At 60.3% G+C, this 47,894-nt stretch carries 47 protein-coding genes; 30 read left to right on the forward strand and 17 right to left on the reverse strand.

Features of this window, described 5'->3' with window-relative positions; translation table 11 throughout:
* From ABMC88_RS18060 to ABMC88_RS18100, 9 genes are all read left to right on the forward strand, one after another.
* Window positions 1-369 (forward strand): hypothetical protein (locus ABMC88_RS18060; protein ID WP_349578285.1); only part of this gene is annotated, 369 nt, incomplete at its 5' end.
* Between the two features lie 130 nt (window positions 370-499).
* A complete protein-coding gene (gene repA, locus ABMC88_RS18065; RefSeq protein WP_349578286.1) occupies window positions 500-1,684 on the forward strand; it encodes a plasmid partitioning protein RepA in 1,185 nt (394 codons plus the stop codon).
* Entirely contained in the window at window positions 1,684-2,673 is a 990-nt protein-coding gene (gene repB, locus ABMC88_RS18070) for a plasmid partitioning protein RepB (protein ID WP_349578287.1), read from the forward strand. The genes repA and repB overlap by 1 nt, the downstream gene beginning before the upstream one ends.
* A gap of 196 nt (window positions 2,674-2,869) precedes the next feature.
* The gene (locus ABMC88_RS18075) at window positions 2,870-3,889 is read left to right on the forward strand and encodes a helix-turn-helix domain-containing protein (protein WP_439655623.1); all 1,020 of its coding nucleotides are present in this window, start codon (window positions 2,870-2,872) and stop codon (window positions 3,887-3,889) included.
* A 160-nt stretch (window positions 3,890-4,049) separates the two neighbouring features.
* Window positions 4,050-4,754, forward strand: coding sequence for an ABC transporter permease (locus ABMC88_RS18080; RefSeq protein WP_349578289.1), 705 nt, complete (start codon window positions 4,050-4,052; stop codon window positions 4,752-4,754).
* Window positions 4,748-5,461 (forward strand): ATP-binding cassette domain-containing protein, encoded by a 714-nt coding sequence (locus tag ABMC88_RS18085; protein WP_349578330.1) that lies wholly within the window; start codon window positions 4,748-4,750, stop codon window positions 5,459-5,461. The genes ABMC88_RS18080 and ABMC88_RS18085 overlap by 7 nt, the downstream gene beginning before the upstream one ends.
* Window positions 5,458-6,267: an ABC transporter substrate-binding protein gene (locus ABMC88_RS18090; RefSeq protein ID WP_349578290.1), complete on the forward strand. Its 810-nt coding sequence runs from the start codon at window positions 5,458-5,460 to the stop codon at window positions 6,265-6,267. Before ABMC88_RS18085 ends, ABMC88_RS18090 begins: the two co-directional genes overlap by 4 nt.
* A gap of 90 nt (window positions 6,268-6,357) precedes the next feature.
* A complete protein-coding gene (locus tag ABMC88_RS18095; RefSeq protein WP_349578291.1) occupies window positions 6,358-7,995 on the forward strand; it encodes an amidohydrolase in 1,638 nt (545 codons plus the stop codon).
* Complete coding sequence (locus ABMC88_RS18100) at window positions 7,992-8,837, forward strand: CobW family GTP-binding protein (RefSeq protein WP_349578292.1); 846 nt, start codon at window positions 7,992-7,994, stop codon at window positions 8,835-8,837. The genes ABMC88_RS18095 and ABMC88_RS18100 overlap by 4 nt, the downstream gene beginning before the upstream one ends.
* Here ABMC88_RS18100 and ABMC88_RS18105 read toward each other — a convergent pair.
* Window positions 8,834-9,304 (reverse strand): MaoC family dehydratase, encoded by a 471-nt coding sequence (locus ABMC88_RS18105; protein WP_349578293.1) that lies wholly within the window; start codon window positions 9,302-9,304, stop codon window positions 8,834-8,836. The genes ABMC88_RS18100 and ABMC88_RS18105 overlap by 4 nt on opposite strands.
* A gap of 11 nt (window positions 9,305-9,315) precedes the next feature.
* Entirely contained in the window at window positions 9,316-10,320 is a 1,005-nt protein-coding gene (locus ABMC88_RS18110; RefSeq protein WP_349578294.1) for an NADP-dependent oxidoreductase, read from the reverse strand.
* 43 nt (window positions 10,321-10,363) lie between these two features.
* Between ABMC88_RS18110 and ABMC88_RS18115 the strand changes: the two genes are divergently transcribed.
* Window positions 10,364-11,017, forward strand: coding sequence for a histidine phosphatase family protein (locus tag ABMC88_RS18115; RefSeq protein WP_349578295.1), 654 nt, complete (start codon window positions 10,364-10,366; stop codon window positions 11,015-11,017).
* 32 nt (window positions 11,018-11,049) lie between these two features.
* On the opposite strand, the gene ABMC88_RS18120 is transcribed toward ABMC88_RS18115, so the two are convergent.
* Window positions 11,050-12,048, reverse strand: a complete 999-nt coding sequence (locus ABMC88_RS18120) for an NADPH:quinone oxidoreductase family protein (protein WP_349578296.1) — start codon at window positions 12,046-12,048, stop codon at window positions 11,050-11,052.
* A gap of 138 nt (window positions 12,049-12,186) precedes the next feature.
* On the opposite strand from ABMC88_RS18120, the gene ABMC88_RS18125 reads away from it, so the two are divergent.
* The 17 genes from ABMC88_RS18125 to ABMC88_RS18205 all read left to right on the forward strand — a co-directional run bounded on the left by ABMC88_RS18125 (window position 12,187) and on the right by ABMC88_RS18205 (window position 30,610).
* Window positions 12,187-13,353 (forward strand): acyl-CoA dehydrogenase family protein, encoded by a 1,167-nt coding sequence (locus ABMC88_RS18125; RefSeq protein WP_349578297.1) that lies wholly within the window; start codon window positions 12,187-12,189, stop codon window positions 13,351-13,353.
* Entirely contained in the window at window positions 13,350-14,465 is a 1,116-nt protein-coding gene (locus ABMC88_RS18130; protein WP_349578298.1) for an acyl-CoA dehydrogenase family protein, read from the forward strand. Before ABMC88_RS18125 ends, ABMC88_RS18130 begins: the two co-directional genes overlap by 4 nt.
* A gap of 2 nt (window positions 14,466-14,467) precedes the next feature.
* Window positions 14,468-15,289: an SDR family oxidoreductase gene (locus tag ABMC88_RS18135; RefSeq protein ID WP_349578299.1), complete on the forward strand. Its 822-nt coding sequence runs from the start codon at window positions 14,468-14,470 to the stop codon at window positions 15,287-15,289.
* Window positions 15,289-16,212 carry an SDR family NAD(P)-dependent oxidoreductase gene (locus tag ABMC88_RS18140; RefSeq protein ID WP_349578300.1) on the forward strand — a complete coding sequence of 308 codons (924 nt, stop codon included), beginning with the start codon at window positions 15,289-15,291 and terminating at the stop codon, window positions 16,210-16,212. The genes ABMC88_RS18135 and ABMC88_RS18140 overlap by 1 nt, the downstream gene beginning before the upstream one ends.
* Before the next feature lie 15 nt (window positions 16,213-16,227).
* Complete coding sequence (locus tag ABMC88_RS18145) at window positions 16,228-17,424, forward strand: acetyl-CoA C-acyltransferase (protein WP_349578301.1); 1,197 nt, start codon at window positions 16,228-16,230, stop codon at window positions 17,422-17,424.
* A 124-nt stretch (window positions 17,425-17,548) separates the two neighbouring features.
* Window positions 17,549-18,541 carry an NAD(P)H-dependent flavin oxidoreductase gene (locus tag ABMC88_RS18150; RefSeq protein ID WP_349578302.1) on the forward strand — a complete coding sequence of 331 codons (993 nt, stop codon included), beginning with the start codon at window positions 17,549-17,551 and terminating at the stop codon, window positions 18,539-18,541.
* Between the two features lie 105 nt (window positions 18,542-18,646).
* Window positions 18,647-19,297, forward strand: a complete 651-nt coding sequence (locus tag ABMC88_RS18155) for a histidine phosphatase family protein (protein WP_349578303.1) — start codon at window positions 18,647-18,649, stop codon at window positions 19,295-19,297.
* A 10-nt stretch (window positions 19,298-19,307) separates the two neighbouring features.
* Complete coding sequence (locus tag ABMC88_RS18160) at window positions 19,308-20,336, forward strand: phosphotransferase family protein (RefSeq protein WP_349578304.1); 1,029 nt, start codon at window positions 19,308-19,310, stop codon at window positions 20,334-20,336.
* Window positions 20,337-20,338: 2 nt separating this feature from the next.
* Window positions 20,339-21,145 (forward strand): IclR family transcriptional regulator, encoded by an 807-nt coding sequence (locus tag ABMC88_RS18165; protein ID WP_349578305.1) that lies wholly within the window; start codon window positions 20,339-20,341, stop codon window positions 21,143-21,145.
* A gap of 404 nt (window positions 21,146-21,549) precedes the next feature.
* Window positions 21,550-22,794 (forward strand): branched-chain amino acid ABC transporter substrate-binding protein, encoded by a 1,245-nt coding sequence (locus ABMC88_RS18170; protein WP_349578306.1) that lies wholly within the window; start codon window positions 21,550-21,552, stop codon window positions 22,792-22,794.
* A gap of 81 nt (window positions 22,795-22,875) precedes the next feature.
* On the forward strand, window positions 22,876-23,832 hold the full coding sequence (locus ABMC88_RS18175) for a branched-chain amino acid ABC transporter permease (protein ID WP_349578307.1): 957 nt from the start codon (window positions 22,876-22,878) through the stop codon (window positions 23,830-23,832).
* Window positions 23,829-25,124, forward strand: coding sequence for a branched-chain amino acid ABC transporter permease (locus tag ABMC88_RS18180; protein WP_349578308.1), 1,296 nt, complete (start codon window positions 23,829-23,831; stop codon window positions 25,122-25,124). Before ABMC88_RS18175 ends, ABMC88_RS18180 begins: the two co-directional genes overlap by 4 nt.
* Window positions 25,121-25,882, forward strand: a complete 762-nt coding sequence (locus ABMC88_RS18185; protein WP_349578309.1) for an ABC transporter ATP-binding protein — start codon at window positions 25,121-25,123, stop codon at window positions 25,880-25,882. Before ABMC88_RS18180 ends, ABMC88_RS18185 begins: the two co-directional genes overlap by 4 nt.
* Before the next feature lie 14 nt (window positions 25,883-25,896).
* Entirely contained in the window at window positions 25,897-26,580 is a 684-nt protein-coding gene (locus tag ABMC88_RS18190) for an ABC transporter ATP-binding protein (RefSeq protein ID WP_349578331.1), read from the forward strand.
* On the forward strand, window positions 26,580-27,785 hold the full coding sequence (locus tag ABMC88_RS18195) for a serine hydrolase domain-containing protein (RefSeq protein ID WP_349578310.1): 1,206 nt from the start codon (window positions 26,580-26,582) through the stop codon (window positions 27,783-27,785). Before ABMC88_RS18190 ends, ABMC88_RS18195 begins: the two co-directional genes overlap by 1 nt.
* Window positions 27,782-29,734 carry an acetoacetate--CoA ligase gene (locus ABMC88_RS18200; RefSeq protein WP_349578311.1) on the forward strand — a complete coding sequence of 651 codons (1,953 nt, stop codon included), beginning with the start codon at window positions 27,782-27,784 and terminating at the stop codon, window positions 29,732-29,734. The genes ABMC88_RS18195 and ABMC88_RS18200 overlap by 4 nt, the downstream gene beginning before the upstream one ends.
* 9 nt (window positions 29,735-29,743) lie before the next feature.
* On the forward strand, window positions 29,744-30,610 hold the full coding sequence (locus ABMC88_RS18205) for an acyl-CoA thioesterase (RefSeq protein WP_349578312.1): 867 nt from the start codon (window positions 29,744-29,746) through the stop codon (window positions 30,608-30,610).
* A 63-nt stretch (window positions 30,611-30,673) separates the two neighbouring features.
* Here ABMC88_RS18205 and ABMC88_RS18210 read toward each other — a convergent pair whose 3' ends face one another.
* The 9 genes from ABMC88_RS18210 to ABMC88_RS18250 form a co-directional block, all read right to left on the reverse strand.
* Window positions 30,674-31,045 carry a VOC family protein gene (locus tag ABMC88_RS18210; RefSeq protein WP_349578313.1) on the reverse strand — a complete coding sequence of 124 codons (372 nt, stop codon included), beginning with the start codon at window positions 31,043-31,045 and terminating at the stop codon, window positions 30,674-30,676.
* 9 nt (window positions 31,046-31,054) lie between these two features.
* Window positions 31,055-31,828, reverse strand: a complete 774-nt coding sequence (locus ABMC88_RS18215; protein WP_349578314.1) for an SDR family oxidoreductase — start codon at window positions 31,826-31,828, stop codon at window positions 31,055-31,057.
* 3 nt (window positions 31,829-31,831) lie between these two features.
* Window positions 31,832-32,602 carry an SDR family NAD(P)-dependent oxidoreductase gene (locus ABMC88_RS18220; RefSeq protein ID WP_349578315.1) on the reverse strand — a complete coding sequence of 257 codons (771 nt, stop codon included), beginning with the start codon at window positions 32,600-32,602 and terminating at the stop codon, window positions 31,832-31,834.
* Window positions 32,599-33,885, reverse strand: a complete 1,287-nt coding sequence (locus ABMC88_RS18225; protein WP_439655624.1) for an acyl-CoA dehydrogenase family protein — start codon at window positions 33,883-33,885, stop codon at window positions 32,599-32,601. The genes ABMC88_RS18220 and ABMC88_RS18225 overlap by 4 nt, the downstream gene beginning before the upstream one ends.
* 57 nt (window positions 33,886-33,942) lie before the next feature.
* The gene (locus tag ABMC88_RS18230; RefSeq protein ID WP_349578317.1) at window positions 33,943-34,722 is read right to left on the reverse strand and encodes an enoyl-CoA hydratase-related protein; all 780 of its coding nucleotides are present in this window, start codon (window positions 34,720-34,722) and stop codon (window positions 33,943-33,945) included.
* Complete coding sequence (locus ABMC88_RS18235) at window positions 34,719-36,008, reverse strand: 3-hydroxyacyl-CoA dehydrogenase (protein WP_349578318.1); 1,290 nt, start codon at window positions 36,006-36,008, stop codon at window positions 34,719-34,721. The genes ABMC88_RS18230 and ABMC88_RS18235 overlap by 4 nt, the downstream gene beginning before the upstream one ends.
* Complete coding sequence (locus tag ABMC88_RS18240; protein ID WP_349578319.1) at window positions 36,005-37,708, reverse strand: class I adenylate-forming enzyme family protein; 1,704 nt, start codon at window positions 37,706-37,708, stop codon at window positions 36,005-36,007. The genes ABMC88_RS18235 and ABMC88_RS18240 overlap by 4 nt, the downstream gene beginning before the upstream one ends.
* Window positions 37,709-37,946: 238 nt before the next feature.
* Complete coding sequence (locus ABMC88_RS18245) at window positions 37,947-38,735, reverse strand: 3-deoxy-manno-octulosonate cytidylyltransferase (protein WP_349578320.1); 789 nt, start codon at window positions 38,733-38,735, stop codon at window positions 37,947-37,949.
* Window positions 38,735-39,703 carry a KpsF/GutQ family sugar-phosphate isomerase gene (locus tag ABMC88_RS18250; protein WP_349578321.1) on the reverse strand — a complete coding sequence of 323 codons (969 nt, stop codon included), beginning with the start codon at window positions 39,701-39,703 and terminating at the stop codon, window positions 38,735-38,737. The genes ABMC88_RS18245 and ABMC88_RS18250 overlap by 1 nt, the downstream gene beginning before the upstream one ends.
* Before the next feature lie 209 nt (window positions 39,704-39,912).
* Between ABMC88_RS18250 and ABMC88_RS18255 the strand changes: the two genes are divergently transcribed.
* Entirely contained in the window at window positions 39,913-40,923 is a 1,011-nt protein-coding gene (locus ABMC88_RS18255; protein ID WP_349578322.1) for an NAD-dependent epimerase/dehydratase family protein, read from the forward strand.
* A gap of 2 nt (window positions 40,924-40,925) precedes the next feature.
* On the opposite strand, the gene ABMC88_RS18260 is transcribed toward ABMC88_RS18255, so the two are convergent.
* The 4 genes from ABMC88_RS18260 to ABMC88_RS18275 form a co-directional block, all read right to left on the reverse strand.
* Entirely contained in the window at window positions 40,926-41,603 is a 678-nt protein-coding gene (locus tag ABMC88_RS18260; protein ID WP_349578323.1) for a nitroreductase, read from the reverse strand.
* Window positions 41,604-41,618: 15 nt separating this feature from the next.
* Entirely contained in the window at window positions 41,619-42,383 is a 765-nt protein-coding gene (locus ABMC88_RS18265) for a MipA/OmpV family protein (RefSeq protein ID WP_349578324.1), read from the reverse strand.
* A 190-nt stretch (window positions 42,384-42,573) separates the two neighbouring features.
* Entirely contained in the window at window positions 42,574-43,728 is a 1,155-nt protein-coding gene (locus ABMC88_RS18270) for an aromatic ring-hydroxylating oxygenase subunit alpha (RefSeq protein ID WP_349578325.1), read from the reverse strand.
* 13 nt (window positions 43,729-43,741) lie between these two features.
* On the reverse strand, window positions 43,742-44,725 hold the full coding sequence (locus tag ABMC88_RS18275; protein WP_349578326.1) for an NAD(P)H-dependent flavin oxidoreductase: 984 nt from the start codon (window positions 44,723-44,725) through the stop codon (window positions 43,742-43,744).
* Window positions 44,726-44,904: 179 nt separating this feature from the next.
* Between ABMC88_RS18275 and ABMC88_RS18280 the strand changes: the two genes are divergently transcribed.
* Window positions 44,905-45,951 (forward strand): aromatic ring-hydroxylating dioxygenase subunit alpha, encoded by a 1,047-nt coding sequence (locus ABMC88_RS18280; RefSeq protein WP_349578327.1) that lies wholly within the window; start codon window positions 44,905-44,907, stop codon window positions 45,949-45,951.
* A gap of 11 nt (window positions 45,952-45,962) precedes the next feature.
* Complete coding sequence (locus ABMC88_RS18285; protein WP_349578328.1) at window positions 45,963-46,754, forward strand: phytanoyl-CoA dioxygenase family protein; 792 nt, start codon at window positions 45,963-45,965, stop codon at window positions 46,752-46,754.
* Window positions 46,755-46,793: 39 nt separating this feature from the next.
* On the opposite strand, the gene ABMC88_RS18290 is transcribed toward ABMC88_RS18285, so the two are convergent.
* On the reverse strand, window positions 46,794-47,894 hold a 1,101-nt coding region (locus ABMC88_RS18290), incomplete at its 5' end, for a M24 family metallopeptidase (RefSeq protein WP_349578329.1).

Here is a 47,894-nt window from a genome sequence, read left to right on the forward strand (position 1 = left end):
CATATCCGCGCGCAGCTTGGTCAGACGGGCGTCATATTCGTTGCCTGCGAACGGCAGAATACGACCCCCTTGGTGAAAACGGTAGTGTTGTGGACGGTCCATCATAGGCTCCTTCAAAAGCGTAAACCGCAGCTTTGGGTGAAGGGGCAAAAGACCTCCCTCACCGTGGGTACGGCAAAGCAAGATCCCGGCGTTCAGGAAGGTGAAACAGGTCTTGCACAATGTGCTGGCGACGCCATCGCCGACCCGTGGTTTTTCTTGGCGCACCTGCCCGCCCTATGGCAAGGGTTTTCTGTGCGCGGCTGTAATAAAGTCGAGCGCCCCCCGTTTACAGCTGTAAACATCGCTGGTCCAATCAATATGCAGTAGTGTCTTATCTTGGGGCCAGTGATCTGTTAGACACTAAATATGAGAAAACCATTGACTTAGCATGGTGAATCGCCGCTTTTACCCCCAAGTGGCGCGAAAAAGTCCACATTGAGCATATTGGGGCAACCAGATGATTCCCACGACACCAATCCAGACAGGCCGACCCTCGGAGTTGGCGACCGATATATCAGAGCGTTTGAACCGCGCAATCCGCGAACATCTGTTATCCGCCTTTGCGCCCGATAACACCAAATCCCTGCGCCCGTTCTCGGCCCCCGAAGCGGCAGAGCTGTTGGGCGTGTCGGGGCAGTTCATGCGCAAGGTCCACGGCGAAGGCACCATCCCCGAACCGCAGGACGTGCGCGCAGGCCGCAGGTATTACACCGCGCAAGAGGTCTGGGACGCGCGGCACATCCTTGAGCGGACCTCGCGCAAGAAGGGCCGCTATCTGCCTGGGCGCAAAGAGGGCGAGCGGCTGCAAGTCTGGCAATTGATGAACTTCAAGGGCGGGTCCAGCAAAAGCACCTCGACCATCCATCTCGCGCATTATCTGGCGCTGCATGGCTACCGTGTGCTCGTCGTTGATCTGGACCCTCAGGGCTCGCTCACCTCGATGTGTGGCATTAACCCCGAGATCGAATTTGACGGGCTCACCATCTATGACGCGATCCGCTATGACGATCCGGTGCCTTTGGCCGATGTGATCATGCCCACCTATTTTCCGGGGCTGTCGCTGGCCCCGTCCCGCCTGCTTTTGTCCGAGTTCGAGACTGAATCCGCCGTGAACTCCAACCCTGACCAGCCGTTCTTTTTGCGGCTGCGCAACGCATTGACGCAGGTTGAGGACCAATATGACATCGTCCTGATGGACAGCCCCCCGCAGCTTGGGTTTCTGACCATTGCGGGCATGGCGGCGGCGACATCCCTCATCGTGCCGCTGACGCCTTCGATGCTGGACGTGTCTTCCACCGCGCAGTTTCTGGAACTGGCAGGTGCCTATATGGGCGTTATCGAGGACGCGGGCGCAGAGCTGCAATATGACAACTTCAAATTCCTCATCACCCGTGACGAGCCGACGGATGTGCCGTCACAGCAGCTCACCTCGTTTATGCGGGCGCTGTTTATGGATCGCGTGATGGCCGCAACAGCGTTGAAAAGCACCGCAATCAGCGACGCAACGATGCTAAAACAATCGATTTACGAAGTTGTGAGATCAGAGATGACCCGCGCAACCTATGACCGCGCGAAACAGTCGATGGACGCCGTGGGACAAGAGGTCGAGGCAATGATACACCAAGCATGGGGGCGTAGCTGATGGCACGTAAATCTTTGGGAGGTCTGAGCGGGATTGCACAGACAATCGCGAACTCCAGCCCGCAGGCAAAGGACCGCACCCCCAAACCGTCCGCCCCTGCGTTGGGCGCGTTGCAGGGTTCGCTTTCGGCGATCCGCGAATTGGACCCCGCACTGATTGACGACTGGGGACCGCAAGACCGGCTTGACGGGTTTACAGCTGTAAACTCGGACGAGGAAGGCGACGGGTTTGACGCGCTGAAAACCAGCATCGAGAGCGAGGGCCAGCAAGTCCCCGTTCTGGTCCGCAAGGCACAAGCTGACGGTCGGTACGAGATTATCTATGGCCGCCGCAGGCTGCGGGCGTGTCGCGATCTGGGCATCAAGGTGCGTGCAAACGTGCAAGACCTTGATGATGCCACAGCCCTTTTGGCCAAGGGTCTGGAGAACGCGGCGCGGCGCAATCTGTCGTTCTATGAAAAGGCCCGTTTTGCCGCCGTGATCCAGCAGGCAGGCCATGACACGAAAACCGTGCGGCAGGTGCTGGGGCTGTCGGCGTCGGGTCTGTCGCATCTCACGAAAGTGACGGACAATGTGCCAGAAGCCGTGGGCGACCAGATTGGCGCCGCCCCCAAATCGGGCCGCCCGAAATGGACCGCCCTTGCCGATGCCTTTCTGGCGAAAAAGGCCAACGCGCTGACCTGTACAAAGATCCTGACAGGGCTGGATGGTGGAATGACCTCGGACGAGCGGCTGGAACGGTTGCTCAAGGAAATCAGCCGCCGCGGCGCACGCGCAGGTGAGAGCAGGGAGGTCACTCCCGCCCCCGGTGTCACGATCAAATCCAGCCGCGCCACGATCGCGATGTCCGTCAAGCGGACAGGCGACAGCGCGGCATTTGCCCAATGGCTCGACCGCGAGTTGGAAGGCATCATTCAGAAATCCTATCAGGAGTTTACAGCTGTAAACCCTGCGGATCACCCGAACGACAAAAGCAACAAAGGAGGTTAGGCGCAAAGAGAAACCCCCGAAACCGAAATTTCGAGGGCTGTAAATTAAATTACGTATCTCAGATTAGACACCTAGAACGTAACAGCCACCGATTCGCGAAGCAACAAAAAACGCTCTTGGGCGAACGGGAGTTCTTTGCCTGCAGGCAATTATGATCACAGGAAACATGGCAGCCCGACACGGGGCTGGATCGTCAATGAATTTGACGAAACAAAGAGGTATTGCCCAAAGCAAATGGCACATCCTGAAAACAATTGAAGACATCCGCGAGCCGCTTGGCCTGAAGGGGACGTCAATCGCGCTGCTCAGGGCGATGATCTCGTTCCTGCGGGTTGAGCGTATTGAGGCGCTGAGCGATGATGCCCACGTCTGTTTTGCCTCGAATGCGGCACTGGCCAAACGGGCCCATGTCAGCATTCAAACCGTTGAGCGCCACATCGCCAAGCTGGTCGGGCTGGGGCTTTTGTCCCGCCGCTCAAGCGGCAATGGCAAACGTTGGGCGCGCCGTGACCGCCACGGGAACGTCGTCCTCGCGACGGGGCTGTCGCTGCTGCCTTTGGTCGAACGCCACGCCGAATTCACACAGATGGCGCACACACATCAGGACCAAAAGCTGGCCTTGACGGTCTTGCGCGATAAATGCGCCGCCGCGCTTTCCCGGTTAAAGGACGTGATCGGGCGCGAGGTGACCACGCCTTTGATGGCCCGTGCGCGCAACCTGCTCAGACGACAGCCGCAAACCGATCCCTTGGCGCAGCTGCTCGATGAAATCTCGCGGGAGATTGCGCGCGTATCAGGCTCTAATACGGAGGATTTGATGGGTCCAGCCCATGAAATTGAGGGGCACAAAGAAACTATAAATACTCAATTAGTAAAAAAGGAAAATCCAAAGATTGAAGTCTGTCAGGATCAAATGCAGCGGGCGTTTCCAAAACTCTGCGCGGAGTTGAGGACTGCAAAGAACCAAAGCGCCTGTAGGGCCATAATGGCGGATCTGGCGCGGCAAATGAACCTCGGGGACACGTGGTACGCCCTGGTTGATATGGGCCCTGCGCTCAGCTTTATGGCGCTAGGCTATCTGCTTGAGAGGATCGACACGATTTCCAACCACCGTGGCTATGCGATGAAGCTGCTTGAGGGGCTGCAAAACAACACGCTTGAATGGGAAAGCTTGCTGCACAAACACCGCCGCGCAGACCGTAGGGCAGGGGGGTAGCTGCAACTCTCCTAACGGGCACTGTGCAGGACGATGTTGCAGGCCAAACCGTCACGCCTAGTCGGGTCAGGGCCACATTATCGGTGCCAGCGTTTTGATGCTGCGGCGGGGTCTGTGCCTCGTTAAGGTGCCGACGAATCCGAAAGCCAAAAGGAGGCACATGGGCGATCTCTGGGACGGCATATCCGAAGCAATACGGCTTCTGGTCACGCTTGACCGTGATCTGGTCGAGATCACGCTGCGCTCGCTTCAGGTGACGCTGAGCGCGCTTGTGATCGGCTCTGCCATTGCATTGCCAATGGCGGCCCTGCTGGCTGTGCGCCGGTTCCGCTGGCGGCGTGGGGTGATTGCCGTGCTGAATGCGATGATGGGGCTACCGCCTGTCGTGGTGGGGTTGGTGGTTTACGTGCTGCTATCACGCTCGGGGCCGTTCGGCGTGCTGGGGCTGCTGTTTACCCCTACAGCGATGATCATCGCGCAGGTCATTATCATCGTGCCGTTGATCGCCAGTGTTGCGCATCAATCCTTGCGGGATTTATGGTCTGAATACCACGATCTGCTGATCTCTATGAACGTCACCCAAGGACAAAAAATGCGCACGCTGTTGTGGGATGCCCGCCGTGCATTGCTGACGGCGTCGCTGGCCGGATTTGGCCGCGCCATTGGCGAGGTTGGTGCCATCATGATCGTTGGTGGCAACATCGACCACGCGACCCGCGTGCTAACCACAGCCATCGCATTAGAGACTGGTAAAGGGGATTTCGCCCTCGCTATCGGGTTGGGGCTGATCCTGATCGGCCTGGCGATTGCCGTGAACCTGACGATCCACTGGCTTAGCCGGACCGAAGCGGAGGGCCGCTGGTGACCCTATTCCCGCTTAGCGTGCGTGGTGCGAAAACCAGTCGCAGGGGCAAGACGTTGGTCGGGCCTGTCGACCTTGACCTGCGCGGGGCAGGGGCCACTGTCGTGATGGGGCCGAACGGATCGGGCAAGACGTCATTGCTGCGCCTTTTGCACGGGGCCGCACGGCTGACGGGCGGGGCGATCACATGGGCCTGCGCTGAAGAAGAGGCCCGCAGCCAGCACGCTTTTGTCTTTCAGCGTCCCGTGATGCTGCGCCGCACCGTTGAGGAAAACCTGACCTATCCCTTGCGGATGCGCGGCATGGACAAACCTGCGGCACGCGCGTTGGCCCGTGAATGGGCGGCACGTGTCGGGCTTGAGGCGTTGTTGACCCGCGCCGCCCCCAACCTGTCGGGCGGAGAGCAGCAAAAGCTGGCGCTTGCCCGCGCCATGATAACAGAGCCTAGGCTGCTGTTTCTGGACGAACCGACCGCCGCACTTGATGGCCGCGCCACCCGTGAGGTAGAGGCCGTTTTGCGTGCTGCCCGTGCCGCTGGCACGCAGTTGATCCTGTCGACGCATGATCTGGGACAGGCGCGGCGGTTGGCGGATGAGGTGGTTTTTATGCTGCACGGTCAGGTGTTGGAACACAGTGCCGCTCGTGCCTTTTTCGACGCGCCAGAAAGCCTACAGGCGCGTGCCTTTTTAAGGGGAGACATCGTAGAATGATCAGATTGTTTTTTGCCATTTTCCTGTCACTGACGGCCACGGCGGTTGCGGCCCAAGACAACCTGCGGATGGCGGTGACGACATCGTTCCATAACTCGGGGCTGTCCGATGTGCTGTTGCCCGCGATCCGGCAGGACATCGGTATCGAGGTGCAGCTTTTGGTCGTCGGCACGGGTCAGGCGCTAAAGCTGGGTCAGGCGGGGGATGTGGACGCGATCCTTGTCCACAGCCGCGCCGCCGAGGTTGCGTTTGTCGCCGATGGTTTCGGCTCCCACCGCCGCGAGATCATGTATAATGATTTTGTGCTGATCGGCCCTGTGGACACCCTACCGGACCTTGGGAAAAGCGCAGGCATCACGCAAGCCTTGCAACAGGTGGCCAAGGCCAACGCCCCCTTTGTCAGCCGCGGCGATGACAGCGGCACGCATAAAACCGAACTGCGCCTGTGGCAGGACGCGGGCCTTGCGTCCGAAGGGTTTGGCCCGTGGTACAAACCTGTGGGTGCGGGCATGGGGGCGGCGCTCAACACAGCAGCGGGGCTTGGAGCCTATGTCTTGTCGGACCGCGCCAGCTGGCTGAACTTTGGCAACAAGAGCGGGCTTGGCATTGTGTTCGAAGGCGATCCCGCGCTGTTCAATCAATACGCGTTCCTTCCCGTCAGCGCCGCTCGCCATCCGCATGTAAGATCCGCTTTGGTGAAAAAGCTTGAGGCATGGCTGACCAGTCCGCGTGCCGCTGATCTGATCAATGGCTACCAGATCAACGGGGAGGCGCTGTTCACCTTTAACGCGAGTGACAAGCCCTAAAGAATACAGTTTCTTGCTGCGTTAAATCCAGTTTGTGTGGGAGAGAAACTTCAATACCCTGACGTTGAAAACACCCCAAAGGAGCCAGCGATGATCACAATATATAGCGCCAAAAAGATCATCACCATGAACCCCGCCCACGCGCATACGACCCATGTGGCCGTGCGGGACGGGAAGATTCTGGGCACCGGCCCGCTGGAGGATTTGACGGGCTGGGGCGCCTACACGCTGGACGATCGCTTTGCCGAAAAGGTGCTGATGCCCGGCCTGATCGAGGCGCACAGCCACCTGATGGAAGGCTCGCTCTGGGCCTATACCTACGTGGGGTATTTCGACCGGATGTCGCCCGAGGGCGAGATGCAAAAAGGATGCAAGGATCTGGCGGCGGTGCTGGCCAAGCTGAAAGAGGCAGAGGCCAAGATCGAAGACCCCGACACGCCGATGCCTGCGTGGTCGCTGGACCCGATCTATTTCGACAATGTGCGCGTGACGCGGCATGATCTGGATCAGGTCTCCGCCACGCGGCCGATCGGGATCATGCATGCCTCGGGTCATATCCTGAACGTGAACACCAGGGCGTTGGAGCTGGCGGGGTTGATGCGCACAGGTGTGAACCATGACGGCGTGCCTTTGGGCAAAGACGGGATGCCGCTGGGTGAGCTGAAAGGCCCCGACGTGATGACCCCCGTGTCACCGCATGTAGGCTTTGACCGCGACATGCTCGCTTGTGACGAGACGGGGATGAAACGCTTTGGCAAGCTGTGCGTGCGTGCAGGCGTGACCACTGCCACCGATCTGGCCAACAAGCTGCCCGATGAAACGGTTGATCTGTTCACCTCTGTCGCGGGCGGCAAGAGGTATCCCACGCGCATCGTCTCGCTGCGCTATCACCACGGCATCAGCCCCGAAGACCTGATCGCCCACGCCGAAGAACTGACCACCAAAAGCACCGACATGATGCGCTTGGGCAAGATCAAGGTGGTCGTCGATGGCTCGATTCAGGGGTTCTCGGCGCGGCTGCGTGATCCTGGCTATTTCAACGGCGCGCCCAACGGGCTGTGGTACATCTCGCCCGAGCATTTGGCCTATATTCTGGAGCACGCTTTGGAGAAAGGGCTGCACGTCAACACCCACACCAACGGCGACCAAGCCACGCAATTGGTGATCGAGACGATGACAAAGGCGCTGGCAAAATATCCCAGCCCCGACCACCGCTTTGTGCTGCAACACTGCCAGCTGGCGGACGCCGCACAGTTCCGCAAAATCGCCAAGCTGGGGCTGTGCGTGAATCTCTTTGCCAACCACCATTTCTATTGGGGGGACGAGCATTACAAACTGACCGTTGGGCCGGAGCGGGCAGAGCGGATGAACGCCGCAGGCACCGCGCTGCGCGAGGGGGTGCCGCTGGCGATCCACTCGGACGCGCCGATCACGCCTTTGGGGCCGCTGTTCACGGGCTGGTGTGCGGTGAACCGTCTGACGGCGTCAGGCCGCACCTTGGGCGAGGCGGATAAGATAACCGTGGATCAGGCGCTGCACGCGATCACTTTGGGCGCGGCCTACACCCTGCATATGGATCAGGAGATCGGCAGCATCGAGGCGGGCAAACGTGCGGATTTCGCAGTGTTGGAGGATGACCCCGAAACCATCGGTGGTGATGCGCTCAAAGACGTGCGCGTCTGGGGCACGGTGCAATCGGGCCGCGTGTTTGCGGTGTCCGATCTATGACGCTACCTGTCACGGTGCTGAGCGGGTATCTGGGCGCTGGCAAGACGACGCTGGTCAACCAGATGCTGCGCAATGCAGATGGCAAACGGCTGGCCGTTATGGTCAATGAATTCGGTGATTTGCCCATTGATGCCGACCTGATCGAGGCCGAGGGCGACGACCTGATCGCCCTTGCGGGCGGCTGTGTCTGTTGCAGCTATGGCGATGATCTGATGGCTGCCCTTGGGCAGATGGCCGCGCTGCAGCCGCCCCCCGATCATATCGTGCTAGAGGCCAGCGGCGTGGCGTTGCCCGGTGCCATTGCCTCCAGCCTCAGCCTGATGGCGGGGATCGAGACGGCGGGCGTTGTCGTCTTGGCCGATGTGGTGCAGATCGACGGGCAGCTGGCCAATGATTATATCGGTGACACGGTGGTGCGCCAGCTTGAGGCCGCCGATCTGGTGGTCCTGACCAAAGGTGATCTGGCTGGGGCAACCCGTGTACGGGCCGCCGAACAAGCCATTCAACGCCACACCCGTGGCGCTGCTTTGATCGAGGCATCGCATGGCGCTGTGCCGCTTGATGTGGTGCTGCACCCCGCGCAGATCAGCACACCTGTCGCGGGGCAGCCGCATGGCAATGCCGCAGGGTTGGTCAGCTCGGTTGATATGCCACAGGCGCCTGTGGACGCGGCGGTCTATGCCGAAACACTCGCTGCCCGTGCCGAGGTGATCCGCGCCAAGGGTCACGTAGATACGGGCGCGGGGCTGGCAACGATTCAGGTGGTTGGGTCGCAGTGGGAAGTCTCCTCCCCACCGCCGCGCGCGCAGACGGGTGTCGTCGTGATCGCGCTCAAACCCTAGTCCTCAAAAACCGCCATGCCCAACCATTCCGCGATGAGGGCGGGCGTCTCCTCGCCCTCGATCTCGATCGTGAGCAGGTTTTCACGCAGCATGTTTACAGGTCCCTTCGCGGTCACCTTTTGCAAGGTGAACCGCCCGCGCAGGCGCGAGCCCGCAACGACGGGTTTCAGGAACCGCAGCTTGTTCATGCCATAGTTGATGCCCATCACCTGACCGGGCAGCATGTTGAAACAATCATAGGCAAAGCGGCTGGCCAGTGACAGCGTCAGGAACCCGTGGGCGATGGCCCCGCCAAATGGCGTCTCGGCGGCGGCGCGTTCGGGGTCGATGTGGATCCACTGCTCATCATGGGTTGTCTTGGCAAAGTCGTCGATCATCTTCTGGTCAACAGTGATCCAGTTCGAGACACCGACTTCGGTGCCGATCAACTTTTCGCTCGCCGTCAGGGCGTTTTGTAAGGCGGACATGGACTCTCTCCTTATTTCGGATCAGCTGACACGCGCACCATGCGCTTGCCTTTGTTGTCACCGTTCAGCAACCCGATCAGCGCTTGCGGCGCGTTCTCGAGCCCCTCGACGATGTCTTCGGTCACTTTCAACTGGCCGCGCTCCATCATGCCTTGCATCGCGCGAATGGCAGTGGCGTCGTTATGCGCCCAATCCATCACGATGAAGCCTTCCATGCGCAGACGCTTCACCACAATCGCACCGGGCAGGTTGCGCGGGCCGGTGGGATTTGTGCTTTCATACTGGCTGATCGCGCCACAGCAGACCACGCGGCCGCGTTCGTTCATCAGGTTCAGCGCTGTCTCGAGGATCGTGCCGCCGACGTTGTCGAAATACACGTCTACGCCTTCGGGGCAGGCGGCGCGCAACGCTTTGAACAACCCGTCTGCGCGGTAGTCGATGCAGGCGTCAAAGCCGAACTGCTCCATCACCCAGTCGCATTTCTCTTTGCCACCCGCGATGCCGACCACACGGCAGCCAAGGCTTTTTGCGATTTGGCCGACATAGCCGCCGACCGATCCTGCGGCGGCTGATACCAGAACGGTCTCGCCTGGTTGTGGTTGCCCCACGGACATCAGGCCGTGATACGCCGTCTTGCCCGCGATACCAAAGACCGACATCAGGTTCGACAGCGTCGGCACCTTTGGCAGTTTCTGCACCTTGTGCCCCGGCATGACGATATAATCCGACCACGTTGCCTCGGCCGCGACGACATCGCCCACGGCAAGGCGGGGGGATTTCGATTCCACAACTTCGCAAATCGCATAGGTGGGCATCGCGTCACCTGCTTTTACAGCGGCGCGGTAGGTCGCGCCCTGCATCCACGAGCGGTTGGCTGCGTCGATGGACATGAGGATCACGCGCAGCAGCACGTCGCCCTCGGACGGGGAGGGCATGGGCGCTTCGGACAGCGCAAAGTTATCGGGCGTCAACGCGCCCGTGGGCAATTCGGCAACTACGATCTGGCGGTTTGTCATTTTATGGTCCTTACTTGGAGAGACTGATTTGAAAGGGTGAGATATGAGTAATGAAGCGCGACAGCATAAGTTTGTCCTGCGCCCCACGGCGTGTGAGCTGGTCCTGATCCGCCACGGCGAGACGCAGGCGGCGGTACGCGGAGAGATGTTTCCCATGATCGACGGCCAGGGCGACCCCGCGCTGCGCCCCGAAGGCGAGGCGCAGGCGCTGGCGGTATGCGAACGGCTGCGGCACGAGCCTTTGGCGGCAATCTACGTGACCACGATGCAGCGCACGCATCAGACGGCGGCCCCCTTGGCGGCGGCGCTGAACATGACGCCGCGGGTCGAGGCCGACCTGCGCGAGGTCTTCCTTGGCGATTGGGACGGCGGCGAATTCCGCTTTCGCGCCGCTGAAAACGACCCCGCCTTTCTGCGTGCCCGCGAAAAGGAATGTTGGGGCGAATTGCCCGGCGCCGAGACTTTTGCCCAGCTGCAAACCCGCGTGGTGCGCGGCCTCAACAGGATCGCCGCCGCGCACGCGGGCGAAAAGGTTGCCGTGGTGGTGCATGGCGGTGTTGTCGGGGCCGCGTTGGCCCATGTCGCGGGATCGCGCAACTTTGGCTTTAACGGGGCCGACAACGGATCGATCAGCCGCGTGGTCATGGGCCCCGAGGGCAACATCCTGCGCGGGTTCAACGACGTGTCGCACCTTTAGGGCGCGACACGTGTTAGAGACGCACTTAGACACTAATCAACGTCCAGCACGACTTTGCCCAGCACCTTGCGGTCCATCATCAGGTTCAGCGCATCGGCGGCTTTCTCCAACGGGAAGCGGGCCGAGATGCGCGGCTTGATCTCGCCGCTTGAATACATGCGGAACAGATCGGCCATGTTTTCGGCGTGCAGGTCAGGCTCACGCAGGGTGTGCGCGCCCCAGAAGACGCCAACAATCTGGCAGCCCTTCAGCAGCGTCAGGTTCAGCGGGATTTTCGGAATACCCGCGGGGAAGCCCACCACAAGAAAGCGCCCCTTCCACGCAAGCGCGCGCACCGCAGGTTCGGCATAGGCACCGCCTACCGCATCATAGACGACATCGACACCGTCACCGCCCGCGAGGCGCTTGATCTCGGCCGAGAACGCCTTTTGCGCGTCGCGGTCCTCCATGTCGCGGGTGTAGATGATCGTCTCATCCGCGCCCAGCTCACGGCAGAACTGTGCCTTTTCCTCCGAGCTGACGGCGGCGATAACGCGGGCGCCCGCTGCTTTGCCCAGCTCGATCGCGGCGGCACCTACACCGCCCGCCGCACCAAGGATCAACAGCGATTCGCCTGCCTTGATTTCGGCGCGGTTTTTCAGCGCGTGATGCGAGGTGCCATAGGTCAGCACCAAACATGACGCTTCGTCATATGGCATCGCGTCGGGGATTTTCATGACCCGTGCGGCGTCCATAACGATGTGGGAGGCAAAGCCGCCAAAGCCGCTCATCCCCAGTACGCGGTCGCCCACGGCAAGGCCTGTAACACCCTCGCCCACGGCCTCGATATCGCCCGCGATTTCACCGCCCGGCGCAAAGGGGCGCGGCGGTTTCATCTGGTACATGTCCTTGATAATCAGGGTATCGGGAAAGTTCAGGCCCGCCGCACGGATGCGGATGACGACCTGTTTTTTGCCTGGCGTTGGCGTGTCTGATTCAGTGAGTGTCAGGGTCTCTGGCCCACCTGGTTCGTGGCTTAGCATCGCTTTCATTTGACAGTCCTTCCTGTGATTTGTTGCGGCTAAGGGGCCAGCGCAACTCGTGCTTGTCAATCGAATTATGCCATGCAATTCTGCTGTGCGGAATGGTGGCCCGCAGATGGCCGCGCCGTTTTAAAGGGAGGATGCGGCATGGCCGACACGCAGAATATGGATAGTTTCCGCGCAGAATTGCGCGAGTGGTTGGAGGCGAATTGCCCCGACGAGATGCGCGGCGGCGGTGTCACCGAAGACGCGATTTGCTGGGGCGGCAAGGATTGGGTGTTCTCGTCCGAGGCGCAGAAGGTCTGGTTGGAGCGGTGCGCGGCCAAAGGCTATACCGTGCCGACATGGCCTGTTGAATACGGCGGCGCGGGCATGACCCGTGACCAGGAAAAAGTATTCATGTCCGAAATGGCGCGGATTGATGCGCGCACGCCGCTGCAAAGCTTTGGCATCTGGATGCTTGGACCCGCCTTGCTGCATTTCGGCAGCCACGAGCAAAAGCTGCATTATCTTCCCCCGATTGCCCGTGGCGAGGTCCGCTGGTGTCAGGGCTATTCCGAGCCGGGCGCGGGGTCCGATCTGGCCAACGTGCAGACCTTTGGCGAAGACAAGGGCGACCACTGGTTGGTGAACGGTCAGAAGATCTGGACCTCTTATGCCGACAAGGCAGATCAGATTTTTGCGCTGGTGCGCACCGACCGCGAGGCGAAAAAGCACCTCGGGATTTCTTTTCTGTTGATCGATATGGAAGACCCCGGCGTCGAGACGCGGCCGATCAAGATGATCAGTGGCATTTCGCCCTTCTGCGAGACGTTCTTTACTGATGTGAAGGTCCCGAAGGACCGCATCGTCGGCACGCCCAACCGTGGTTGGGATGTTGCGAAATACCTGCTGACGCACGAGCGTGAAATGATCAGCGGCTCCGGCGCGCTGGAAGCTGGTGGCCGTGCTTTGGGTGCCGTGCTGAGCGATACGCTCGATGAATTGGACGCGACGCTGAAGGCCGACGCTATGCGCTGCGAGATTGACGCGCTGGCCATGGGCCTGACGCTGGAGCGGTACAAGGACCAAGCCGAAGCAGGGCAGGGCGCGGGCGATGCCTCGGCCATGCTGAAATACATGGGGACTGAATTGAACAAGCAACGGCATGAGTTGATGATGACAGCGGGCGGCTCTGCCGCGTTGGAATGGGACGGCGAAGTGGGCAACCGTGCGGGCGACTGGCTGCGCACCAAGGCCAACAGCATCGAGGGCGGCACATCCGAGGTGATGCTCTCCATCGTTTCGCGTCGCGTATTGGGGTTGCCGGCATGAGCAAACTAGTGATGACCGAAGAAGAGACAATGCTGGCCGATATGGCGCGTGGGTTTCTGGATGGTGCGGCCCCTGTTGCTGCGTTCCGCAAGATGCGTGATGCGGGTGAAACCCATGACGCAAAGCTGTGGAAAGAAATGGCGGAAATGGGCTGGGCCGGTGTGCTGGTGCCCGAGGATGCGGGCGGCTCTGATATGGGGTATGCCGCGGCCAATGTGATCGCGCAGGAAATGGGCAAGACGCTGGTCGTCTCACCGTTTCTCAGCACCGCCGTTATGGCGGCGACGGCGCTGCGGCAGGTCAGCGATGACCGCGCCAAGGCTGCCTTGGCCAAGATTGCCAGCGGTGACGTGACCTATGCGCTGGCTGTGGACGAGGGGATCAAGCATGACCCCGATGCCACCGCGCTGGAAGCAAGTGCCGACGGCAACGGCTTTCGTCTGACCGGCAAGAAGACATTTGTTGTGGATGGTGCCATGGCGGACCGTTTGCTGGTGCTGGCGAAAACGGCGGACGGGTTGACGTTGTTCGACATCCCCGCCGACCGCGCAGGCATCACCCGCACACAGTCCAACATGATCGACGCCCGCGACGCGGCCAAGATCGACTTTGAGAATGTCGAGGCCACGGGCGAAGACGTTCTGGGCCAGGTCGACAGCGCCATGACCGTTCTGCGACCTGCATTGCAGGCGGGTCAGGCGGCATTGGCGGCGGAAATGACGGGCCTTGCCGCAGGCGCGTTCGACATGACCGTCGGCTACCTGAAAGAGCGCAAGCAGTTCGGGATCGAGATCGGCCGCTTCCAGGCATTGCAACACCGCGCCGCGCATCTGTGGTGCGAGACGGAAGTAACCGCCTCAACCATCCTGAACGCAGGCCGGATGATGGACACCGACCCCGAGAACGCCGAACTGGCCGTGTCCCTGGCCAAAGCCAAGGCAACCGCGACCGCAACATTGGCGGTGCAGGAAGGCGTGCAGATGCACGGCGGCATCGGCATGACCGACGCCTACGACATGGGTTTCTATATGAAACGTGCGCGTGTCGGTGCAGAATGGTTGGGCGACTATAGCTATCACGCGGAAAAAGTCGCCGCATTGAGAGGGTTCTGAGCATGGATATTCAAACGCTATTCGGACTGGAAGGTAAGGTTGCCCTTGTGACAGGCGGGGCCACTGGCATTGGCCGCATGGCCGCCGAAAGCCTGGTGCGGGCAGGGGCCACGGTCCTGATCGCCAGCCGCAAGGGCGACGCCTGCGAGGCCGTTGCGAAAGAGCTGAATGCGCTGGGGGCCAGCGGCAAGGTCGTAGGCTTTGCCGGCGATGTCGGCACCGAAGCGGGCGTAGATGCGCTGGTCGAGGCCGTGAAATCCCACACGGACCGCTTGGATATTCTGATGAACAACGCGGGCATCACATGGGGCGCACCTTTGGGCGCGTTTCCGTTCAGCGCGTGGTCCAAGGTGATGGACGTGAACGTGGCGGGCATGTTCGACCTGACGCAAAAGCTGCTCCCGATGCTGAGCGAGAGCGGTACGGTCGATGACCCTGCGCGGGTGATCAATGTAGGCTCGGTCATGGGCGAGCGGGAGATGGGCGATGGCGCATACTCCTATTCCATGTCCAAAGCCGCCGTGCATCACATGACCAAGATTTTGGGCAAAGAGCTGGCGGGCAAAGCGATCACCGTGAACGCGCTGGCCCCAGGTCCCTTTGTCAGCCGGATGACCGCCTTTGCGACCCATGACACCGACATGCGCGAAAAGGTTGGCAAAGACGTGCCGATCGGGCGCGTGGGCCGTGACGAAGACATCGGCGGGTGCATGTTGTTCCTGTGCGGGCGCGGTGGCGCGTTCATCACGGGCGCGGTCATCCCTGTTTCGGGCGGCATCAACGTCATCTCAGGCCCCAACATTTTTGAACAGGCGCTACACTGATGAGCATTTCTTTCAAAGACCGCGTGGCGATTGTCACGGGGGCGGGGATCGGCCTTGGCCGCTCGCACGCGCTGGGGCTTGCAGCCCGCGGGGCGAAGGTCGTTGTGAACGATCTGGGTGTGTCGCGTGACGGGACCGGCGCTTCTTCCGAGGCCGCGCTCAGCGTGGTGGAAGAGATCAAGGCGATGGGCGGCGAAGCAATCGCGCATGGCGCCGATGTCTCGGACGAAGCGGCGGTTCAGGATATGGTGGCGCAGGCCATTGATGCCTGGGGCCGTGTGGACATTGCGGTGAACAATGCGGGCATCCTGATGGACAAAACATTTGCCAAGATGGAGATGTCGGCCTTTCGCAAGGTTGTCGATGTTCACCTTATCGGGTCGGCCAATGTCGCCCACGCGTGCTGGCCGCATATGCGGGCGCAGAAATACGGGCGTGTTGTGCTGACCTCGTCGGCCTCGGGTCTGTACGGAAACTTCGGGCAGTCCAACTATGGCGCGGCGAAGGCTGCGATGCTGGGGCTGATGAACGTGCTGCACATGGAAGGCGCACGCGACAACATCCGCGTGAACACGCTGGCGCCCACGGCCGCCACCCGCATGACCGCCGACTTGCTTCCCCCCGAGGCGCAAGAGATGCTGGCCCCGGAGACCATCACCCCCGGCTTGCTCTATCTGGTGAGCGAGGACGCGCCGTCCCAGGTGATCCTTGGCGCAGGTGCAGGCAGCTATGCCGAAACACGGGTCTATGAGACGCAAGGCATCACGCTGATGGGCGACGATAACACGCCCGAAGCCGTTGCCGCGCAGTTCGACCAAATCCGCGACGACACAGACCAACAGCAACTGGGCGATGCTTTCGGCCAGACCAAGAAATACGCCCTCAATGCAGCCAAGGCCAAAGGCCTGAAGCTCGACTGGTAACTTAGGAGAAGAACTATGCGTGACGCAGTAATCGTATCCACGGCCCGTACCCCGATCGGCAAAGCCTATCGCGGTGCGTTCAACAACACGACACCCCAAGCGCTGAGCGCCCATGCGATTGAGCATGCGGTGAAGCGCGCAGGGATTGATCCTGCACAAATCGCCGATGTCGTCTGGGGCAGCGCGCTGCAGCAGGGCCATTCGGGCGGCAACATTGCGCGTCAGGCGGCGATCCGCGCGGGTCTGCCCGTCACTGTCGCGGGCATGTCGCTGGACCGTCAATGTGCCAGTGGCATGATGGCGATTGCAACGGCTGCAAAGCAGGTTGTGATGGACGGTATGGATGTCGTGATCGGCGGCGGCTCGGAAAGCATCTCGATGGTGCAAACGCCCGAGATGCGCGTGAAGGCGGATCCGTGGCTCAAACAGAACAAGCCCGAGATCTACATGTCCATGCTGGAAACAGCCGAGACCGTGGCCGAGCGCTATAACGTCAGCCGCGAGCGTCAGGACGAATACGCAGCCCGTTCCCAAGAGAACACGCACCTCGCCCAAGAGGCAGGCAAGTTCGACGACGAGATCGTGCCGATGACCACCAAGATGATGGTGATGAACAAGGAGACCAAAGAAATCTCCGAGCACGAAGTCACGCTGGAAAAGGACGAGGGCAACCGCCCCGGCACAACGGCCGAAAGCCTTGCAGGTCTTCAGCCCGTGCACAAAGACGGCATTCACATCGCCGAAGGCAAGTTCATCACCGCGGGCAACGCATCGCAGCTCAGCGATGGGGCGTCGGCGACTGTTGTGATGGAGGCCAAGAAGGCCGAACAGATGGGCCTGCAACCGCTGGGCCGCTATGTTGGCGTGATGGCCGCAGGCTGTGAGCCGGACGAGATGGGCATCGGCCCGATCTATGCCGTGCCCAAGCTGCTTGAGGCGCATGGCCTGACGATGGACGACATCGGTCTGTGGGAGCTGAACGAGGCCTTCGCCGTGCAGGTGATCCAGTCGCGTGACGTTCTGGGCATTCCGGACGAGTTGCTGAACGTCAATGGCGGCGCGATCTCTATCGGTCACCCCTACGGCATGTCGGGCGCACGGATGGTTGGCCACGCGCTGATCGAGGGCAAGCGCCGCGGCGCGAAATACGTTGTCTGCACCATGTGTGTCGGTGGCGGCATGGGTGCTGCGGGCCTCTTCGAGGTTCTGTAAGACACATGCGCTCATCGCTACTCTCCGAGCGCTCTTCGCTTGGGGGGTACTGATGCGCTTTGCAAACAAAAGGGGCGGGTTCGCCCGCCCTTTGACAATCAACATGACAACAGGAGGCGCCACCATGGCCCGCGACGATTCCCACCTGCCCAAGGCTCTGCAAGGTCTGCGCATCCCGCTGATTGCCTCGCCTCTGTTTATCATTTCGGTGCCGAAACTTGTCATCGCCCAATGCAAGGCGGGCATCATCGGCTCGTTTCCCGCGCTGAACGCCCGCGAAGGCGAAGGCGAACATCCGCTTCTCGACACATGGTTGACCGAGATCAAGGAAGAGCTGGACCGCCACAACCAGGCCAACCCCGACACGCCTGCTGCGCCCTATGCGGTTAACCAGATCGTGCACCGCTCCAACACCCGCCTAGACCGCGATCTGGAGATTTGTGTGAAGCACGAAGTCCCCGTCTGGATCACGTCGCTCGGCGCACGTGTAGAAGTGAACGAGGCCGCGCACAGCTGCGGAGGCATCGTCCTGCACGACATCATCAACAACAAATTCGCGAAAAAAGCCGTTGAAAAAGGCGCAGACGGCCTCGTCGCGGTGGCGGCAGGGGCTGGCGGCCACGCAGGCCAGCAATCGCCCTTTGCCCTCGTCCGCGAAATCCGCGAATGGTACGATGGCCCCGTCGCTTTGTCGGGCTCGATCGCAACGGGCGAAAGCCTGCTGGGCGCACGGGCTATGGGCGCAGACCTCGGCTATACAGGCTCCCCGTTTATCGCCACGGACGAGGCGAACGCCGACCAAGCCTACAAGGACATGATCGTAGATTCAGGCGCCGAAGACATCGTCTATTCGTCCCTCTTCACAGGGGTTTGGGGCAACTACCTCAAAGGTTCGGTCGAGGCCGCAGGCATGGACCCCGACAACCTCCCCACTGCCGACGCGTCCTCAATGAACTTCGGCGGGGACCGCGAAAAACCCAAAGCGTGGAAAACCATCTGGGGGTCGGGCCAAGGCATCGGCGCCATTAAATCCGTTGGCCCCGCCGCCCGCATCATCGACCGCATGGCAGACGAATACGCCGCCGCCGGCAAAAAGCTCGCGGCAGAGTTCTCGTGATGCGCAAAGGCCCGAGAAAAAGGCGCACCGCCGCCTTCTTTATTTTGCCCTTAAACTCAATCCCGTCCGCGCAGCCCGCGCCACGCCAGACAGGATGCGCCACCAATGGCTGAGCTTTTGGTCCTGCGTCACGGTCAAGCGTCCTTTGGGGCAGACAACTATGACGTGCTGTCCGATCTGGGGCGCGCCCAGGCGCGGGCCGCGGGCGCGTGGCTGCGGCAGATGGAGTGGACGCCCGACCGCGTCATCACAGGCACGCTCAACCGGCAAATCGATACCGCGTCCGAGATGGGGTTCGCCCCCGCGCCTGAAACCCACGCGGGCCTGAACGAATACGACTTTGCCAACCTGCTTGAGGCGCGGTTCAAAGATGCGGCACCCGAACTTGCCACAGGCGACCGCCGCCAGCATTTCCGCGTTCTGCGCGAAACCGTTTTTGCATGGCAACGCGGCGAGATCGAAAACCCTGCCGAAACTTGGGACGCCTTCACCGCCCGCGTCGAAGCCGCCCGTGCCTTCGCCACAGATACCGATGCCAAACGCGTGCTGATCGTCAGCTCGGGCGGTGTGATCGGCCAGATGACTGCGGCCTCCCTCCACGCGCCGGCCGCGCATATGATGAACCTTAACCTCCAGATCAAAAATGCGGCCATGACGCGCTTTGTGTTTTCAGGTAGCTTGTTTTCGTTGAACGAATTCAATGCCACCCCCCACTACGCGACGCCCCAAGGGGCCGCTTTGATGAGCTATAGCTAGGAAGACTGCCATGACGGATACACAGACCCTCGATGAAGCAGCGGTGCAGGCCTATTTGTCCCGGCATCTGGCGGGCTTTGAAGGCCCGATGGAAGTGACCAAATTTCAGGGCGGTCAGTCGAACCCGACGTTCCAGCTCAAAACGCCGTCGCATTCCTATGTGCTGCGCCGCAAGCCGCCCGGTGTGCTTCTCAAATCCGCCCATGCGGTGGATCGCGAGTTCCGCGTACAAAGCGCGCTGCAAGGCACGGATGTTCCTGTTTCGAAGATGCACCTGCTGTGTGAGGATGACGATGTCATCGGCTCCATGTTCTATATCATGGACCACGTGCAGGGGCGCAATTTTAACGAACCCGAAATGCCCGATGTCGCCAAAGCCGACCGCACGGCGATCATCGCGGAGATGAACAAGGTGCTGGCCGCGCTGCACAGCGTGGACATCGACAGTGTCGGGCTGGCCGACTACGGCCCCGAAGGGAATTACTTCGAACGACAGGTAGGGCGTTGGTCCAAGCAATACCGCGCCTCCGAGACAACGAAGATACCCGCGATGGACCGTTTGATGGACGCGCTCAAGGCCGAGCAACCCGACGACGATGGCCAGCGCACGCTGGTGCACGGGGACTACCGCATTGACAACATGATTTTTCACAGCACGGGCACCGATTGTCTGGCTGTTCTGGATTGGGAGCTGTCGACCATCGGGCATCCTTTTGCCGATCTGGCCGCCGTCATCATGCAGTGGCAACTGCCCGCTGGAACCGAAGGGCGCGGCATGGGCGGATTGGATCGCGCCGCGTTGGGCCTGCCAAGCGACCGCGCCTTTATCGAATCCTATTGCGAACGGCGCGGCCTTGGGCAGATTGATAACTTCGGTTATTATCTGGGCTTTACCTTCTTCCGCATGGCGGCAATTATTCAGGGCGTGCTGAAACGGGCGCTGGACGGGAACGCCTCTAACCCCGAGCGGGCGATGAAGGTCGGCGCGTTCGTTCCTGTATTTGCGCAACACGGGCTTGATGCACTTAAACAAGGTTGATCATGGAAGACTTCGATACGGATCCAGAAAGCAAAGACCGCAACTTTGTCACCGCGCTGGCGCGGGGGCTAGAGATTTTGCGTTGCTTCCGCCGTGATGATCTGACCCTGACCAACAGCGATTTTTCCGAACGCACGGGCCTGCCCAAGGCGACGATTTCGCGGCTGACTCACACGTTGTGCGCACTGGATTATCTGGTGGCCGACAGCCGCGTCGGCACCTATCGCCTCAGCGCGGGTGTGCTGCGCCTTGGTTTGGCGCGGCTGGCGGCGATCGACATCCGCGACCGCGCCAAACACGAGATGAATTTGCTGCGTGTCGGTGGCCCCAACCCCTTTGTCAGTTGCGCTCTTGGCGAACAGCACAGGACCGAAGTTATCTACCTTGCCACCGAAAACTCGACCGAGCAGATCGCGCTGGTCATGGGGGTTGGATCGCGGATGCCGCTGTTTCATTCCGCCATTGGCAAGGCGATCCTTGCCGTGACGCCCGAAGAACGCTGCGAACAGATTTTCGGCTTTGCCCGCGACGAGGGGGCGCAGGTCGAAGATGAGGCGCGCACCGCGTACAAAGACGCGTTGGCGGAATACAAGGCGAACGGGTTTTGCTCAGGCTACGGACAGTGGCGCACGGACGTGAACGGCATCGCCGTGCCCGTGCAATCGCTGAACGACGGGCGGGTTTATGGGTTGAACGTGGGCGGCCCTGCTTTTCGGGTAAAGCGCAAGCAGCTGGAAAGCGTCTATGCCGACCGCTTGATGAAGGTCGCGGATGCGCTGAGCTTGCGGCACGAACAGGCCTCCGCCTAGAATCGCGGCGCCTGTGATTAATTAGCGGGCGCTTGTTCCGCTCAGCGGAATTCGGCGGTGTCCCGATGGCTGGGGGCGGATGCTAAAGCCGGCAGCATTTCTTCACATTTTGACCGCGGAACATAACGGATCAAAGCTGTTCCGCTGTGCGGCTATCAGGCTTTTCGGCTCTATTTGACGTTCATAATCTAATATATATTACAACAAGTTAGGTGACTTCCGCGCGAGCCTTGTTTCAAGAGTTCAGCGGAACTCTGCAAGGTTCCCTTACGTCATTGCGCAAAAAACCCGACACGGTTTCCGTTTACAGTGCTTGACTTACAGGGAGGGTGTGTAAGTCTGCTTGCACGGCCCTTTTTGATAATGATCGCAAAACAGCGACGGGCCACCTAGGGAGGAACAACATGAAGAATATTACAAAAATCGGTGCGGTCTCTGCGCTGTCACTTGTCATCGGCGCAAGCGCCGCATTTGCTGAAAACATCAAGATCGCATTCATTGATCCGCTGTCTGGCCCCTTCGCCAGCACAGGCACCAACGGCCTGCACCAGTTTCAATTTGCCGCCGACTATATGATCAACCAGAAGGGCGGCGTTCTGGGCGGGACCGAGTTCGAAGTTCTGGGTTTCGACAACAAGATCAGCCCCAAAGAATCTCTCATCCAGCTTCAGGTCGCTATCGACCAGGGCGTGCGCTACATCGTTCAGGGTAACTCCTCGGGCGTTGCAAACGCGCTGACCGAAGCGGTGGACAAGCATAACCGCCGCAACCCTGACAGCCGCGTGCTGTTCTTGAACTATGCGGCTGTTGATCCGGCGCTGACCAACGACAAATGCAACTTCTGGCACTTCCGCTTTGACGCGAACGCAGACATCAAGATGGATGCAATGACTGACGTGATGGCCGCAGATGAGGACCTGAAGAAGGTTTACATCATCGGTCAGGACTATTCGTTCGGTAAGGCGGTTTCCGCTGCCGCGAACAAGTTCCTGAGTGAAAAGCGCCCCGACATCGAGATCGTCGGCGACGAGCTGCACCCGATCGGTAAGGTAAAAGACTTCACGCCTTACTCACGCAAGATCGTTGCATCGGGCGCGCAGGCCGTCATCACAGGCAACTGGGGTGCGGACATGCTGGGCCTTGGTAAATCCATCGTCGAGAACGGCTATACCGGCCCGATCTATACCTACTATGCTGCGGGCTCCGGTATCACGGCGGCATTCGGCGAAAGCGGCAAAGGCGTGATCCGTCTGGTCAGCGAAGGTCAGATCAACCCGCCAGCCAGCGACGAAGCGGCGGCCTACTACAATGCGTTCAAGGAAAAGTATCCTGACGGCAACATTGACCAGTCGCGTATCTCCAACACCATCGGCATGTTGGCACAAGCCATCGAAGCGGCCGGTACTGCGGATGATGTGGTCAAAGTCGCCTATGAGCTGGAAGGCATGACCTATGACACCATCTGGGGCGGTCAGATCATGATGCGTGAAAACGATCACCAGGCGATCCAGGACATGCACATCAACGAGCATACAAACGAGGGTGTTACATTCCCCTACGATGGCTCTGAGTACGGTGTTGTTTCCATCGCGAAGGTCGAGATGGCCTCGGCCGACTCTGCGTCAACCTGTGAGATGAAGCGCCCTTAAGCGGCACGACATCCTGCCCGTTCCCCTCTCTTGGGGAACGGGTAACTTTACCTTTGCACCAAAACTCTACCGGAGGGGCCAATGGACCTCATTCTCGTCAATCTGATCGACGGGCTCGTGACAGGACTGCTGCTGTTTATGCTGTCCGCCGGCCTAACCCTTATTTTCTCGATGATGGGCGTTCTCAACTTCGCCCATGCCAGCTTTTACATGCTTGGCGCATATTTCGCCTATTCCATCAGCATCGCGCTGGGATTCTGGATGGGGTTGCTGATTGCGCCCTTGATCGTCGGCGTGGCAGGTGCCGCAGTAGAGCGGTACGGCCTGCGGCGTGTTCACCAATACGGTCACGTGCCCGAGCTGATCTTTACCTTCGGGCTTGCTTTGCTGATCGAAGAGTTGGTGCAATTCATCTGGGGCAAGAACCAGATGCCTTATGACGTGCCGGATATTCTGAATTTCACGGCCTTTGCCATCTCTGGCAACTCGATCCCCGCGTACAAAATCTTTATGATTTTCATCTCTGTGGGTATCTTCATCGGTCTTCTCTACGTCCTGACGAAAACCCGCGTTGGCATGATCATTCAGGCCGCGCTCAGCTATCCGCGCACGGTTGAGGCATTGGGCCACAACGTGCCGCTCATCTTTATGGGTGTGTTCGGGGTTGGTACGGCGCTGGCGGGTGTTGCAGGTGTGATCGCGGGGCCGGTGCTGGGCACCTTCCCGGGCATGGCCTTTGTGCTAGGGTCGATCGTGTTTGTGACCATCGTGATTGGCGGGCTTGGCTCGCTTTGGGGGGCGCTTGTTGCGTCGCTGTTGATCGGGTGGATCACGACCTTTGCCAAATCCTATAATATCGAAATGGAAGGCATCCTGAATGCCATCGGCATCGCCACGCCCGAGAACATGGACGACAATATGTTCCGTGATTTCTGGAGCCTGACCTCGCCGCAGATTGCCGACATTCTCCCCTACATCCTGATGGTGCTGATCCTGATCTTCCGCCCCGCAGGTCTTTTCGGAAAGCGCACCCAATGAACGAGCAGCTTAAAACCGACCCGACAAAGCCTGCGCAGCGGATGCGTGCCGGCTCTATGACGATCACGCTTGCGCCGTGGATTATTGCCAGTATCGCCATGCTGCTGCTGCCGATGATCTTTACCAATAACTCGGCGCTGACGATCATGAACCAGATGTCGATCACGATCATCTTTGCGCTGGCCTATAACATGCTGCTGGGGCAGGGGGGCATGCTGTCCTTTGGCCATGCTGTTTATGCGGGTGTGGGCGGGTTCTTCTGTATGCACCTGATGAACATGTCCGATTTCTTCGCGACCATCCCGCTGCCGATCCTTCCGCTGTTTGGTGGTCTGTTCGGCATGGGTCTGGCGCTGATTGTCGGTGCCTTCTCGACCCGCTCTGCGGGGACCGTCTTTGCGATGATCTCGCTCGGTGTGGGTGAGTTGATCGCTGCCAGCTCTGTTATCGTCGTTGCCTTTTTCGGTGGCGAAGAAGGGATTTCGGGCGACCGTACCTATGCGCAGCCGTTCTTCGGGGTCGAGTTCTTGCAGCAGATCGAAGTCTACTACCTCACGGCTGCATGGGTCATCATCTCCGCCGCTCTCATGTACGCATGGAGCCGCACACCCGTGGGCCGCATGGCAAACGCCGTGCGCGACAACCCGGAGCGGGCCGAATTCCTTGGCTACTCCGCGCGCTGGGTTCGCTTCTATAGCTTTGTGGCGTCTGGCTTTTTTGCTGGTGTGTCTGGCGGGCTTTTCGCCATCAACTACGAAATCCTGACCGAGGAAAACCTCAACGCGGCATCCTCCGGCATCATCCTTCTGGTGACGTTCCTGGGCGGCGTGGGCTTCTTCTTCGGGCCGATCATCGGGGCGGTTGTCTTCACGCTGGTGCAAACCGTGCTGAGCCTCCAGACAGAGCTTTGGGCCTTTTACGCAGGTTCGCTATTTGTGGCGACGGTCATGTTCTTCCCCGGCGGTTTGGCGGGGCTGATTATGATGCACGTGCCCGCGATCAAGCTGGGTAAATGGAAGATGCTGATTGTGCCTTACATCAAAACGCTGATTCCTGCGGCCATCGGCATCCTTGGGCTGTGTGCCTTGATCGAGATGACGTTCCACTTCCGTCACGGTGCGACAGGCGACAACGAGATGACGCTGTTCTGGACCACCTTTGACAGTCACACGATCCTGCCGTGGATCATCGCGGCAGCCGTCGCAATCGTCGGCATCGGCATCGCAAAAGTAACCGCCCCCGCGCTGAAAGACGCATGGGACGAGGCGAACACAATGGGAGGCACATCATGAGCACACCTGCACTCGAACTCACCGGCCTCAAGAAAAGTTTCGGCAAAGCCGAGATTATTCGCGGCATCGACCTGAGCATCGGCAAGGCCGAGCGGCACGCGATCATCGGCCCCAACGGGGCGGGTAAATCCACGCTGTTCAACCTGATCACCGCACGCTTTCCCGCCACGGCGGGGACGGTGAAGCTGCACGGCGAAAACCTCGCGGGGCTGGAGCCGTTCCAGATCAACCGCAAGGGGCTCAGCCGCTCGTTCCAGATCACCAACATCTTCCCGAAGATGAGCGTGTTTGAAAATGTCCGCTGTGCGCTGCTGTGGGCGCAGGGGTATAAATACAGCTTCTGGAATATGGTCAGCCGCCAACGCGCCCTGACCGAGGGCGCCGATGCGATCCTTGACCAGATCAACCTGCTGGCCCGTCGCGATCTGCCCGCAGGTATGCTCAGCTACGCGGAGCAACGCGCGCTTGAGATCGGGATCACCATCGCGGGCGGTGCCGATGTCATCATGCTCGACGAGCCGACAGCGGGGATGAGCCACTCGGAGACCGACTATATCACCGACCTGATCATGAAGGTGACCGAGGGCAAGACCCTCATTATGGTCGAGCATGACATGGGCGTGGTGTTCGGTCTGGCCGACCGGATCAGCGTGCTGGTCTACGGTGAGATTATCGCGACCAACACACCAGAGCTGGTGCGCGCCGATCCGAAAGTACAAGAAGCCTATCTGGGTGCTGCATTGGAGGCAGAACATTGATCGAAGTCACCGACATGCACGCCTATTACGGCAAATCCCACATTCTTCAGGGCGTCACCCTGAACGTCCAAGAGGGCGAGATCGTCGCCCTTTTGGGCCGCAACGGTGTGGGCCGTTCCACCACTTGCAAGGCCATCATGGGCGAAGTCGCCCCGCATGGCTCGGTCAAGTTTCGGGGTCAGGAGATCGCGGGCAAGAAAGCTTATGAGATCGCCAATATGGGTCTGGGATATGTGCCCGAGAACCGCGACATCTTCCCGGGTTTGACGACACGGCAAAACCTGACGCTGGGCCTCAAGCCCGGTCAAAAGGATGGCGCGGGCCGTTGGTCGATGCAGATGATGTTCGATATGTTCGAGAACCTCGACCGCCGCGCCGATGTCGAGGCGAGCGTGCTGTCAGGCGGCGAGCAACAGATGCTCACCATGTGCCGCACGCTGATGGGCGATCCCGACTTTGTCATGATCGACGAGCCGACCGAAGGCCTGTCCCCGCAGATGGTGCAAAAGGTCGCCGAGGTTCTGAAAGCCATCGCCGAGAAAGGGATTTCCACTCTTCTGGTCGAGCAAAAGCTGAGCATCGCGATGGACATCGCCGACCGCGTCTATGTCATGGGCCACGGGCAGGTTGTATTCGAAGGCACACCGGCCGAGCTGAAAGCGCGTGATGACGTCCGCAAGGAGTGGCTGGAGGTCTGATGTCGTCCTTTGACACCGCCCGCCTGAGCCGCATCGGCGACTGGATGCAAACCTACATCGATGCCCGCCGCTTTGCGGGGGCATCGGTTTTGGTACAACAAGGCGGGGCCGAGGTTTATTTCGACAGCCGTGGCCACCGCGATGTGGCCCGCGACAAACCGTGGGAACGCGACACGGTTGCGCGCATTTATTCGATGACCAAACCCATCACCTCGGTCGCGATCATGATGTTGGCCGAGCGTGGCTTGTTCCACCTTGATGCGCCCGTCTCCGACTTTATCCCCGCCTTTGCGGAGATGTGCTGCCTTGTGGAGGGTGCCACCCGCATCGACCAGACAGAGCCTTGCGCGGTGCCGACCCTGCACCAACTTTTGACCCATACGTCGGGCCTTAGCTACCCGTTCAACCCCGGCATTCTGGGCGAGGCGATGACCGAGCAAAAGATCGAATTCCGCGGCAACACCGAGACGCTGGCCCAGGTCTGCGACCGCGCCGCCGCCCTGCCGCTGGCGTTTCATCCGGGCAGCCGTTGGGAATACTCCATCGCCATCGACATCCTTGGTCGCGTGGTCGAGGTCGTTTCGGGCAAATCGCTTGAGCAGTTTTTCATCGACGAAATATTTGACCCGCTTGGCATGGACGAGACGCGCTTTATCGTGCCGCCCCACACGGCGGACCGCTTCGCCGCCTGCTACACGCCGCTTGCGGGCAATGCGTTTTCCGTCGGCAAGGTCGAGACAGCCGCCGACACCCTGCGCGTGATTGACGACGCAAAAGGCTCTGCCTTTGACGATGTGACCTGCTATTCCGGCGGTGGCGGTCTTGTCGGGACCATCGACGATTATGCCAAGTTTCTTGAGATGATCCGCACGGGCGGCGCTGGTTTGATCGGTCCCAAAACGCTCGACTTTATGATGCGCAACCATTTGGGCGGTGACATCGCCTCGATGGGGCCGCGCAGCTTTGCCGAACAACCGATGGAGGGGATGGGCTTTGGCCTTGGCGGCGCTGTCTTGCTGGATCCGGGCCGTGCGCGGGCCGCGGGCAGTGTGGGTGATTTCAGCTGGGGCGGCATGGCCTCTACCTTCTTCTGGCTCGACCCCGTGCATGATCTGTCGGTGATTTTCTTCACCCAACTCATCCCGTCCAGCACCTATCCCGCGCGGCCACAGCTCAAAGCGTTGATCCACGGTGCCCTGACATGAGCCATGTTCTATGGACCCCCACACCCGAGCGGGCCGAGGCCTCGACCATCGCCGCGTTCGAGCGTTTCGTGGCAGAGACCCGTGGCCTGACCTTTGACGACTACAACGCCATGTGGGAATGGAGCGTGTCCGATCTTGAGGCCTTCTGGTCCGCGATCTGGGACTTCTTCGACATCACCGCCAGCGTCCCGCCGAGTCGGATGTTGGCCGACGCCAGCATGCCGGGGGCGAAGTGGGGGCCGGACGCGATGCTCAACTACACGCAGAATATCCTGCGTAACGCTGACGGTCGCGAGGACGAGACAGCTGTGGTCAGCCTGTCGGAAACATCGGGCCGCCATGCGCTGACATGGGGGCAGTTGCGCGCGCAAGTCGCTTCGGTCGCCAGCCATCTGACGCGGATGGGCGTGGGGCAGGGCGACCGCGTTGTCGCCATCCTGCCCAATACCGAAGCCGCTCTGATCGCCTTCCTTGCCAGCGCCAGCATCGGTGCGGCATGGTCGCTTTGTGCCCCCGACATGGGCCATGTCGCCATCGTCGACAGGTTCCGCCAGATCGCGCCAAAGGTGCTGATCGCGCAAGACGGCTATGTTCACGCGGGCAAGACCATCGACCGCCGCGACGCATTGGCCGAGATCACATCGCAATTGCCCAGCCTCGTGCAATGCGTGACCTTGCCCGTGGTGGGTGATCTGCCCGCAGGCCATGTCACATGGGATAGCCTGTTGCACGACGATGTGCCGTTTGACCCCGTGCAAGTGCCCTTCGATCAACCGCTCTGGATCGTCTATTCCTCAGGCACCACGGGCAATCCGAAACCCATCGTGCATGGCCACGGCGGGATTGTGCTGGAGGCCGCCAAACAGTCCCTGCACCATGACATTACCAAAGCGGACAAGTTCTGCTGGCTGACGTCCTCGGGGTGGATCATGTGGAACGCGCAATGGATGGCGTTGGGGCAGGGGGCCTGCGTGTGCCTGTACGACGGCGCGCCAAACCATCCTGATATGCTGGCGCTTTGGCGTTTTGTGGCCGAGGAACAGATCACCTATTTCGGGGCAGGGGCCGCGTTCTTTGCAAGCTGCCTGAAGGAGGGGATCACCCCGCGCGACGATGTTGACCTGACCGCACTCCGCTCGCTTGGGGCGACGGGCTCTCCGCTCAGCGCGGATGCCTATGACTGGATTTACCGCGATGTGAAACAGGATGTCTGGCTTGCTCCGATCTCGGGCGGGACCGATCTGGCGGGCGCTTTCGTCTTGGGCCATCCTGCCATGTCGGTCATTGCGGGCGAAATGCAATGCCGCGCCCTTGGCACTGCCGTGCGCGCCTATGACCCTCATGGGGCTGAGCTGATCGGCGAGGTTGGAGAGCTGGTCTGCACCGCGCCAACGCCTGCGATGCCGCTTTATTTCTGGGGGGATGACGACGGCTCCCGCCTGTTCGAGAGCTATTACGACACCTACCCCGGTATCTGGCGCCACGGCGACTGGATCAGCATCGACGAGAAAGGCGCAAGCGTTATCTATGGCCGCTCTGACGCAACCATAAACCGCCGCGGCTTGCGCCTCGGCTCGGCCGAGATTTATCAGGCGGTCGAAGGACTCGAGGATGTTCTCGACAGCCTCGTTGTTGATCTGGAGTTTCTCGGGCGCGACAGCTTTATGCCGCTGTTCGTCGTCCCCGCCGCGGGCGTCCCCTTTGACGATGCGCTGAAGGACAAGATCAACGCGGCGATCCGCGCACAGGTCTCTGCCCGCTTCGTGCCCAACGAGATCGTCGAGATCGCCGAGGTCCCGCGCACCCTGTCTGGCAAAAAGCTCGAAGTGCCGGTCAAAAAACTCTTGCTGGGCGGCGACCCCAAGACCGTGGTAAACCGCGACAGCATGGCGAACCCCGCCAGCTTTGATTTCTTTACCGCCTATGCAAACGCACGGGCCAATGCCTGAGGCCCACCCATGAGCACCGTCGCCGATCAACTCCTAGAGCTTTTGAACATCGAACAACTGGAGGTCGACCTGTTTCGCGGCATCGGCGGGGGCGGAGAGACGACCACCCGCATCTTCGGCGGTCATGTCATCGCCCAGGCGTTGATGGCCGCTTACCGCACGGTGCCCGACAGGTTGTGCCACAGCCTGCATGCCTATTTCATCCGCCCGGGGGATCCGAAAATCCCCGTGATCTATCAGGTCGACCGCGCCCGCGACGGGGGCAGCTTTACCACCCGCCGCGTTGTCGCGATCCAGCACGGCAAACAAATCTTCAACCTTTCGGCGTCTTTCCACGTCGATGAGGAAGGATGGGACTACCAACACCCCATGCCCGACGTAGGCAGCCCCGAAGACTGGCCCAGCCGCGACGAGCTGCGCGCCGCCCATGCTGCGAAAGTGCCCGAAAAACACCGCTCGGATTTCCTGCGCGAACGCCCGATAGAATTGCGCGAGGTCGCCCCGCGTGACTTCTTCACCCCTGAAAAAGCCAGCGACGAAAACCACCTGTGGTTCCGCATGGAAGCCGCAAAAGGCCAAGGCCCGCAAATGCAGCACTGCCTGCTTGCCTATGCTTCCGATATGAATCTTCTGGGGTCGTCCCTGCGCCCGCACGGCCTGACTTGGTTCCAAGGCAACGTGATGAGCGCGAGCCTCGATCATGCCATGTGGTTTCACGGCCCGATCCAGTTCAGCGATTGGCACCTCTATGACCTTGACGCCCCGTGGACAGGAAAAGCCCGCGGCTTTAACCGCGGCTCCATCTACAGCGCGGACGGCACCCTTGTGGCCTCGGTCGCCCAAGAAGGCCTCGTACGCCCGCTGAAAGAGCGCTGATCTTTTTCTTTATTTTGCCCTTAAACTCAATCCCGCACCCTCAACGGGCGCGGGAGTCAGAGTTCATCCAAACATAAAGAAACAAAGTTTGTTCCCGTCAGGGTCGCGCACATATGAGCCATAGAAACGGTCAGGAATCCGCTGACCCGGAGGGCCCTCACAGGTGGCCCCCAGTTCTAGCGCACGGGCGTGCAGGCGATCCGCCTCATCCTTTTCCTCGATCGGAAAAGCAATCATCACGCCGTTGCCGGGCATCGGGTCGCCCTTGTCATAAGGTTCGCAAACCGCGAGCATCGGCTCGCCGCGTTTCGTGCCGATAAAGGCAATGCGCCCCGCGTCAATGACGATCTTCGCGCCCTTATCGGCAAACAGATCGCAATAAAACTTCTTTGCGCGCTCCATGTCCGAGACGCCGATGGTGGTATAACCGATCATTGGGTTCTCCTAACTGTCAAAGCTGCCAAAGCGACGGTTCAGCTTGCGCATCCCCCCGATCCAGCGGTCATAGTTGTCTGTCTTGTTGCGCATGTAGGTTTCGACCTCTTTATGCGGCAGCACCAGAAAGGTCTCGTCGCGGATGGTCTGAACACAGGCTTCGGCAACAGGTCCGGGTTCCATCATACCGTCGATGGCGGCCACGTGTTCTTCATGCCCGCGTGTCATCTCGGTACGCACGGCTTGCGGACACAGGACAGAAACCTTGATCCCCTGATCGCCATAGGTCAGCGCCAGCCACTCGGCCAAGCCGACAGCGGCGTGTTTCGTCACGCCATAAGGGGCCGATCCGATCTGGTTCAGCAAACCCGCCGCAGAAGAGGTGTTCAGCAGATAGCCGCCCCCCCGCTCCGACATCAACGGCACCAGATGACGTGCAGCCCAGACATGGGACATCACGTTGATCTCCCAAATCCGCTGCCAGTCGTCGTCTTCTACCTCGACCCCGCCCGCGACAGAGATCCCCGCGTTAGAGCAGAACAGATCAATCGGCCCGAGGTTGGCCTCGACGTCATCGATCATTGCGGTGATCTGGTCCTTGACCGACACATCCACGCGGTAGGCTTTGCCGCCCATCATCTTTGCGGTTTCCTCGGCGCCCGCGATGTCGCGGTCGACACAGGCGATATGCGCTGCACCTTCTTCGGCATAACGCAGGCACATGGCGCGCCCGATGCCAGAGGCGGCACCGGTCACGACGATTACTTTATCTTTAAGCTCCATCGCTTAGGACCACATGCTCGACCCGCCACAGACGGTAAGCGCCTGACCGGTCATGTATTTGCTGGCGTCCGAGCCAAGGAATACGGCAAGGCCCGCAAAGTCATCAGGCTCCCCCAGACGGCGCAGCGGGATACCTTTGGAGTATTTCTCCTCCACTCCCGGTTTGTCCCACAGCTCGCGGGCGAAGTCGGTTTTGATGAGGCCGGGGCAAATCGCGTTAAAGCGGATGCCTTGCGGCCCGAACTCCATCGCGAGGTTGCGCACAAGGCTGATCAGCGCCAGCTTGGACATGCCATACACCCCCAGCGTATCGGAGGGTTTGAACGCCCCGATGGACGAGGTGAACATCATCGAGCCTGTGCCCTTGGCCGCCATATCGGGGGCGACCATTTTCGCCAGCCACAGGTTGGACTGCACGTTCGCATTCATCGTGCGCTCGTAATCCTTGTCCGAGATGCCGGCGATTGGCCCGAAGTAGGGGTTCACGCCCGCGTTGCCCACGACGATGTCGATGGGGCCTGCGATCTCGTGGGTTTTGTCCACCAGCGCTTGCAGCGAATCCTTGTGCACGATGTTGGCGGCAACGCCATGGGCACGGGTCGCGCCCACAGCATCGTTGATCTCTTTCGCCGCCGCATCAAGGTCTTCTTGCGTGCGCGAGGAGATCACAACCGTGGCCCCCTGTGCGGCCAGACCTTTGGCCATTTCCAAACCCATCCCCTTTGAGGCACCGGTCAGCAGGGCAACTTTGCCCGTCAGGTCAAACATGCTCATACACCGCTCCTTGTGCGGCCGGTCGCGATCTCGTTGCGGGCGGCGTGGGTGCGGGAATTGCTTTCGGAATATTCCTTGACCTCGTTGCGGGCGATGACGTGGTGGTGGACTTCATCGGGGCCATCCGCATAACGCAGCGTGCGCTGTGCCGTGTACATGCCCGACAGCGGCGACCATTGCGAGATACCCGTGGCACCATGCACCTGCATGGCCTGGTCGATGATGTCGCAGACCTGCTCCGGCACTTTTGCCTTGATCATCGAGACCCAGATACGCGCCTCTTTGTTGCCCAGCACGTCCATTGCTTTGGCGGCTTTCAGCACCAGCAGACGCATGGCTTCGATCTCGATCTTCGCACGGGAGATCGTCTCCATATTTTTACCAAGGTTGATGATCTTCTTGCCAAACGCTTCGCGTGACAGGCCGCGCTCAATCATCAGGTCCAGCGCCTTTTCCGCCGCCCCGATCGAGCGCATGCAGTGGTGGATGCGGCCAGGCCCAAGGCGGACTTGGGAAATCTCGAAGCCTTTGCCTTCACCCCACAGGATGTTGGATTCCGGCACGCGCACATTGGTGAATTTGATGTGCATGTGACCGTGCGGCGCGTCGTCATGGCCGAAGACATGCATGGGGCCGACAATCTCGACGCCCGGTGTGTCGATGGGCACAAGGATCTGGCTCTGCTGGCGGAACGGTTCCGCATCGGGTGAGGTTTTGACCATCGTGATCATGATCTTGCAGCGTGGATCACCCGCGCCAGAGATATAGTATTTCTCGCCGTTGATCACCCATTCACCGTTTTCCAAAACAGCAGAGGTCGAGATGTTCTTGGCATCCGACGAGGCCATATCAGGCTCGGTCATGGCAAAGGCACTGCGAATCTCGCCGTTGAGCAGCGGCTTGAGCCATTTGTCTTTCTGCTCTTTCGTGCCGATGCGTTCCAACACCTCCATGTTGCCAGTGTCAGGCGCGTTACAGTTCAGCGTCTCGGAGGCGAGCGGGTTTTTCCCCAGCTCGGCAGCGATGTAGGCATAGTCAAGGTTGCTGAGACCTTCACCTGTTTCAGCGTTCGGCAAGAAGAAGTTCCAAAGACCCTGCTCGCGGGCCTTCTGCTTTGCTTCTTCCAGCAGCTCAAGCTGACCGGGTGCATAGGACCAACGATCCTCACGGCCTTCGCCAAGCGCAAAGAATTTGTCGGTCATCGGCTCAACGTTTTCGCGGATGTGTTTGATCACGGCGGCCAACAGCGGCTTGGCCTTTTCTGACATCGCCAGATTATTCATTTCCATTGGTGTATCGGACATTTCATGTCTCCCTAAGATTTTCGGATCGGGGGTGAATTACTTGTTCACCCACTCTGGTTTGCGTTTCTCTACAAAGGCGTTCACGCCCTCTTTGAAATCTTCTGTTTTCGCCAGATCGGCGATGACCTCGCGGGAATAGGCGATGCTGCCTTCCATCCCGTCGCGCACATACATGTCGTTCAACACGCGCTTGGTTGCTTTGACAGCCGAGGGCGATACCGTGCAAAGCTGCTCGGCTTTCTCCATCGCTTTGGCCATCAGCTCGCCTTGGGGGTGTACCTCGTTGACACAGCCCAACGCCAAGGCTTCGTCGGCCAGAATGGTGCGGCCTGTGTACATCATCTCTTGGGCGGCGAGACGCCCGATATAGCGCGACAAACGCTGCACGCCGGAAGCGGCGGCGAAGAAGCCGACCTTGACTTCGGGCAGCGCGAATTTGGCGTTCTCGGAGGCGAGGATAATATCGCACGACAGCGCCGTCTCGAACCCGCCGCCCATGGCAAAGCCGTTCACGGCAGCGATGATCGGTTTTTCCAGCGTAAAGCGTGACGACAGCCCCGCAAAACCCATCGGCGTCATGGTCGCCTTGGACCCGCCTGCGGCGGTGGCCTTCAGGTCGTTACCTGCGCAGAAGGCCTTGTCGCCCGCGCCCGTCAAAACGGCCACCCACAGGTCCTGATCGGCGGCAAACGCATCCCAGCAATCGGCCATCTCGTTGTGCATATCCACATGCACCGCGTTATAGACGTCGGGGCGGTTCATCGTGACGACAAGGATATGCCCCTTCTTTTCGGTCGTGATGTATTTGTAGCTCATACCTTCAGCCCTCCGGTATCGATGTCGGTAAATTTGCCGCCCGAGGCAGCCAGATCGCGGAGCAACGTGGCAGGCGCAAAGGCAGGATCATCCGCGCCCAGACGCTCCATCACGTCCAGCACGGCCTGCGCGCCAACCATATCGCCATAGAACATCGGCCCGCCTTTGTCGGCAGGCCAGCCATAGCCATTCAGCCAGACCACGTCGATGTCGGACGGGCGCTGCGCCTTGTTTTCCTCAAGGATTTTTACGGCCTCGTTGATCATCGGGTAAATGCAAATCTCGATGATTTCATCCGCGCTCATGGTGGATGCTTCGGCACCTGTCACGTTCTGGATAATGCCCGCCGTCACCTTGGACGGGACGGGGCGGCGGTTTTCGTCATAGTCATAAAACCCTGCTTGGGTCTTTTGGCCGCGGCGGTCCATTTCGCACAACATGTCGCGAATGGGGTTGTCGGTGGTGGCCCCCTTGGACCAGCCGATATCAAGGCCGGCAAGGTCGCTCATCTGGAAGGGGCCCATCTTGAACCCGAACTGATTGAGCGCGGCGTCCACGTCCCAGGGCATCAGACCTTTGGCGAGCAGTTTGTTCGCCTGAATCTGGCGGGCAAACAGAATGCGGTTGCCGACAAAGCCGGGGCAGACCCCGACGAGGGCTGCAATCTTGTTGATCTTCTTGGCCAGATCCATCGAGGTGGCGACCACATCATCTGCCGTATGCGCCGCGCGCACGATCTCGAGCAGCTTCATCACATTGGCGGGCGAGAAGAAGTGCAGCCCGATCACGTCCTGCGGGCGGCGCGTCATCGCCGCAATCTCGTTGATATCCAGCGCCGAGGTATTCGTCGCAAGGATCGCACCCTCTTTGCACACGCGGTCAAGCTCGGTAAAGATTTTACGCTTGAGGTCCATGTCCTCGAACACCGCTTCGATGATCAGATCGCAATCGGCCAGATCCTCCAGTGACAGACGCCCGTCAAACCGGCCCATCCGCGCCTCGACTTCCTCTTGCGGGAAGCGCCCCTTGTCGGAGGAGCGTTGGTAGTTGCCGCGCACGACTTTGAGGCCGCGGTCCAGTGCCTCTTGGGTCGTTTCGACGATCTTGACGTTATAGCCTGCGGTCGCGAAATTCATCGCAATGCCGCCGCCCATCGTGCCGGCACCGATGATGCCCACGGTTTTGATCTCGCGCTGGGGCGCGCCTACCTCAAGGCCGGGAACTTCCCATGCGGCCTTGCCCGATGCTGCGATGTAGTCGCCGATTTCTTCAGTGGTTGGTGTCATGTCTTTGCCTTTTCGTTGTCCAGACAGGCGTCGCGAAGCCCGCGCCTGTCAATTTTATCCGTCGCCCCGCGCATCAGCGGCCCGTCTTGGGTCCACAGATGCTGAGGGGTTTTGAAGCTCGCGATTTGGCCGTCCAAAGCGGCGGCCATGTCTTGTTGGCTCAGGGTCGCACCCTTGCGCAGCTGCACACAAGCGCCCACGACCTCGCCCAAACGCGCGTCGGGAACGGCAAAGGCGCAGGCCTCGATCACGTCGGGCAGGCGGTGCAGCGCGCCCTCTACATCCAGACAGGCGATGTTTTCACCGCCACGGATGATGATGTTTTTCTTGCGGTCCAGAATGGTGACAAAGCCTTCGGCATCCATCACAGCCAGATCACCGGTACGCAGCCAGCCGTCTTGCATCGTCTCGGCGGTGGCTTCGGGTTTGTTCAGATAACAGCGCATGTTGGCGGGGCTTTTGACGGTGATCTCGCCCAGCTCTCCCAATGGGACATCATTGCCCGCATCATCCAGCAGGCGCAGCTCCTGCACAGGCGGGTGCAGCTTGCCCGCGCTTTCGGGGCGGGCCAGATAGTCATCGCCGATCATGCCGATGCCAAGAGCGTTCGTTTCCGTCATGCCCCATCCCGTCGCAATGCCCGCGTTGGGAAAGGTCTTGGCCAGTTGTGCCACCTGCGCCCCGGGGCGCTTTGCCCCGCCAGAGCCGAGATAGTCGAGCGTATCCAGCGTGACGCCCGCATCATTTGCAGCCATCATCAGGTCCGCAGATTGCGTCGGCACACCCAGAAACCGTGTGATGGCTTCGGACTGGATCAGCTCGACGGCCTGCGCTGCATCCCATTTCCGCATCAAGGTAATCTTGGCCCCTGCAACCAGGCTCAGCAAAAAGAGGGGATGTGTGGCGGTGACGTGAAACAGCGGCGTGACCACCAGAGCCGACGGGCGCGGCGGGGCGGGGGCGTCGGGCTCGGGCGGGGTGACCAAGGGCGCAACCACGGCCTGCATCAGCCAGCTGAACACCGCACTAACCGCGCTGCGGTGGGTTTGTACCACGCCTTTGGGGTCACCCGTTGTGCCAGATGAATACATCACGGCAAAATCGTCATCCGTATCAATCGCCACATCCAGCGGCGCGTCCGAAGCGGCCTTTTGCAGCGCGCTATAGTTATGTGGCACCATGTCTTCGCCATCGCGGACCCCGACTATCGTCAGGCCCAATGCGTCTTGCAAGGGCAGCAGCCGTTCGACCCTTGGCCCGTCGGCAAAGACCAGCGTGGCGGCGCTGTCGCGCAGGGCATAGTCCAGCTCTTGGGTGGTCCACCATGCGTTCACAAAAACAACGGTCGCACCCGTGGATGAAATGCCCAGCACAAGCGTCATCAGCTCGGGGTAGTTGCGCATGGCAATGGCAACGCGGTCGCCTTTGCCAATGCCGAATTCGGTTTTCAGCACAGTCGCCACACGCCGCACTTCGGCGCAGAATGCGCCATATGTCCAACGCTCGCCCTCGTAGAGCAGATAGTCGGCCGCCCCGTCATCATGTTGGGCCATGCCCGCCTGCATCACGGCCGGAACCGTGGGCGGCACGTTTTGGAACGCACGGTACGTCACGCCGCGCACCACGGTCGGACCGACCGCGAATGTCGGGTTTGTCTCTAACACATGCGCAACCGCCGCTTCGGGCGTCATCGCGCTCATTGGCCTAACACGGCCATGCCTGATATCTGTTTCATTGCGACCCTCCCAAGTCTTGCGGTCGCATACCGTCCGAATTCAGGCGGTGCGACTCTCCTTAAGAGAGAGACTAAGGGCAAAATTTCAAAGTGCCAATACCGCAGTACGGAACTTCGTTTCGCAAATGTCGATTTGTGAAGTTTGGCGGAAGCGGCAATGATATTACATAATGAGTATTATAGGAAGCACAGCCGCCCCACAGCTATCCCTTTAGAATGGACTCGATCCGTTCAACATCACCGGGGTTATTCAGTTCCCAGAATACCCGCCCGCGGCCTTCGACCTCGACGCATAGGATATCGGTGCCGTTTTCAAGAAAGCGCAACTGCTCTAGCCCCTCGTGAAGCTCAAGCCGCCCTTCCGGCCAATCGGCGTATTGCGCAAGCGCTGCGGGGCGGTACGCATAAAGGCCCACGTGGTGAAAGACATCGCCCTCGGCCTCGTCCGCCTTGGAGGGGTGGATGTAAGGCAGGACTTCCTTACTGAAATAGAGGGCGCGGTTGTTGCGGTCAAAGACCGCCGTAGTCCCCCCCACCAGACCCGCCGCACGGTCCGCGCGGAAATGGGCGTAGGTTTGCGCGTCACACAAAACGACGGGCGTGGCGACAGGCGCGGTCGGGTTGGCGGCCATTGCAGCGATCAGGTCTTCGACGAACCACGCAGGCGTCAGCGGCGCGTCCCCTTGCAGGTTCACGACAAGGTCGGCCTCGAACACGCCAGCGGTTGCCGCCTCGGCGCAGCGGGCGGTGCCGTTTTCGCAGGTGGTCGAGGTCATGATGACCTTTGCGCCAAACGCCTCTGCCGCGTCCTTGATCCTGTCATCGTCCGTGGCGACAAAAACATCGTCCACGCCGCCCACCTGCATCGCGGCCTCCCAACTGCGTTGGATCAGCGATTTTGCAACGCCGTCGGCGTCCTGCAACGTGACCAGCGGCTTGCCGGGATAGCGGGTCGAGGCATAGCGGGCGGGAATAACAATTACGGTTTTCATCAGGCAACTCCTGCACGCAGACAGTCATGGATGCGCAGCAGACCCACGGGCGCGCCCGCATCATCCACCACCACCAGAACGGTGATCTTGTTGGTGTTCATCACGGCCAGCGCCTCGGCGGCCATCATATCGGGGGGCACGGTTTTGGGCTGTTTGGTGGCCACGTCAATGGCGCGGCGGCTGCCGAGGTTCGGGCTGTTGCGGCGCAAATCCCCGTCCGAGATAACGCCGACCAGCTTGCCCGCGTCCACGACGCAAGCAATGCCAAAGCCCTTCTCGCTCATTTTCAGCAATGTCGCTTGCATATCCGCATCAGGCGCGACTGTGGCCATCGCCTCTTCTCCGTGCATCAACTGATGCACCAGCGCCAGTTGCGCACCCAGCTTGCCGCCGGGATGGTAGGTGCGGAAGTGTTCCGACAAAAAGCCGCGCTGCTCCATCAACGCCATAGCCAGCGCATCGCCCAATGCCAGCGCCATCGTGGTCGAGGTCGTGGGCGCGATGCCGCTGCCTGCCTCGGGTTCTTGTGGCAAGGTCAGGCGCAGATCGGCGGCGCGCATCAGCGTGCTGTCGTCGTGGCTGCTCATCCCGATCATGGGGATCGAAAAGCGGCGGGTGTGGCGGATCAGATCGCCCAGCTCGGATGTTTCGCCCGAGTTGGACAGAAGGATGCACAGATCGTCCCCCGTAATCATGCCCAGATCGCCGTGGCTCGCCTCGGCGGGGTGGACGAAATAGGCGGGCGTGCCTGTGGACGCGAGGGTCGAGGCGATCTTGCGGGCGATGTGGCCCGATTTGCCGATGCCCGACAGGATGATGCGGCCCTTGATCGTCAGGATCTGCGCCACTGCGGCGGCGAAATCATCGGGCAGGTTATCAGCCATGCGCAGCAAGGCGCGTCCTTCGTGTTCCAATACTTGGGCGGCGGTGGCCAGCACCTTGTCGCGTTGGTCTGTGGGGTCTTGCATATTGATCTCTTGGGCAGCGGAATGGCCTGACGTCAGATGTACGCGGCAGCGGTGGGTGCCGCAAGGCGCAGGGTGATTTTTACAAAGGCTGTAACAGCGTCATGCCGCCGATGTGATTGCGCGAACCCGCGGAAATCCGCTTTGTCGGTTGAGCGTCCACCCCTTGGAGGTGTAAGCGCAACGGACCACTTTTCAAATGGGATCATCCGATGCGCACTGCTCTTGTCACAGGTTCTTCCGGTTTTATCGGCTATTTCACAGCGCAGGCGTTGCTGGACGCAGGTTGGCGCGTGATCGGAATCGACAGCATGAGCGACTATTATGATGTCAGCCTCAAGCAATCGCGCCTTGATCTGCTGACTGCCCAAGAGGCATTCACCAACGTGAACGGCAAGGTCGAAGAACCCGGCCTGCTGAGCGGGCTGTTTGCGCAATACACGCCCGAGGTGGTCGTACATCTGGCGGCACAGGCGGGCGTGCGCTATTCGCTGGAAAACCCGATGTCGTATTTCGAGACCAATCTGGGCGGCACTTTGCAACTGCTCGAAGCCGCCCGCGCCCATCCGCCAAAACATATGCTCATGGCGTCCAGCTCATCCGCTTATGGGGCCAATACGCAGATGCCGTATCAAGAGAACATGCAGGCCGATCATCAGATGTCGCTGTATGCCGCGACCAAGAAATCGAGCGAGAATATCGCTCACAGCTATGCGCATCTGTTCGCCCTGCCGATCACGATGTTCCGTTTCTTTACCGTCTACGGACCCTGGGGCCGCCCCGACATGGCACCGCATAAATTCACCTCCCGCATCCTGAGCGGTCAGGCCATCGACGTCTATAACCACGGGCAAATGCGCCGCGACTTTACTTATGTGGATGATCTGGTGCGGGCGATTATGCTGCTGGTTGATGCGGTGCCCGATTACCTGACCGAACAGGGCAAACACCCCAACGACAGCCTGTCACCCGTTGCCCCCTACCGCGTGGTGAACATCGGCAATTCCGACGCGATCCCGCTGTTGCAGTTTGTCAAAGCGATCGAGGACGCCACAGGTGTTGCCGCCGAGATGAACATGATGCCCATGCAACCCGGCGATGTGCCCGCCACTTGGGCGGACGCAAGTTTGCTGAAGTCCCTAACGGGCTACGTCCCGAACACGCCTGTTCGCGACGGCGTGGCGCAGTTCGTGGCGTGGTACCGCGACTATTACCGCATATAGCGCTAGTCGTCGAAGCCCACAAAACGCGCCACATCCGACACTTCGCGGCGGGTCGAGACGACGTCATTGGCTGAGAACGATTCATCCGGCCAGCCCATCGCGACACAGGTCATGATCACCTGATCCTCGGGGATTTGCGCGTGCTCGCGCACGACAGGGCTTTGCATGATGCCCTGCCCGTTGATCACACAGCCAAGGCCGCGTGACCATGCGGCCAGCGTCAGGCCATAGGTCACAGCGCCCAGATCAAAATGCGCGATGGTGCCGCCCTCAAGCGATTTGTCGAAAGTCACAACAATAGAGACAGGCGCGTCGAACTGGCGAAAGCCGCGCATGACCCAATCCTGCCGCATCTCTTTATCATCGCGTGCGATGCCCATGGCGGCAAACAACTGTTTTGCGATCCCGACCTGACGCTCGCGGTGCGGGCCGTCATAGGCGCCGTGGTCCACGATTTCACGCACAGGCGGAACACCGTTGAGCATACGGGTCGAGTTACCCTCCCGCACTCTCTCCAAGGGCTCTCCGGTCAGCACATGCAGATGCCACGGCTGGGTGTTCATGGAAGAAGGCGCACGGTTCGCCAGTGCAATCACTTCTTCGATCAATGCCCGCGGCACCGGTTTATCCTGAAAGCCGCGGATGCTCCGCCGGCCTTGCATTGCCTCGTCAAGTTGCATGGAAAGTCGCTCCGTCTAGAAATTCAAATTAACCACACGCGAAATCCCGACCCGGACGCGCCACTGGTCGTCAGACCCGTTTTGCGTGATCGGGCTGTCAGCCGCGTCGCCCAACAGTCTCTCATAACTCAGCGCACCTTCAAGTGCCCATTTATCATCGATGAAATAGGTGCCCGCCACTTCCAGCCCTACCCCCAGCGCACCGCCGCCCGCGTCAAACGAGCCATAATCACCAAAGGCCGCTGTTGTGCTTTCGTCTGTGCCGAAATAGGTATTGGCAAATTCATCGTCACCAAAATTCACACGCGGTCCCGCGCTCAGCACCCAGCGGTTGTTGGGGCGCAGGATTAAATCCGCGCCCAGTGTGCCCGTCAGGCCGCTGTGACCCGTGACACCCTTGCGAACCTCGCCAAAGGCCATCCAGTTTGTTTGCTGCAAGGTCAGGTTCACGCCGATTTCAACGGCTGTATCAATATCCTCAAGCCCCGCAAGTTCGGGGTGGTCGTCGCTGGTGCGGTCGCCGATAACGCGAAACGCCCCGCCAAACGACAGCCCGTTATCAGGCACACCGCGCACACCGTTGCCAAAATCCAGCCGCCCGAATTTCAGCGACCCGAAGGTGAAACCGGGGGCAAAGCTGGCCTCGGTGTTGTCGGAGCCGAAATACTCGGGCGCGGCAACAACGCCGCCCCCCAACGAGAAATTCAGGCTACGCTCTTGGGCGGTGGCCGCCGCGGGCGCCAGCACCGCAGCAATGAAAGCAATAGACAACAAACGCATATGTAACGCCTCAAGAGAGGGCCGGCGGGATGCCGGCCAAAGGATTCTCCCTCTTATTTTAGGGCATTAGCCCCCCCGCGTATATGGGGAAACTTTGGCGCCCTTGCGTCTTTCCCCGTTGGCCCAACGGCTTGGCCTTTGGTTCGCTGATCGCGACACCACGTTTCGGGCCAAGCACATCGCAGAGCACTCAGGGCCGCAGACGCCCCTCTAGCGCGTCGTGGATCGCCTTGGTGCCGAGGTGCAGGCCGACCTCGTAGCGGCCGAACAGAAATTCGGAATTGGCACCCGTGTCCAGACCCTTCTGGATGCTTTCGCCGATCTCGAAGTCTTCGTTGAACACCGTGCGGATCACGTCATAGTTTTTCTGCCAGTACCGCTCGGCCTTTTCGGTTTTGGGCGCTTCGGGGATCAGCATCATGCATTTGAAGATGCAGGTATCCACGCCAGTGGGGATGATGGTGTGGATATAGATGTGGTCGGTCTGGACCTGCACATAGTTGCACGGGAAGATGTAATTCTGCGTCAGGAAATAGGGGCGCGCGGTCCAGTCGCTTTCGGGCTGGTCCTTTAGGTCAACCACCGTCGGCAGTGCAACGGAATGGCGCACATGCGGGTATTTGTCGGTCCAGACACATTGGTTATCCAGATAGGCAGAGCAGGCCGTATGCTCGTGCGCGCCGCAGAAGTGATAGGATTCCTGAAACCCCTCCAGCGCCAGATGCCAGTTCATCTTGCGGTCCAGCGACCATGATTTGAAAACAGTGTGACCTTCGATGTCCAAGCCCGCCAACTGCTCGGCCATGGGGGCCAGCCACGCGTCGATGTCCAGCGGTTCGCCGTCGGCTGACGGGCGCACCCAGATCAGGCCGAAACGCTCGAACGCGGGCAGCTCCACCAGCCCCAGCGCTTTTTTGTCGATGTCGCCAAAGCCCGCCGCATGGGGCAGACCGCGCAGGTTGCCGTTCAGGTCATAGGTCCATTTATGATAGGGGCACGAGAACGTCTTGGCCGTCCCGCACGGGCCTTCGGTCAGGCGCGCCCCACGGTGGCGGCAGACGTTCATGAACGCTTTGACCACGCCGTCGTTGTTGCGGGTGATCAGGATCGGCACGCCCAATTCGTCATTGGTGAAATAGGACGCAGGCCCGTCCAGCTGCTCTGAGTGGCCCATGATGATCGGGAATTTGCGGAACAGCACCTCGACTTCTTGGGCCAGTATATCGGGGTCGGTGTAGGTGGTGACGGGATTGCGCATCATGTCGGGTTGCATGTCGGTGGTGCCTGCCTGCGTGTGGGCAAGGATCGTTTTGATGATGTCCGTTTCTTCGGCTGTAATGCTCATGCTGTTTTGGTCCTTATTCCGCGCTGTCGGGCAGATAGCGGCTGCCCTTGCTTTGGTCGGCAACGGCTTGTTTGTATTCCTCGACCAATGTGCCGACAACCTGCGCGATGGTTTCGGGCCGGGTGATCGCCCCCACGCCCTGCCCCGCGCTCCAGACGTGTTTCCACGCTTTGGACCCCGCGTGCATGTCGCCCGAGAAATCGAGCGTGGCCGCCTGCGACATATCCTCGACCGAAATGCCCGCCGCTTCGACGCTGGCGCGCATCCAGTTGCCCAAAGCGCCCGTAATGGCGCGGGAGGCGATCAGGTCTTCCATCGTGCTTTGCCAGACCATCTGACGGTAGGCATCGGGGATCATCGTCTCGGACGTGGCCAGAAACCGCGTGCCAAGATAGGCGAAATCAGCGCCGAGGTTTTCAACCGCGCGAATGGCGCGGCCCGTGCCGATACCGCCACCCACTATCAGCGGGCCGTCGAAAAAGCTGCGCACTTCTTCGATGAACGGCAGTATGGCGTATTCGCCCGTGTGCCCCCCTGCCCCCGCACAGACCAGCACCAAACCATCCGCGCCTTTCTCCAACGCCTTTCGGGCAAACCCGGGCGAGGTCACATCGGCAAAGACCAGACCGCCATAGGCGTGCACCTGGGTCGTGACACGGTGCGGACCGCCAAGGGCGGTGATGACCAGATCGGGCTGGAATTCCTCTACCAAGGCAATCTCGTCATCAAAGCGACCATAGCTGGAGTGGGTGATCATATTCATCGCCCAAGGCGCATCATCGGGGCCAAGGCTGGTTGTGATCTCGGTCAGCCAGTCGCGCAAATCCGCCGTGGTGCGCGCATTGGGACCGGGAAACGACCCCATGACCCCAGACTTGCACGCCGCAATCACCGTCGCAGGGTTCGAGACCAAAAACATCGGCGCCGCAATCGCGGGCAAGGCCATGGCCGATTTGATCTTGTTTATTCTGCTGTCCATCGCGCCGATGTCGTTCATGATGTGTCACCCTGTTTGCCGTGCTGCGCGATATGTTGTTTGCGCAGCGTTGCGGCACATTTGTCCCGAGATGGCAGCGTTTGACAAGAACCTCGTGCCCTTGAAACAAAGCCAAAGCCGGATTTGATACGCCACCCGTTTCACGCTATGCAAAACCTGCATGACCTAAGGATACGCAGATGTTTCTAAAGAACGCTTGGTACGTTGCTGCATGGGAGCATGAAATCACCCGCGCGTTGCAGCAAATCATGGTGCTGGGCCAGAAAATCTGTGTCTTCAAAACCCAAAGCGGCGATCTGGTCGCGTTGGAAGACGCCTGCCCCCACCGCAAACTGCCCCTGTCCAAGGGGCGGATCAAAGGCGACACTGTCGAATGCGGCTATCACGGGCTGACGTTCAACTGCGCGGGTCAATGTGTCTGGGCACCGGGGTCGGGCGGCATCCCCTCCAACGCCAAGGTCCACGCCTACCCGCTGCATGAAAAATACGGGCTGGTCTGGATCTGGATGGGCAACCCTGCCCTTGCCGACCCTTCGGATATTTTCGAGATCGAGAATTACGACAACCCCGATTGGGGCATCAACCGCGGCGACGCGATGGAGCTGGCCTGCAACTATCTGCTGATGTGTGACAACTTGCTGGACCCGACCCATGTGGCATGGGTCCACCAAAGCAGCTTTGCCGCCGCCGCGACCAAAGACACGCCCTTGCGCATCACCAAAAACGACGACGGCGTGATCGTTCATCGCTGGATGATGGATCACGAACCCGCGCCTTTTTACAAAAAGGTAGTGGAGTTCGAGGGCAACTGCGACCGCTTGCAACACTACGAGGTGCGCTACCCCTCTCATGCGCTGATCCGTGCGGTGTTCACCCCTGCGGGGACGGGCGGGCCTGACGGGCCGTTGCATGAAAACACCTTTATCATGGACAGCTACAATTTCATGACCCCCACCAGCGAAAGCGAGACGCGCTATTACTGGTTCCAGCTGCGCAACATCCGCCCCGATGATGCGGCCCTGTCCAAGATGATGACCGAAGACGTGCAACACGCGTTTGAGGAAGACCGCGACGTTCTGAACGCCGTGCAGATCGGGATGAGCAACAAGACATCGCCGCATATCGACCTGCCCATCGACGGTGGGCAGCTACGCTTTCGCCGCCAGTTGCAGGCGATGATTAACGAGGAACAACAGGTCGACCGCCAGATGGCGGAAGGGCCGTGAAAGGACATGCCATGACAGATCCGATTGTCACGCAAGACCAGATAGACGCCTATGCCCGCGACGGCGTTGTCCTGATCAAAGGTCTGTTCAAAGATCAGGTCGAGCAGCTGCGCGCAGGTGTTGCCCGCAACATGGCCGAGCCCGGACCCTACGCCGCCGAGAACCTGCGCGAAGGCGAAGGCGGGCGGTTCTTTGACGACTATTGCAACTGGACCCGCATCCCCGAGTTTCGCGAAGCGATCCACGCCTCGCCCGCCGCATCGGTGGCCGCCGCCCTGATGGGGTCCAAGACCGTGCAAATGTTCCACGATCATGTGCTGGTGAAAGAGCCCGGAACCTCCAAACCGACGCCATGGCATCAGGACAGCCCGTACTATTTTGTTGAGGGGGAACAAACGGTTAGCTTTTGGTCGCCGCTGGACCCCGTGCGCGATGCCTCGCTGCGCTGTGTGGCAGGCTCGCATCTGTGGGACCGCCCCGTGCTGCCCACCCGCTGGCTGGCCGAGACGAGCTTTTACCCCAATGAAGACGACTATCTGCCCGTGCCGGACCCTGACGCAGACGGCATGGACATCCGCGAATATGTGATGGAGCCGGGGGACGCGGTGGCGTTCAACTACAAAACCCTGCACGGCGCACGCGGCAATGAAAGCGACAGCCGCAGGCGGGCGTTCTCGCTGCGCTTGTTGGGTGACGATGCGCGATATGTCGAACGCCCCGGCCCCACATCGCCCCCCTTCCCCGGCCATGAGATGAGCGCGGGGCAACGTTTGCGCACCGACTGGTTCCCGATGCTGCTGTAGTGAATATCGCGCCGCCCTGTTATGGGCGTCGCATTGCTTTTACCCGACGACGTTGAAATCGGGGCCATAGGGGTAGCCCGTGATATTCTCGTTGCCGTCCTCGTTGATGATCAGGATGTCATGCTCGCGGTAGCCCCCTGCCCCTCCCTGCCCTTCAGGGATTGTCAGCATCGGCTCCATCGAGATGACCATGCCCGCCTCCAGCACCGTGTCGATGTCTTCGCGCAACTCCAGCCCCGTCTCGCGGCCATAGTAGTGCGATAGCACCCCGAACGAATGGCCATAGCCAAAGGTACGGTATTGCAGCAGGTCCCGTTCGGCGAAGAAATCGTTGATCTTATGCGTGATCTCCGAACACGTAGCGCCCGGCACAAGCAGGCTCATCCCGTATTCATGGGCCGCGACATTTGCCTCCCAGATCTTGCGGCTGGCATCGTCCACCTCGCCCACAAACATCGTCCGCTCCAGCGCGGTATAGTAGCCCGAGATCATCGGGAAGGTGTTGAGGCTGAGGATATCGCCGCGCTGCAACGCCCGCGTGGTCACAGGATTATGCGCACCGTCGGTGTTGATGCCCGACTGGAACCAAACCCAACTGTCGCGAATTTCACTGTCGGGGAATCGCTTTGCAATCTCCATCTCCATCGCATCACGGCCTGCCATGGCTACGTCAATCTCGCGGGTGCCGACCTTGATCGCTTCCTTGATGGCATAACCGCCCACATCCGCCACATTGGCACCTGCGCGGATCAGGTCCAGCTCGGCCGGTGATTTGTGCATCCGTTGGCGCATGGTGGCAGGGGCCACGTCCAGCGTCGCTTTGGGCGTCAGGAATTCATCCATCAGCGCCTTTTGCGTGATGCTCAGATGATCGCCCTCAAAGCCGATCGTTTTGCCTGCGCCTGTTACGGACAGGATCGCCCGCCAATAGTTGTTCCGCTCCCAATCGGTGTAGGTGATGGCGTCGCCGTGACTGCGGCGCCACGGCTGTGCGGCGTCGATGCCCGCGCTCATCGTGACGCTGTCGGTCGGGGTGATGACCAGCGCATAGGGCCGCCCGAATGCGCAGTACAAAAAGCCCGCGTAATAGGCGACGTTGTGCATTGAGGTGAAGACGCAGGCATCGACCCCCGCAGCGGC

This window comes from Sulfitobacter aquimarinus (assembly GCF_040149565.1).
GTDB lineage: Bacteria > Pseudomonadota > Alphaproteobacteria > Rhodobacterales > Rhodobacteraceae > Sulfitobacter > Sulfitobacter aquimarinus.

Bases quoted from the DNA above. Each gene is read 5' to 3' on its own strand.
- ABMC88_RS18180 (WP_349578308.1), top strand. From the start codon at position 23,829: ATGAACGAGCAGCTTAAAACCGACCCGACAAAGCCTGCGCAGCGGATG.
- ABMC88_RS18145 (WP_349578301.1), top strand. From the start codon at position 16,228: ATGCGTGACGCAGTAATCGTATCCACGGCCCGTACCCCGATCGGCAAA.
- ABMC88_RS18135 (WP_349578299.1), top strand. From the start codon at position 14,468: ATGGATATTCAAACGCTATTCGGACTGGAAGGTAAGGTTGCCCTTGTG.
- ABMC88_RS18235 (WP_349578318.1), bottom strand. From the start codon at position 36,008: ATGACACCAACCACTGAAGAAATCGGCGACTACATCGCAGCATCGGGC.
- ABMC88_RS18105 (WP_349578293.1), bottom strand. From the start codon at position 9,304: ATGTCCGCCTTACAAAACGCCCTGACGGCGAGCGAAAAGTTGATCGGC.
- ABMC88_RS18165 (WP_349578305.1), top strand. From the start codon at position 20,339: ATGGAAGACTTCGATACGGATCCAGAAAGCAAAGACCGCAACTTTGTC.
- ABMC88_RS18080 (WP_349578289.1), top strand. From the start codon at position 4,050: ATGGGCGATCTCTGGGACGGCATATCCGAAGCAATACGGCTTCTGGTC.
- ABMC88_RS18095 (WP_349578291.1), top strand. From the start codon at position 6,358: ATGATCACAATATATAGCGCCAAAAAGATCATCACCATGAACCCCGCC.
- ABMC88_RS18225 (WP_439655624.1), bottom strand. From the start codon at position 33,885: ATGAATAATCTGGCGATGTCAGAAAAGGCCAAGCCGCTGTTGGCCGCC.
- repA (WP_349578286.1), top strand. From the start codon at position 500: ATGATTCCCACGACACCAATCCAGACAGGCCGACCCTCGGAGTTGGCG.
- ABMC88_RS18275 (WP_349578326.1), bottom strand. From the start codon at position 44,725: ATGAACGACATCGGCGCGATGGACAGCAGAATAAACAAGATCAAATCG.
- ABMC88_RS18155 (WP_349578303.1), top strand. From the start codon at position 18,647: ATGGCTGAGCTTTTGGTCCTGCGTCACGGTCAAGCGTCCTTTGGGGCA.
- ABMC88_RS18250 (WP_349578321.1), bottom strand. From the start codon at position 39,703: ATGCAAGACCCCACAGACCAACGCGACAAGGTGCTGGCCACCGCCGCC.
- ABMC88_RS18170 (WP_349578306.1), top strand. From the start codon at position 21,550: ATGAAGAATATTACAAAAATCGGTGCGGTCTCTGCGCTGTCACTTGTC.
- ABMC88_RS18240 (WP_349578319.1), bottom strand. From the start codon at position 37,708: ATGAGCGCGATGACGCCCGAAGCGGCGGTTGCGCATGTGTTAGAGACA.
- ABMC88_RS18215 (WP_349578314.1), bottom strand. From the start codon at position 31,828: ATGGAGCTTAAAGATAAAGTAATCGTCGTGACCGGTGCCGCCTCTGGC.
- ABMC88_RS18130 (WP_349578298.1), top strand. From the start codon at position 13,350: ATGAGCAAACTAGTGATGACCGAAGAAGAGACAATGCTGGCCGATATG.
- ABMC88_RS18115 (WP_349578295.1), top strand. From the start codon at position 10,364: ATGAGTAATGAAGCGCGACAGCATAAGTTTGTCCTGCGCCCCACGGCG.
- ABMC88_RS18075 (WP_439655623.1), top strand. From the start codon at position 2,870: ATGAATTTGACGAAACAAAGAGGTATTGCCCAAAGCAAATGGCACATC.
- ABMC88_RS18110 (WP_349578294.1), bottom strand. From the start codon at position 10,320: ATGACAAACCGCCAGATCGTAGTTGCCGAATTGCCCACGGGCGCGTTG.
- ABMC88_RS18195 (WP_349578310.1), top strand. From the start codon at position 26,580: ATGTCGTCCTTTGACACCGCCCGCCTGAGCCGCATCGGCGACTGGATG.
- ABMC88_RS18245 (WP_349578320.1), bottom strand. From the start codon at position 38,735: ATGAAAACCGTAATTGTTATTCCCGCCCGCTATGCCTCGACCCGCTAT.
- ABMC88_RS18100 (WP_349578292.1), top strand. From the start codon at position 7,992: ATGACGCTACCTGTCACGGTGCTGAGCGGGTATCTGGGCGCTGGCAAG.
- repB (WP_349578287.1), top strand. From the start codon at position 1,684: ATGGCACGTAAATCTTTGGGAGGTCTGAGCGGGATTGCACAGACAATC.
- ABMC88_RS18230 (WP_349578317.1), bottom strand. From the start codon at position 34,722: ATGAGCTACAAATACATCACGACCGAAAAGAAGGGGCATATCCTTGTC.
- ABMC88_RS18120 (WP_349578296.1), bottom strand. From the start codon at position 12,048: ATGAAAGCGATGCTAAGCCACGAACCAGGTGGGCCAGAGACCCTGACA.
- ABMC88_RS18285 (WP_349578328.1), top strand. From the start codon at position 45,963: ATGACAGATCCGATTGTCACGCAAGACCAGATAGACGCCTATGCCCGC.
- ABMC88_RS18185 (WP_349578309.1), top strand. From the start codon at position 25,121: ATGAGCACACCTGCACTCGAACTCACCGGCCTCAAGAAAAGTTTCGGC.
- ABMC88_RS18210 (WP_349578313.1), bottom strand. From the start codon at position 31,045: ATGATCGGTTATACCACCATCGGCGTCTCGGACATGGAGCGCGCAAAG.
- ABMC88_RS18265 (WP_349578324.1), bottom strand. From the start codon at position 42,383: ATGCGTTTGTTGTCTATTGCTTTCATTGCTGCGGTGCTGGCGCCCGCG.
- ABMC88_RS18175 (WP_349578307.1), top strand. From the start codon at position 22,876: ATGGACCTCATTCTCGTCAATCTGATCGACGGGCTCGTGACAGGACTG.
- ABMC88_RS18255 (WP_349578322.1), top strand. From the start codon at position 39,913: ATGCGCACTGCTCTTGTCACAGGTTCTTCCGGTTTTATCGGCTATTTC.
- ABMC88_RS18150 (WP_349578302.1), top strand. From the start codon at position 17,549: ATGGCCCGCGACGATTCCCACCTGCCCAAGGCTCTGCAAGGTCTGCGC.
- ABMC88_RS18220 (WP_349578315.1), bottom strand. From the start codon at position 32,602: ATGAGCATGTTTGACCTGACGGGCAAAGTTGCCCTGCTGACCGGTGCC.
- ABMC88_RS18125 (WP_349578297.1), top strand. From the start codon at position 12,187: ATGGCCGACACGCAGAATATGGATAGTTTCCGCGCAGAATTGCGCGAG.
- ABMC88_RS18190 (WP_349578331.1), top strand. From the start codon at position 25,897: ATGCACGCCTATTACGGCAAATCCCACATTCTTCAGGGCGTCACCCTG.
- ABMC88_RS18140 (WP_349578300.1), top strand. From the start codon at position 15,289: ATGAGCATTTCTTTCAAAGACCGCGTGGCGATTGTCACGGGGGCGGGG.
- ABMC88_RS18270 (WP_349578325.1), bottom strand. From the start codon at position 43,728: ATGAGCATTACAGCCGAAGAAACGGACATCATCAAAACGATCCTTGCC.
- ABMC88_RS18160 (WP_349578304.1), top strand. From the start codon at position 19,308: ATGACGGATACACAGACCCTCGATGAAGCAGCGGTGCAGGCCTATTTG.
- ABMC88_RS18260 (WP_349578323.1), bottom strand. From the start codon at position 41,603: ATGCAACTTGACGAGGCAATGCAAGGCCGGCGGAGCATCCGCGGCTTT.
- ABMC88_RS18205 (WP_349578312.1), top strand. From the start codon at position 29,744: ATGAGCACCGTCGCCGATCAACTCCTAGAGCTTTTGAACATCGAACAA.
- ABMC88_RS18090 (WP_349578290.1), top strand. From the start codon at position 5,458: ATGATCAGATTGTTTTTTGCCATTTTCCTGTCACTGACGGCCACGGCG.
- ABMC88_RS18280 (WP_349578327.1), top strand. From the start codon at position 44,905: ATGTTTCTAAAGAACGCTTGGTACGTTGCTGCATGGGAGCATGAAATC.
- ABMC88_RS18200 (WP_349578311.1), top strand. From the start codon at position 27,782: ATGAGCCATGTTCTATGGACCCCCACACCCGAGCGGGCCGAGGCCTCG.